The 57,671-nt window shown below is 62.4% G+C and carries 42 protein-coding genes and 4 pseudogenes (1 of these 46 running past the window's edge); 21 read left to right on the forward strand and 25 right to left on the reverse strand.

Annotated features, from left to right (window positions below; genetic code table 11):
- Positions 1-716, forward strand: a 716-nt coding sequence (locus GCT13_RS31545; protein ID WP_227747101.1) for a helix-turn-helix domain-containing protein, incomplete at its 5' end; no start/stop codon positions are given.
- A 468-nt stretch (positions 717-1,184) separates the two neighbouring features.
- Positions 1,185-1,644, forward strand: a pseudogene (locus tag GCT13_RS31555) (SET domain-containing protein).
- Between the two features lie 57 nt (positions 1,645-1,701).
- Here GCT13_RS31555 and GCT13_RS31560 read toward each other — a convergent pair.
- The 18 genes from GCT13_RS31560 to tssJ form a co-directional block, all read right to left on the reverse strand.
- Positions 1,702-2,181 (reverse strand): hypothetical protein, encoded by a 480-nt coding sequence (locus GCT13_RS31560; protein WP_152764857.1) that lies wholly within the window; start codon positions 2,179-2,181, stop codon positions 1,702-1,704.
- Positions 2,182-2,751: 570 nt separating this feature from the next.
- Positions 2,752-7,389: an RHS repeat-associated core domain-containing protein gene (locus GCT13_RS31565; protein ID WP_152764859.1), complete on the reverse strand. Its 4,638-nt coding sequence runs from the start codon at positions 7,387-7,389 to the stop codon at positions 2,752-2,754.
- Entirely contained in the window at positions 7,386-8,675 is a 1,290-nt protein-coding gene (locus GCT13_RS31570) for a tetratricopeptide repeat protein (RefSeq protein ID WP_152764861.1), read from the reverse strand. The genes GCT13_RS31565 and GCT13_RS31570 overlap by 4 nt, the downstream gene beginning before the upstream one ends.
- 17 nt (positions 8,676-8,692) lie before the next feature.
- On the reverse strand, positions 8,693-9,316 hold the full coding sequence (locus GCT13_RS31575; RefSeq protein ID WP_152764863.1) for a hypothetical protein: 624 nt from the start codon (positions 9,314-9,316) through the stop codon (positions 8,693-8,695).
- A 74-nt stretch (positions 9,317-9,390) separates the two neighbouring features.
- The gene (locus tag GCT13_RS31580) at positions 9,391-11,661 is read right to left on the reverse strand and encodes a type VI secretion system Vgr family protein (RefSeq protein WP_152764865.1); all 2,271 of its coding nucleotides are present in this window, start codon (positions 11,659-11,661) and stop codon (positions 9,391-9,393) included.
- Between the two features lie 15 nt (positions 11,662-11,676).
- On the reverse strand, positions 11,677-12,801 hold the full coding sequence (gene tssG / locus GCT13_RS31585) for a type VI secretion system baseplate subunit TssG (protein WP_152764867.1): 1,125 nt from the start codon (positions 12,799-12,801) through the stop codon (positions 11,677-11,679).
- The gene (gene tssF / locus GCT13_RS31590) at positions 12,765-14,630 is read right to left on the reverse strand and encodes a type VI secretion system baseplate subunit TssF (RefSeq protein WP_152764869.1); all 1,866 of its coding nucleotides are present in this window, start codon (positions 14,628-14,630) and stop codon (positions 12,765-12,767) included. The genes tssG and tssF overlap by 37 nt, the downstream gene beginning before the upstream one ends.
- Positions 14,623-15,186, reverse strand: coding sequence for a type VI secretion system baseplate subunit TssE (gene tssE, locus GCT13_RS31595; protein WP_152764871.1), 564 nt, complete (start codon positions 15,184-15,186; stop codon positions 14,623-14,625). The genes tssF and tssE overlap by 8 nt, the downstream gene beginning before the upstream one ends.
- Before the next feature lie 12 nt (positions 15,187-15,198).
- Positions 15,199-15,690, reverse strand: coding sequence for an Hcp family type VI secretion system effector (locus tag GCT13_RS31600; protein ID WP_087739649.1), 492 nt, complete (start codon positions 15,688-15,690; stop codon positions 15,199-15,201).
- 33 nt (positions 15,691-15,723) lie between these two features.
- A complete protein-coding gene (tssC, locus tag GCT13_RS31605) occupies positions 15,724-17,223 on the reverse strand; it encodes a type VI secretion system contractile sheath large subunit (RefSeq protein WP_152764873.1) in 1,500 nt (499 codons plus the stop codon).
- Positions 17,216-17,755, reverse strand: a complete 540-nt coding sequence (gene tssB, locus GCT13_RS31610; protein ID WP_152764875.1) for a type VI secretion system contractile sheath small subunit — start codon at positions 17,753-17,755, stop codon at positions 17,216-17,218. Before tssB ends, tssC begins: the two co-directional genes overlap by 8 nt.
- A 90-nt stretch (positions 17,756-17,845) precedes the next feature.
- A complete protein-coding gene (gene tssA / locus GCT13_RS31615; protein WP_152764878.1) occupies positions 17,846-18,913 on the reverse strand; it encodes a type VI secretion system protein TssA in 1,068 nt (355 codons plus the stop codon).
- Positions 18,914-18,942: 29 nt separating this feature from the next.
- Complete coding sequence (locus tag GCT13_RS31620; RefSeq protein ID WP_152764938.1) at positions 18,943-21,024, reverse strand: serine/threonine protein kinase; 2,082 nt, start codon at positions 21,022-21,024, stop codon at positions 18,943-18,945.
- Between the two features lie 61 nt (positions 21,025-21,085).
- Positions 21,086-21,793: a type VI secretion system-associated protein TagF gene (gene tagF / locus GCT13_RS31625; protein ID WP_227747104.1), complete on the reverse strand. Its 708-nt coding sequence runs from the start codon at positions 21,791-21,793 to the stop codon at positions 21,086-21,088.
- Positions 21,775-25,446, reverse strand: coding sequence for a type VI secretion system membrane subunit TssM (tssM, locus tag GCT13_RS31630; RefSeq protein WP_152764880.1), 3,672 nt, complete (start codon positions 25,444-25,446; stop codon positions 21,775-21,777). The genes tagF and tssM overlap by 19 nt, the downstream gene beginning before the upstream one ends.
- Positions 25,443-26,777 carry a DotU family type VI secretion system protein gene (locus GCT13_RS31635; protein ID WP_152764882.1) on the reverse strand — a complete coding sequence of 445 codons (1,335 nt, stop codon included), beginning with the start codon at positions 26,775-26,777 and terminating at the stop codon, positions 25,443-25,445. The genes tssM and GCT13_RS31635 overlap by 4 nt, the downstream gene beginning before the upstream one ends.
- A 34-nt stretch (positions 26,778-26,811) precedes the next feature.
- Positions 26,812-28,182: a type VI secretion system baseplate subunit TssK gene (gene tssK / locus GCT13_RS31640; RefSeq protein WP_152764884.1), complete on the reverse strand. Its 1,371-nt coding sequence runs from the start codon at positions 28,180-28,182 to the stop codon at positions 26,812-26,814.
- Positions 28,179-28,715, reverse strand: a complete 537-nt coding sequence (gene tssJ / locus GCT13_RS31645; protein WP_227747105.1) for a type VI secretion system lipoprotein TssJ — start codon at positions 28,713-28,715, stop codon at positions 28,179-28,181. The genes tssK and tssJ overlap by 4 nt, the downstream gene beginning before the upstream one ends.
- A 486-nt stretch (positions 28,716-29,201) precedes the next feature.
- On the opposite strand from tssJ, the gene GCT13_RS31650 reads away from it, so the two are divergent.
- The 4 genes and pseudogenes from GCT13_RS31650 to GCT13_RS49660 form a co-directional block, all read left to right on the forward strand.
- Positions 29,202-29,591, forward strand: coding sequence for a TssQ family T6SS-associated lipoprotein (locus GCT13_RS31650; protein WP_193727800.1), 390 nt, complete (start codon positions 29,202-29,204; stop codon positions 29,589-29,591).
- A 48-nt stretch (positions 29,592-29,639) separates the two neighbouring features.
- Positions 29,640-31,046, forward strand: coding sequence for a type VI secretion system-associated FHA domain protein TagH (gene tagH, locus GCT13_RS31655; RefSeq protein WP_152764886.1), 1,407 nt, complete (start codon positions 29,640-29,642; stop codon positions 31,044-31,046).
- A gap of 12 nt (positions 31,047-31,058) precedes the next feature.
- Positions 31,059-31,814, forward strand: coding sequence for a PP2C family protein-serine/threonine phosphatase (locus tag GCT13_RS31660; RefSeq protein ID WP_152764889.1), 756 nt, complete (start codon positions 31,059-31,061; stop codon positions 31,812-31,814).
- Positions 31,815-32,140: 326 nt separating this feature from the next.
- Positions 32,141-32,292: pseudogene (locus tag GCT13_RS49660) on the forward strand (site-specific integrase); the annotation flags it as partial.
- 22 nt (positions 32,293-32,314) lie between these two features.
- Here GCT13_RS49660 and GCT13_RS31675 read toward each other — a convergent pair.
- On the reverse strand, positions 32,315-33,328 hold the full coding sequence (locus GCT13_RS31675; protein ID WP_152764945.1) for a substrate-binding domain-containing protein: 1,014 nt from the start codon (positions 33,326-33,328) through the stop codon (positions 32,315-32,317).
- A gap of 171 nt (positions 33,329-33,499) precedes the next feature.
- Between GCT13_RS31675 and GCT13_RS31680 the strand changes: the two genes are divergently transcribed.
- From GCT13_RS31680 to GCT13_RS31690, 3 genes are all read left to right on the forward strand, one after another.
- On the forward strand, positions 33,500-35,086 hold the full coding sequence (locus GCT13_RS31680; RefSeq protein ID WP_152764894.1) for a glycoside hydrolase family 68 protein: 1,587 nt from the start codon (positions 33,500-33,502) through the stop codon (positions 35,084-35,086).
- A gap of 108 nt (positions 35,087-35,194) precedes the next feature.
- Entirely contained in the window at positions 35,195-35,446 is a 252-nt protein-coding gene (locus GCT13_RS31685) for a GntR family transcriptional regulator (protein WP_152764896.1), read from the forward strand.
- A gap of 29 nt (positions 35,447-35,475) precedes the next feature.
- Positions 35,476-37,095, forward strand: a complete 1,620-nt coding sequence (locus GCT13_RS31690; RefSeq protein WP_152764898.1) for a glycoside hydrolase family 32 protein — start codon at positions 35,476-35,478, stop codon at positions 37,093-37,095.
- A 363-nt stretch (positions 37,096-37,458) separates the two neighbouring features.
- Here the strand turns inward: GCT13_RS31690 and GCT13_RS31695 are convergent, their stop codons facing one another.
- Entirely contained in the window at positions 37,459-37,884 is a 426-nt protein-coding gene (locus GCT13_RS31695) for a response regulator (protein WP_152764900.1), read from the reverse strand.
- Complete coding sequence (locus GCT13_RS31700; RefSeq protein WP_152764947.1) at positions 37,881-38,069, reverse strand: ATP-binding protein; 189 nt, start codon at positions 38,067-38,069, stop codon at positions 37,881-37,883. The genes GCT13_RS31695 and GCT13_RS31700 overlap by 4 nt, the downstream gene beginning before the upstream one ends.
- 69 nt (positions 38,070-38,138) lie before the next feature.
- On the opposite strand from GCT13_RS31700, the gene GCT13_RS31705 reads away from it, so the two are divergent.
- The 3 genes and pseudogenes from GCT13_RS31705 to GCT13_RS31715 all read left to right on the forward strand — a co-directional run bounded on the left by GCT13_RS31705 (position 38,139) and on the right by GCT13_RS31715 (position 41,711).
- The gene (locus GCT13_RS31705; protein WP_152764949.1) at positions 38,139-38,834 is read left to right on the forward strand and encodes an IS6 family transposase; all 696 of its coding nucleotides are present in this window, start codon (positions 38,139-38,141) and stop codon (positions 38,832-38,834) included.
- Positions 38,835-38,891: 57 nt separating this feature from the next.
- Positions 38,892-39,122, forward strand: a pseudogene (locus GCT13_RS31710) (IclR family transcriptional regulator domain-containing protein); the annotation flags it as partial.
- Between the two features lie 630 nt (positions 39,123-39,752).
- Positions 39,753-41,711, forward strand: a complete 1,959-nt coding sequence (locus tag GCT13_RS31715; RefSeq protein WP_152764902.1) for an alkaline phosphatase family protein — start codon at positions 39,753-39,755, stop codon at positions 41,709-41,711.
- A gap of 676 nt (positions 41,712-42,387) precedes the next feature.
- Here GCT13_RS31715 and GCT13_RS31725 read toward each other — a convergent pair.
- Entirely contained in the window at positions 42,388-42,636 is a 249-nt protein-coding gene (locus tag GCT13_RS31725) for a hypothetical protein (protein ID WP_152764906.1), read from the reverse strand.
- A 556-nt stretch (positions 42,637-43,192) separates the two neighbouring features.
- Between GCT13_RS31725 and GCT13_RS31730 the strand changes: the two genes are divergently transcribed.
- From GCT13_RS31730 to GCT13_RS31745, 4 genes are all read left to right on the forward strand, one after another.
- On the forward strand, positions 43,193-44,152 hold the full coding sequence (locus GCT13_RS31730) for a D-alanyl-D-alanine carboxypeptidase family protein (RefSeq protein ID WP_152764908.1): 960 nt from the start codon (positions 43,193-43,195) through the stop codon (positions 44,150-44,152).
- A 285-nt stretch (positions 44,153-44,437) separates the two neighbouring features.
- Positions 44,438-44,644 carry a hypothetical protein gene (locus tag GCT13_RS31735; RefSeq protein WP_152764910.1) on the forward strand — a complete coding sequence of 69 codons (207 nt, stop codon included), beginning with the start codon at positions 44,438-44,440 and terminating at the stop codon, positions 44,642-44,644.
- A gap of 194 nt (positions 44,645-44,838) precedes the next feature.
- Entirely contained in the window at positions 44,839-45,162 is a 324-nt protein-coding gene (locus tag GCT13_RS31740) for a hypothetical protein (protein WP_152764912.1), read from the forward strand.
- Positions 45,163-45,178: 16 nt separating this feature from the next.
- Positions 45,179-45,529 carry a hypothetical protein gene (locus tag GCT13_RS31745; protein ID WP_152764914.1) on the forward strand — a complete coding sequence of 117 codons (351 nt, stop codon included), beginning with the start codon at positions 45,179-45,181 and terminating at the stop codon, positions 45,527-45,529.
- On the opposite strand, the gene GCT13_RS31750 is transcribed toward GCT13_RS31745, so the two are convergent.
- The 3 genes from GCT13_RS31750 to GCT13_RS31760 all read right to left on the reverse strand — a co-directional run bounded on the left by GCT13_RS31750 (position 45,505) and on the right by GCT13_RS31760 (position 50,501).
- Positions 45,505-46,272 carry a 4'-phosphopantetheinyl transferase family protein gene (locus GCT13_RS31750; protein WP_152764916.1) on the reverse strand — a complete coding sequence of 256 codons (768 nt, stop codon included), beginning with the start codon at positions 46,270-46,272 and terminating at the stop codon, positions 45,505-45,507. The genes GCT13_RS31745 and GCT13_RS31750 overlap by 25 nt on opposite strands.
- A gap of 80 nt (positions 46,273-46,352) precedes the next feature.
- Positions 46,353-49,442, reverse strand: a complete 3,090-nt coding sequence (locus GCT13_RS31755) for an acetoacetate--CoA ligase (protein WP_152764918.1) — start codon at positions 49,440-49,442, stop codon at positions 46,353-46,355.
- Positions 49,443-49,757: 315 nt separating this feature from the next.
- Complete coding sequence (locus GCT13_RS31760) at positions 49,758-50,501, reverse strand: hypothetical protein (protein WP_152764920.1); 744 nt, start codon at positions 50,499-50,501, stop codon at positions 49,758-49,760.
- A gap of 32 nt (positions 50,502-50,533) precedes the next feature.
- Between GCT13_RS31760 and GCT13_RS31765 the strand changes: the two are divergent.
- The 5 genes and pseudogenes from GCT13_RS31765 to GCT13_RS50955 all read left to right on the forward strand — a co-directional run.
- Positions 50,534-50,839: pseudogene (locus tag GCT13_RS31765) on the forward strand (tyrosine-type recombinase/integrase); the annotation flags it as partial.
- Positions 50,840-51,558: 719 nt separating this feature from the next.
- The gene (gene wecB / locus GCT13_RS31770; RefSeq protein WP_321574746.1) at positions 51,559-52,743 is read left to right on the forward strand and encodes a non-hydrolyzing UDP-N-acetylglucosamine 2-epimerase; all 1,185 of its coding nucleotides are present in this window, start codon (positions 51,559-51,561) and stop codon (positions 52,741-52,743) included.
- 52 nt (positions 52,744-52,795) lie between these two features.
- Positions 52,796-55,018, forward strand: coding sequence for a cellulose synthase (locus tag GCT13_RS31775; protein ID WP_227747106.1), 2,223 nt, complete (start codon positions 52,796-52,798; stop codon positions 55,016-55,018).
- Positions 55,015-57,234, forward strand: a complete 2,220-nt coding sequence (locus GCT13_RS31780) for a glycosyl transferase family protein (RefSeq protein WP_321574747.1) — start codon at positions 55,015-55,017, stop codon at positions 57,232-57,234. Before GCT13_RS31775 ends, GCT13_RS31780 begins: the two co-directional genes overlap by 4 nt.
- Positions 57,235-57,554: 320 nt before the next feature.
- Positions 57,555-57,671 carry the 5' portion of an NfrA family protein gene (locus tag GCT13_RS50955; protein ID WP_193727801.1) on the forward strand. The gene runs 2,106 nt beyond the window's last position, so 117 of the gene's 2,223 nt are visible here — the first part of the coding sequence; its start codon is at positions 57,555-57,557; the stop codon falls past the right edge of the window.

Below are 57,671 nucleotides of genomic sequence, written 5' to 3' on the forward strand. Positions count from 1 at the left end.
TGCTGCACGACGGCAGCGGTGCGTCGCCGTCGCCGGCGCACGTCAGAGAGGCGGCAAACTTTGTGATCAGTGAAAATTCCAGCTCGGGCGAACAGCTCGATATGCTTTGTGGACGCTTCATTGTCGACGCGCCTCACGATCGGCTCATCGGCCAATATCTGCCTCGAACGCTGGTCGTTCGCTCGAGAGAATCAGGCGCCGATGCCGACGCCGCTTCCGCTATCGACGAGCTGACAGGCCTCGTTCATCTGATGAGGCTCGAATCTCTGGAATCGAAGCTTGGTGGATTCGCGATGCTGAATGCGCTTTCGTCGGCGCTATTCACATTAACGCTGCGCGTTGCAAGCGAGTCCTTGCGGGCACCGACGGGCCTGCTCGCATTGGCCGGCCATCCGCGTCTCTTTCCGGCCATGTCGGCCATGTTGCAAGAGCCAGCGAAACAGTGGACGTTGCCGATGTTGGCGCAACTTTGCAACATGTCGCGCGCGACGTTCATGCGGCACTTCGAAACAATGCTCGGGCGGTCTGCCACTGATCTGCTGGCGGACATCAGAATGAGCATTGCAGCCAACGCACTCAGGAATCCCTCGGTCGGAACGGAAGCTGTGGCTGAACTCGTCGGGTATCAATCCATCGCTGCGTTTCGCAGAGCCTTCACACAACGAACGGGCAACACGCCCGGCGAATGGCGACGCAACGCACGTCAGGTTGCCTGAAGAGGCACGGCAAGCCGGACCGGCCGCGACACGGTCAATGGCAGTCGTGCGTCGTCAAATCGAGAACGGTCCGCTGAGACACGCGTTACTTAACCGGCAGTGCAAGCGCTATCTAGCGGCCGCAGGCCCGTCTGGCCATCCGGACACGCTCAATGGCGTCGCGTAGGCGTGCGCTAAAGGCGTCGCCAGCCAACCGCACCGCGTGAGGGCGCGATTCGCGTCGACCGCCCCGTCACATCGCCACGCGTCGCGCCGCGTGATCGGCAGTCGAGTTGGAGCGTAAGCGCGCCCGGATTCTGGCAGCCAGCCCCCATTCCTGGAGCGGCAATTCCCACTCGAACGCGTGACGGACCGCGCTGGCTTGTTTCTCATCGTGACAGCAGCGGAGCGATTCGCGTCCAGTCGCCAGCCTCGATCCGCCGTGTGCAATGATTCCCGGCCCATTCGCAAGCGCGCCCGGATAGCTGTATCGGAGAACCGGGCGCGAGTTGGAAGCAACGCGGGACGACCGGCTATTCGGGACTCTTTGCGCTACAGCCCATCGCCGCAGGCGAGCGGCTCATTGAGTACAAGGGTGAAGTAACCAGCTGGCGGCGCGCCGCTGCCCGTTAGCGATCCGACGTGGGGCACACTTTCGTCTTCGGTCTCTTCGGACGGCCGTGTGATCGATGGCAGTCGCGGCGGCAATAGCGCCCGCTTCCTGAACCATGCGTGCACACCCAACTGCGAGGCAATTGAGACGGGCGATCGCGTATACGTTCATGCACTCACCGACATCAAGCCCGGCGACGAGCTGTTCATCGATTACGGCCTGAGCATCGATCGCAAGATCACCAACGACATTCGTGCTCGGTACGCGTGCCATTGCGGCGGGTCCACATGCCGTCAATCGATGCTTTGGGGTGCGACGACCGGCATGCGCTTTTGAACTGACGTCGCCAGCAAACGATGGCTCTGCGATCGTTGCCAGGAATGGCAACTGTCATCACATCATGGAAACGTGGCGATCAGCTGGCCCATAAGACCCGCCCCCGCAAGCGACCTCTGATCGCCAGCTCCGCGCTTCTACCATACCGTGCGCGAGCAAACGTGCCTCACAGACCGCACACATTCGCTTAACGAACGGTGAGTCGTTATCCAGCATCCCTTGCACGTCGAAAAAGCTGGTGATTCTCGTCGGCCCGCGCAGATGCTGGATCTTCCAAAGGTCGAAAGCGAGTTGCTCCGAGAGTTGGCCGATGCGTGTCCCGTCGAGCCATCCGGGTGACACACCTTTCATTCTGGCCCAGCGTTGAATGCATTCGACCAGGCTTTCGGGTGTGAGCCAGATGCCCGCAATAGCGCGTGACAGTAACTGTTCGGCGACCAGATGACAGAGCAATTCAGTGCGCTTCCCGTCGTCCAGGCTGGACGATGATGAGACTGTATTCTGACCAGAAAAAACCGGGGTAACGTGGTATGTCAAGGCAGAGTCTCTACAGAGCAGGACAAGTCGACGTTCATTGTGAAATGTTACACGACGGCTGCTTATGGTATGAGGAATAACCTCCACATTTCGCGCCGTTTTAATCAACGATTTGCGCCTTCACTGAAGACGAACATCGGCACCGAGACTGAGTGATGCGCCTTGCATCACCAATGTCGCGACGACCTCGCGGATTGATTCACGCTGCGCGACTACGATATGCGACGAGATGCTTGAGGTGAACTTGCGCGTTCAATTAGCGCACTCGCGATCTACCTGAAGGCATCTTCCTGGATCAGGCCTCCAGGCCCATATCGCGAAAACGCACCGCACGAGCACGCGTTATTCAGCGCTGTTCGAAACCGTGGGAATGCCAGTTTCCAGGCTCCGCGTTATCCAACCCGCGAAGTAATCAGAAGCCTTGTGGCCAAAAGAGAGAACTGGGGCGTTGCGGATACAACAGCGCACGACCGAAAACCCGAGGAACGAAGATGAAGGAAAAGCAGATGAACACCGCAGAAGAGTCCCTGCGTTCACTGGTTGAAAGACCTGTATCAGCTCGTGACTTGATTACTGCACACCCGTTTCATTCTTCACCTCGTGAAGCACCTGAAGCCGGTGGCAATCATGGCATGCATACCCCTGATGGTTCGCGTCGCTGTATGTCCATTGCCTTACAGCTCTGCTGTGCTCGTCTATGCCGCGCTGAATGCCTCTTGCTTCTGCGTGGTTACAAGCCGAACCGGGGACCTTGTCGTCATGGTTGTGCCCTTCGTGCATGGGACGATCCGGGGCGAAGTGTTCAGGTTTGAGATTACCGCTGCCTGGCTTGTAGTGTGGATTGGGAGAATCATAGCCAAGCCCGGTGTACGGCCTTGTCCTTGTCTGCGTCTCACCCTTGTTTTTCGGCGTGAACGCATATGTATCACCTCCGCCATAGCCCAACGGACTTTTTTTCCGATCTCCCGGAATAATCACGTCTTTGTCCATGTCGAATCCAAGATTGCCCAGCCGGTCGTACGCGACCGCCACCTGTGCAGGACTCAGTTTTCCGTTTGATGTGATCGCAATTCGCCCGTCCTTCAGTTCGGTGAGGGCCGTCACGTTGCGTCCATCCAGGTTCGTCCCTTCTCCGCTATGGTAGTAGTCCCATCCGGCCCGATGAATGTCTGCGACGATCTCATTTCCCTGCGCCGCTGTCAGCGTGGGCCGCTTGCGCGGAACATCGCTGTGGTCTTCCTTCGCTTGCTCTTTCGGAGACCCCATATCGGGATTCTGTACACCATCCTCCGACGAAGCGGCTGCCTGTCCGTTGCTGTGCAGCCCGCGTACGTCGACCGAAACAAGCGGATTGGGGACATAAGCATAGAGATTGACGCCACCCGCTTGCCCCTTGGGATCCGACTGCAAATACCGCCCAAGTTCCGGGCTGTATGATCGGAACCGGTTGTAGTGCAGCCCGATCTCCCGCTCGAGCCAATGCCCCGGCCAGCGCAAGTCGTACTGCAGAGCGTTTCCCGCTTCGACCCGCACGATCCCATACGCGTCGATAGCTTGCGCGCGCCAGACCACCTGGCGGTCGCTGTCTTCGATCCACTCGGGCAGGCCGGCCTGATTGCAGAAAACGAAGTACGCTCGTCCGTCCTCCGGTAATGCGTGAACACCGGAGTAGTCGATAAACATGAAGGGCAGGAGCGCAATCTCGTTCACGTACACATAGACCCGCAACTCGCCGTTTGGCGCAATTTCAGCGGCAAGGCGGTCACCGTCCCAGTAGTATTCAGTGCGTTCAACGCCCATTGTCTTGCTGACTCGCCGGCACAGTCCATCATACTTCGCAGTCCATACCTCGTTTCGGTCACTCCAGCTCACCTTTACGAGCAGGTCCAGACTGTTGTAATGCCAGGTAGTGCGAGCGTTGCCGCGCAGTTCCTCGCAGAGGTGATTACGGTCGTTGTAACGAAACATACCGGAAGACGCCGCCGCAAGACGATTACCCTCGTCGTAGTGCATCCACTCGCGTGCCGGGGTCGACAACAGATTCCCGCCGGGATCATATTTGTAGCGTCGCACACGCCACCCGTCCCGAGTTTCGTCAATCAGCCGATGCGCCGCATCGTATTGATACTCGGTCATGCTTTTCCCGCTATCGATTACCCGCCGCAGTTCACCCGTAGCGCTGTACTGATATTGCACCCAGCCGATATCCTTTGCGCCGTCCCCTGTCCAGACAATGCGACCGCTACAACGTCCGGCCTCGTCGAACCCGTATAGCGCATTGGTTCCATTGCCAAGGCATAGGAAAATCCGCCCATCGGACGCACGATGAACCTTGTTGGAGCCTCCTGCGGGAGGATGAATCCGCACTTCTCCATCGCCCACCGCCTCGTAAAGCACCTCGAAACGATCGAGGTACGTCGTCCTCACGAGCTGACTGCCTGCATAGACGTGCTCGACGCCACGACCATCGCGCTTGTCGAACGTACGGCGATTGAGGGCGTCGCGCGACATGGACACATCGAACTCGTCCGTCGAGGCCTTTATTAAGTTTGCGCGCGCGTCATATGCGTAGGTGTGTATCTCGCCGCTCGCACAAATGCGCTTGCTGTACAGACCGTTGTCGCCGACTTCGAACTGCAACAGAACATTTCCCGCGCCGTCCCGCTTCTCGATCACCCGATCACCGGCATCGTAAGCGTACGTCTCCCGCAGCACGCCATGGCGCCTCACGCTGGTCACACGATCCTTGAGGTCATAGGTGTAGGCGCTTTCGTTGCCGTTAGCGTCGACGATCGCCGCAATCCTTCGCTTCGGCGTATACCGGTACCGGACCGTATTGCCCAGTGGATCGGTTTCGCGCTCGCGCAGATTCCATGACGCCACGCTGTAGTAATAGTCGCGTCCGTCCTTGTCACGACGCCGCAGCACGTTTCCCGCCGCGTCATGTCGCTGCCGTTCAGTCCGTCCATATTCGTCAGTGCGGGCAATGACCCGTCCCGCCGCATCGCGCCGCTCGGTCGGTGACGGTTTCCCACCCTCTCTAACGAAGATCGTCGCGGCTCTCCAAGCGATTTCCGGTGGAAGCAATACCGTATCAGCAGCCCGTGTTCGCCCGACGTCGCCCCACTGCAAGTTCAGGGGCGTCTCGGGCGACGTGGGCGCGAGCGGATTCGGCAAGTTGGGTGCGTCGTCCTTGATTGGCCAGACGTTCCCCCAACGATCTATACGGCCGGTGTTTCGTTGGCGTTCGTCGTAAATCCATCGCAGCGCGCGGCCACCTGAGTCAAACTCTTTGGTAATGCGCCCATCCAGTCCGAGAACGTACTCGGTCGCACCGCCGTAAGGGTCAACGACGCGGGTAATCGTCCCCACTTCGTTGTACATGACCGTCCACTTGCCGTCATCCGCCTCGGTGATGATCGTCCGCCCCGGGTGGTACTGGAACTGCACATGCCACAGGCCATCCTGTCCCCTGCTTTCTACGCAGCGTCCTCCGGCGTCGTAGCGGTAGAAGAAGGAGTAGCCGTTCGCATCGGTGAGGCGCGCCATACGGCGCTGGCCGTCGTATGCGTAGCTCGCCGTCGCCTCAAGCGCGTTGCGATGGGTGGTCAGGCAGCCGTTCGCGTCGTAGGCGTACCGCGCAGTACGGTTGATGTGGCCATCGACGTCCGTGAGCGAAACTTCGACGATCCGCGCGGACCAGTCGTATCCGAACGCGATTGCGCGCCGGACATGACCGCTCTCATCGGCTTGCGTAATCTTCCTGAGACGACCGTCCTGGCTCCAGTACAGGACGCTATGCCCCTCATCGTGAGCATGCCCAACGCAGCGGGCAGACCGGTCCGTTGCCGAGGCCCGCTCAAACTCGAGGTCACCCTGCACCTCATGCCGGACGATGAAGCGCTGGCCGTCAAGCTGCTCGATCTCGTAGCCCTGGCAGCAGCCGCCATATGTTCCATCCGACCTTCTGTCGAAGGTGTACGCGGTTCCGCGCGGATCGGTGTAAATCGCACGTGTACGCAAGAGTTGCAGCTCATGCTGCCAGGCATGCCGGAATCCGTATCCCAGCACGCCGTCCCGCTCGTGCCAGCTGCTGCAGTAGTGGCGACCCCATCTGAACGGCACGACCTCACCGGTCTCGGAGTCCGTGAAGTCGTTCTTGACCTCACCAGTGACAGCGCTGATCGGCTCACCCCGGAATTCACAAGCCAGCTCCTGCGTCCATTTCGGCAGCTTCGGCCGCACCTTCTTGCCCAAACCATGCTTGAAGCCATGCCACATCATCTGGGAATCGGGCATCGGAAACCCGCCGATCAGCACGGTCGGGTTGCCGTCCATCAGCATGCCCATGCTCGGCTCGATCCCAGGATCCTTGCCCATCAAATTGCCGAGCAGCATCATCGCGGCGTCCGCGGCGGTCTGTGCGGCCATCATCGCGGCCGCCAAGGCCTCGCCTTGCCACGCGTCATCGGCTGCGGTCATCGCACCGGACGCAGGCCCGACAGCCGCATTGCCGACCTTCCACGCCTTGCCCGCCCGTCCCAACCAGCGCGCCCGGCTCGACACCTCGGCGGCCTCGCTCGCGGCTTCTTCGCCTTTCTCCGCGGCACCCTCCGCTTCTTCGCCGGACTTCCCCGCATGCCCCATCGGATTGCAATGCCGCGTCATGTCGATGCCCATGCGCGCGGCGCGCATCCCGCCGATGAACGTATTGCTCGAACCTGTTTGAATGTCGAAATAAGGCGTCAGTCCGCCGCAGGTCGGCGCGATGCCAATGTCCGTCACGCGGGCCGCCGGCATGCCGCCGATCAGCACGCTCAGGCAGCCGCTGCCGATCGTTCCGCCGATGCTCGGCAATGGAAAACCGTCGCTAGGAGGATGGCTGTGTGCGTGCGGCGTGCCGAGATGTGCAGCGCTGATGACCGCAGCCGGCATCCCCGGCATCTTGTCGAGCAGCGGTATCTGTGCGATGCCGGTATTGAGCAACTGCGAAGGCGCACCCTGCAAAGAAGCAAGCGCATTCACGGCCTCGCCGACGTGGTGCAGCGCGCCCCCCTTTGATGAGAATGTTTCCTTGAACGGGTCGTAAGTCGACTTGACCGTGTCGAGAAGCGATTCGCATGACGTGTCGACCCTGGATTCTGATCGCGTCTCGCCACGCGGTGACGAATCGGATGCGCGAATCAACTGGTTTACCGATTCACTCATCGCTGTGCCCGTTCAGAGCCGTTATCGCGTATAGCGGACGCCGCGACTCCACGCTGTCGAGCCACGAAAACCAGATTCTTTTCCAGCTCGTACGCTTTTGCCTCGGTTTTCAAGCCGGCCTTCGCATAAAGCGACACGAGCCGATCGAGAATGTTGCAGCGTTGCCGTTCGCAACCGAACTGCTCGCACAACCCCTTCGCATCCAGCCAGCTCGTTGCGGCTTCGGCCGCCTTGCCGCACGCGAGCAGCGCGACGCCGGCCTTCTCCATCGCCTCGATCTTCGTATGCGCGAGCATCAACCTGCCGGCGGCGCCGCTCGCCAGATCGAAATAGACAGCTGCCTTCGCATATTCGCCCAGCGCGTTGCAAGAGTTGCCGACCGCCATCAGCGAATTGAGGACGACGAGCAAATTGCGGCCACCGAGCGCCGCCGGCAACGCCCGCACATACCACTCCTGTGCCTCGCGCTGTGATCCCTGACGCAACGCCACGTCGCCCAAGCCGTGCAGCGCCATTGCGCAGCCCGTCGCATCCTGTCCGGCATGAAACGCGTGGAGCGCGCGGTATTTGCGCTGCGCGTCGGGCAGCCTGCCGTGCGCGAGGTCGATCGCCGCGATCTGCATCAACGCCCCCATACGCTGCACCATCGGTTGCGCCTCATCGTTTGCAACGTCAACAAGGTTGCGGGTCGCTTTCCCAGACGAGATATCGACGGGAAGTATCAGTACATGCTCCGCTGTCCTCTCTCGAGCGATCGGAACCAGGCCAGGCCGATTTCGGTCGTCACGGATGCAGAAGCGATGCCCCTCCATCCAGTCTTCGAAGCCGTTCAGCGCGAGCAATTGCAGCACCATCTTCGCGAAGCCACCGGCGTCGCCCATCGACGACGGCAACCATGCCCAAATGACTTTCGCGCCTTCCGGTACCAGCGTCCCGACGTGCATGACGGCGTCACGCAACCGTTCCGCGGGCCCGCGCCTCGGGTCGGTGCATGCCAGCGGCAATGGCGGCCAGCGCATTTCGCCGCATTCGACGCGCGCCCGGTTCTCTTCGTCGATCTGATGACCGAGCACTTCCATGCACGTTTGGAGGTACGCGTCGGCCGCATCGCATGGAAACGGAAAGGTCAGGAAAATCGCATCGCCGACACGCTGATCGAGCGACTGCAGCATCTTCAGCACGGGCACGACGTCGTTATCGGTCATTTCGAGCAGCAGCGTCGGATCGTCGGGCTGCTCGACGAATGCTTCGATTGACAATTCGATGGCGGCGAACTCGCGATGCATGATGATGCGCTTCCTTCTCAGTTCAACCGGACATACCGGCTTCGCACGACGGTGTCTGCTTCCGTCCGAATGTCGACGCCGCCGCAGCCGCCTTCGAGTTCGAGCGTCTGCGCGCTCAGCCGCAGCTTGCCAGCGACTTCGATATTCACGTTCCGATTCAACAACGTTATGACCGGCCCGTCCGGCGATGCTCGCACCTGCAACAGCGGGTAGCCCGACGCATCCGACACCTGCACGCATTTGTCAGGTTCGAGCGCAAGCGCCACGGCCGGCTCGACGACCGGCTCGACCGGCTCGCCGCTGCCTGCCCGCTTCAGCAGGCCGGAGACGAGATACCCGGGCCAGTTCGCCGGCGACTGCAGCAACACGCGATCGCCGATGCGCGGTTTCACGCCGTCCACACATTCGAGCCAGCGCTCGCACGTGTTACCGTCGTGCATCGACCATTTCACGCGAATGCGCCCCATCGCATCAGGATGATGCGTGTCCGTCACCTCGCCGACCAGCGTCGCCGATTCGGCACGTTCAGCCGGCGGGGAAGGAATTGGCGACGCGTCGCTTGTGAACAGCCGCCGCAATGCCTTGACCGTATCCGCTTCAAGCGCATCGTCGATCGTCATCTGATCCAATTCGTTCTCCATCGAATGTCTCCCGTGCTTCGAGTGAGCCCATGGAACCGGCACACGGCCGTCGCCAGCCGGCCGCTCCGTCGAAATCAGTTGATATGGGCGATCGTCCCCTGGATCGTCACGCCCGAGCCGTCGAGCGTGATCGAGCCTCCACCCGTCGCCAGGACAATCTTCGTCGCGTTGACATTGACGTTGCAGCTGCCTTGGCCGTTGTCGATGTTCACCGTCGGCGCCTGAAGATTGGCCTTTGACTTGCCCGACAGATTGAGATCGTTCTCGCCATAGATCGACACGCCTTGTGCATAGCCGGCGATGCTTACGCCTTTGCCATATCCAGTGATGCCGACGCCGCCGACCTGGCCCATGATGCCGACCCCGAGATCGCCTGCGCTTCCGCCAATGGAAACGCCGACGTTCTCCTTGTTGATCGATATGCCGCTCTGTCCGGCACCCATATCGATGTAGTTGCCCGCACCCATCGATGCGACCTTGGCCACGTCGACGGAATAGTTCCCTGTATTGACTTTCGTCGCATACGACCCTGTGCCGACGACGTGCGTGCTGTTCCCCTCGACGAAAACATCATGCTTGCCGCTCACCACCGCGAGGCTGTGATTGCCTTTCGTAACGGTATGCGAACTGTTGCCGTCGACAGACACGCTGCGATTTCCAGTCACCCCATGCGTCTCGTCCCCCCCGATCTGCGCAACCCGATGCTGCCCGATGTTCACCGTCTCGTTCTGCCCGACGCTGCGTTGCCGGTTGTTCTTCACCTGCATCGTCTCGTCGTTGCCGACCGTATGGGTGTGGTTGTTGCCAACCGACAGCGAATGATCGAGCTCCGTCTCCGCGTCGAAATTGCGTTCCGCGTGCATCCACAGCTGCTCGGCGCCCTTGCGATCTTCGAAACGCAGCGCATTCGCATGCTCGGTCGTCCCACCGGGCGACGAGCGCGAGAGCAAACCGCTTTGCGTCGCGCTCGCGGGCAGCCCCCATGGCGGCATCCGGTCGGCGTTGTAGACGCGGCCCGTGACGATCGGATGATCGGGATCGCCATTCAGAAAATCGACGATCACCTCGTCGCCGACGCGCGGCACCTGAATCCCGCCGAAGCCGCCGCCCGCCCATGGCGTCGAGACGCGTACCCAGCAGGATGTGTTTTCGTCCCCGCGTCCATAGCGGTCCCAATGGAACTGGAGCTTCACGCGCCCATACTGGTCAGTCCAGATTTCCTCGTCTTGCGGCCCTGTCACGACGGCCGTCTGCGGACCGCTCGTGTGCGGCCGCGGCGTCGTGCGCCGAGAGCGGTACGGCAGGCTCGACGGCTGCGCGACGAGCTGCGTGTCGTGCCGCACCTCGTCGCCGTCATGGCTCGCATAGGCGTTCTCTTCGAAGCGATAGCAGCAACGCACGATCAGATACTCGTGGTTCTGGTCGTCGCGCGGACAGTTCTTCAACGTGAATAGATAGCCGGGGGCAGCGCCGCGCACGTCCGTGTGTCCCGTTGCGCGCTCGTGCTCCGCCTGCAGTTCTTCAAGCCTCACGCGGTTGCAGCGCTCGCCGTGCGCATCGTCGCGATAGCCGCCGGGCCATTCGTAGACGGCGAGGCCGTCGTGATCGTGCCCGCGGGGATCGGCCCGCCGCACGGAGAGATCGGCGCGCGGCTTCGTGAAATCGTAGTCACTGGCCTCGTGCCGGCCCGGGTTCAGTTCCTTCGCGGGCACCCAGCTGTCGATATGCTCTTCATCCGCAATGGCCGTGCGATCCCGTCCGATGTAGGGAATCGTCGCGTAGCTCGGCAACGGACGATGCGAGGCCATCGCGTCGCACAGCACCAGCGTATGCTTGCCGGGCGCATGCTCGAAATAGTAATAGATGCCTTCCTGCTCGATCAGCCGAGACACGAAGTCCGCGTCGGTTTCGTTGTACTGCACGCAGTATTCGCGCGGCGCGTATTGGTCGCTCAACCGGCTCTCGATCTGAAACCCATAAGGCGCGAGCGTTTCCTGCACGATCTCGGGCACACTGCGCATCTGGAAGATGCGGCAATCGGCGCGGCGCGTCGCAAGCCACAGCCACGGCCGCACGACGAGCTCATAACAGTAGTGACGCCCGGCATCGCGCCCGGCCAGCGCCGCGCGCGCCACAAGGCCGTTCAGGTAGCGGGTCGCGCCCTGTTGCGCCTCGATGCGCACGGTCACCGACTGCCCGAGCAACGCATGCAGCGATAGGCTGTGACTGTCGGCCAGCGCCTCGATGCGGAACTCGAACATCCGGCCGAGTTCCTCTTCGCCGCCCAGACGACGGAACTTCAGGTTGTCGCCGAGCGGACTGTCCAACGTGAATACGCGTGACATGAAAGCCTCTCCCGATCAGGACCGCGCATGGGCTGGCGGATACGGCACACGGCGCCGCTCGCATTCGATGATGGCGTGGTCGATCACGACGTCGCCGGCAGGCGCCGTGTCGTGTCGCGTCCCAAGCCACGTGCTGCGGCCGATTCCCTCGCGTGCGCCCAGTGTCAGGGCGGGCACCTGCGTGGACGCCAGTTCGAGCCGCAGCTCCCACGCGAACTCGCTGCCGATGTATTCCCGCACCCAGCGCGCGACCCGCCGCGCATTCGCGCCTTCGGGCAAGAACGTGCGATAGATGTCGAGGGGCATCGGACCCAGCACGATCTGAAAGCGCGACTGGCCGTCGCGCACGGCGCGGCCCAGCACGGCGCCCTCGCCGAGCCGCTGCGTCGGATGCGTGGCATGCAGCGTGGTGCGCAGCGGCTCATCGATCGGCATCCAATGCACCTTATGCTCGACGATACGTGCGGACACGCCGAACTCGCGCCGCAGGAACTGCACGAGCCCTTCGGGGTTGCGTGTCTGCCGCATCCAGTGCCCCGCATGAAAACACTGTGCATGACCTGGGCCGCGGCTTCCCGGCGTGCCGCTCGCTCGCCCGATCAGACTCGCCACGTAGCCGTCGAAGCGCGATGCGCCGGGCCGGTCATGACCGACGACGGGCTGCGCATCGGCCCATGCGCGATAGAACAACAGGATCAACCGATGATGAAACCAGTCCGCGAACGCGCGCATTGCGCGATCGCCATAGGCATGCGCGCGTTCATGCGCATGTTCCGTCAGATGATGCGGCAGCGGTCCGTTCGGCCCGAACAGCCCAAAGCCGTGGATCGTCACGCGTGGCACCTCATCCCCATCACGCACGTCGGCAAGCATCGATGCAGCAAATGCAAGCGATGGTTCCTCTCCGAGCCGCACGGGCTCGTCGTCCGGATGCGCGGCGCGCCCGAGCGCGACCGCGCCGGAAAGCGCATCGAGCCAGCGCAACGCATCGAACAGATCGTGCTGCGCAGGCGCGGCACGCAGCCGGTTCCAAAGTACATCACGTCGTGCATGCGTTCGCGCATCGCGTGGGACGGCCGGATTCAACGGCGGTTCGTGGCGTGTCATATCGATGGCCTTAGCCCGACACGCGCGGGCCATTGCGCCAGTTCGCCCCGTTGCGACGAATGCAGCGCGAACTCCGTAAAAGCGTTGATCGACGCATGTCGCGCAAAGAACTGCTCGAGCACGGCACCCAGCATGTACGGGCTTTCCCCGGCGAATGCATGATCGTCCACAGTGAGCGTCACGCGCACGCCGCGGCCGAACACGACTGGACCGCGTTTCGGCAGGCGCCGGTAGACGGGCTCGCACGCAAGCCGCTGCAGCGCGCCTGCCTGCCTGCGCATCGCTGCATCGCCGTGCTGCGCGTACAGCGCCAGCAGCTCGCGCAATCCGCGCGCGCCGTCTTCGTCGTCGATACGCGCGAGCGGCTGGTAGTTCAACCCAAGATGGCTGATCAGCCGCCACACGGCGGCATCTTGCGCGAGTGGCGGCTGCGGACGCGAAGGCCCACGCAGCACCTTGGCGCGCGCGATGGGCGCTGAAATTTTCGGCGTGAAATCACTCGCGCCGCCGAGCGGCAGCAGCAGCGGCAAGTCGCGGTTCGTGCACAGCGTATCGGCCGACAGATGCCTCACGCGCTCGTCGAATGGCGCCTGCTTGCGATCGACGAGCGAGACGAACACTTCGGTTCCTGCATAGCTTGTTCGCGCGCCGTTGGCCCGCATCTGCGCCGATGCGACGCGCGGCTCGCGGCGCATCGAGTAGTAGGCGGCACTGTCGCCGTCGTTGCCGCCAAACGATGCGTAGAACTGGCTGAACTCGCAATCGCCTGCATCGCCCGTCCGATGCCCGGTGACGCGCGTCACCGCATAGATCTCGTGATCGAGGGGTCGCGAGCGGTCCGCCACGAGATGATATTCGTGCGTGCGCGGTGTCACCGGAATGCGGTCGGTGCGCTTCGGAAAGAGGTTGATGGCGGGCGTGCAGTTGAGCGCGAAATCGCGCATATCGACCCTTGCCGCGAGCGCCGCATCGTCACGATCGAACAGCAGCGTCAATTCGAACGCGTCGCGATGACATTGCGCGAGCGCGCGGCGTAACCCGCTCACGCTGAAGAACAGGCACCGCGCGGGAAACGCAAAGTATTCCTGCAACAGCCGGTAGCCTTCGAACGTCCGGCCATCATTCGGCAGCATCGCTTGCGACGGACTGAAGCCCTCGTGGACGACTGCATCCGCATCGAGCATGACCGCGCGCGAGCGGTCGCCCGGCACATTAACGAGCACGCCCGCGACGTGACGGGTCACCAGTTCGAGCAGCTTCGCCGCCTGAGATTCGGCCCCCGACAGGTGGAACGTCAACTGATCGAGCGGCAACTCGTTCGCGAGCGCACCGCCCGTCACGTCGATCCGGATGCGCAACGCTGCGCTCGCGCGCTTACGCAGCGAATTATCCACGGGCAGATCAATAGGCACACCCGTCATCTCGACCGCGCCTATCGCGAGTGGCCACAGCACGAGATCATGCGCGGTGCGGAACTCGCAGGGCGTCAGCTCGCCGCTCGCCAGCTTTGCCTGCAACGTGGTGCCCGCCGGCATGGTAAAGCCGCGCGCAAGGCTGCCTTCGTTCAGCTCGGGTGTTATCTGCACGATGGCCATGGCCGGCATCGGCGCGAGCGCGTTCGGATAGACCACTTCGAGCAGGCGCTGCGAAAAACGCGGAAACTCCGCGTCCATCTTCATCTGCACGCGCGCCGTCAGGAAGCAGAAGCCTTCGAGCAGCCGTTCGACGTATGGGTCAGCCACATCGATGCCATGCATTCCGAGCCGTCCCGCAATCTTCGGGAACTGCTGCGCGAACTCGCCGCCGAGATGCCGCATGTAGCTCAGCTCGCGGTTGTAGTAGTCGAGAAACCGCTCATCCATGCGCCACGCTCCCGCATTCGCGCAGCGACACGACGCCCGATTCGAGATCGAGATCCGACAGCAAAAGAATCTCGAGCGGATACGGTACCGACCAGAGCGTCGCGTGAATCTCGAGCGTCAGCCGGTTCTGGTGATGCATCGCACGCGGGTCCGTGACACATCGCACGTCGATGCTGCCGGGCAAGAAGCGCGGCTCGAAGCGCACGATCGCCTCGCGAACCCACGCTTCGAGGCCGGCGAGATCGATGCCGGACATGTGCATGCCCGCCAGCGCCCGCATGCCGTAATTAATCACCGAGTTCGCAGCCTCTGGATACGCGGCGCCATCGATCGCATCCTGGAGATTCGCGCAGTTGAAGAGCCAGCCGAGATCGCGCAGCACGGCCGCGCGCAACTTCCGTTCGTCGATCCATTGCGCAGGCGGTGCTTCCGCGCGCTCGTGCGGCGCGGCGTCGGTGAGCCTGTCGAGCAACGCAGGCTGAAGCCTGTCGCGCGCGCCCCGCCGTCCCTGCCTGAACGCGGACACGGGTGGTCCGTCATCTGTTTCGCTGATCATCGCGCTCTCCGCCTACATTTCCTTGTTCTTCTTGATGTCCCAGCCCATCGTCACCTCGGCGCCCTTGCCACCGTTGGCGTTCTGCTCCCAGTACTGCTTCTTCACGCGCGCGGCCTGGAACGCGTAGTTCATCAGCAGCCTGTCGGCCGTATCGCCGGGATCGGTGCCTGCGACTTGCGCTGACGTGACGAGCACCTCTTCGAGCGTCACGCGCGAAAACTCAATCTGCGTGCCGCCCGTCTTGCATGACGAGATCTCAACCTTGTCGAGATGCTTGCCGCTTGCGCAGCACTTGAGTATCGCGGGCGCCGCCTTGTCCATGTAGGCGACCACGACGAGGTCGCTGAAGCTCGCCTTGCCCGTGCCGCCTCCACCGCCTACGGCCATCGCGGCAGGCTGGCTCGCCCCCCACGAGAACGACTGGATATCGCTCCATCCCTGGTGCTGGTCGTCCGCCGATTCGCCCGTCGTGCCGTCGACCTTCATGAACATTGCCACTGCCATGCCTTCCTCCGTTTTGAAGTGATCGCCCTTGCATCAGCGGTCGGCCGTCTTGACGGACGGCAGTTTCGCGACGAGCCGCAACGACACGGTCAGCCCTTCGAGCTGATAGTGCGGACGCAGAAAGAACTTCGCTGCGTAGTAACCGGGGTTGTCCTCGATTTCGTCGACGACGACCTGAGCCGCGGCAAGCGGCTTGCGCGCCTTGTTCTCCTGCGATGAATTGACGGGATCGCCGTCGACGTAACTCATGATCCAGTCGTTCATCCATCGCTCCATGTCGCCGCGTTCATGGAACGAACCGATCTTGTCGCGCACGATGCATTTGAGGTAATGCGCGAAGCGGCAGCATGCGAACAGATACGGCAGGCGTCCTGAGAGCCGCGCGTTCGCGGTTGCATCCGGGTCGTGATATTCAGCGCTTCTGAAAAGCGACTGCGCGCCGATGAATGCCGCAACGTCGGTGTTCTTCCGGTGCACAAGCGGCATCAGTCCGTTTTTCGCGAGTTCCGCTTCACGCCGGTCGCTGATCGCGATTTCCGTCGGGCATTTCATGTCGATGCCGCCGTCGTCGGTCGGAAACGTATGGCATGGCAGGTTCTCGACGGTGCCGCCCGATTCGACGCCGCGAATCGACGAACACCATCCGTAGAGCTTGAACGAGCGGTTGATATTCGCGGCCATTGCATAGGCCGCGTTCGCCCACGTATAGCGGTCGTGCTGCGCTCCCTCTGTGTCTTCCTCGAAGTCGAATTCGTCGACGGGATCGGTGCGCGCGCCATACGGCAGTCGCGCGAGAAAGCGAGGCATCGCGAGGCCGACGTACCGTGCGTCGTCCGATTCGCGCAGACCGCGCCAGGTCGCATACTCCGTGTTCTGGAAGATCTTCGTCAGATCGCGTGGGTCCGACAGTTGCTGCCACGACTCCATCTGCATCAACCCGGGCGACACGCCGCTGATGAACGGCGCATGCGCGGCCGCCGCAATCTTCGAGAGCTCGCCCAGCATTTCGACGTCGGGCGGCGAATGATCGAAGTAATAGTCGCCGACGAGGCAGCCGAACGGCTCGCCACCCAATTGGCCGTACTCGTCCTCATAGACCCGCTTGAATAGCGGGCTCTGGTCCCAGGCGACGCCCTTGTGACGCTTCAACATTCGCGCGACTTCGCGCTTGCTCGCGGACATGACGCGAACCTTCAGCAGCTCGTCGGTCTCCGTGTGATTCACGAGATAGTGCAGCCCTCGCCAGGCGCCTTCGAGTCGCTGATACTCGGGATGGTGAAGAATGGCGTTGATCTGCTCGCTGAGCTTTCCGTCGATTGCGCCGATCAGTTGCGCGATCGCGTCGTATGCATCGGCGGACATCGTCACCGAATGCTCGAGCGCCTGATGCGCGAGCGTGCGCACCGCGCGCTGCACGGCGCCGCGCGCCTGTTCCGTCGTGGGCCGGATCTCTCTGTCGAGCAGCGCCGCGAATCGCTCGTCCGTCAGCGTGGCTTCGACGACCTGCGTCGACGTCTGTGCATCTCTATTCATGGCTGTCTCCTTCGAGACGCGGCAGGTCGCCCGCATCCGTGCCCGCCAGCGCCGCGAGCAGATCGGGATTCGCGAGCGCACGCGCGATCAGTTCTTCCGCGCCACGTTTGCCGTCGATATACGACAGCAGGTTCGCGAGTTCCGTGCGCGCTTCGAGCAGCCGACGCAGCGGCTCCACGTTGCGCGCGAGCGCAGTTGGCCCGAAGTCGTCGATGCTCTGGAACGCGACATCGACCTTCAGCTTGCCGTCGCCGGAGAGCGTGTTATCCACTTCGAGCGACAACGCCGGGGCGAGCGCTTTCATGCGTTCGTCGAACGTGTCGATGTCGATTTCCATGAATCTGCGTTCCGCGAGATCCGGTAACGGCGTCGCGCGATGGCCCGTCAGATCCGCGAGCACGCCCATCACGAACGGCAACTGCACCTTCTGCTGCGCGCCGTACAGCTCGACGTCGTATTCGATCTGAACGCGGGGCGCCCGATTGCGCGCGATCAGTTTTTGTCCACTCGATAAAGTATTCTGACGTGACATTCGCTCCTGCTCCTCGCGCACCATGTGTGCGCCGATCCTCGTTCAACGATGAAGGCGCGCTGACGTCCGCAGACGACGCGCGTCTCCCCTCTACGCGCTGCGGCCGTGACCGCTCAGCAGCTCGACCTGTTGCAGTCCTTCGGGCGCGATGTCTCTGACGAGCTCGTAGAAATCGAGTGTCAGCAACCGCTGCACGCGGCGCAGCAGCAGTGGTGCCGGATGGCCCATTTCCTGATCGTCGAAATAGCGGCACATTTTTTCGAGCGCCAGCGCGACGTCGCCGCGGTTCATGAACTCCGCGTCGCGCCATGCATTGGCCCATGCATTGGCCTGTGCATCGGCCGCAGCGGGATAGCGCCTGTTGCTTCTGGAATTGCCTTCTGTTTCCGCGTTGCTGGCGGACGTCGCAACCTGCCCGCTTTCGGCGTCATCGGTGTCGACGGGCGGTCTGGCAAGCCGTGCAGGCACTTCGTCGCGAATGCGCCGCAAGACCCGTTCGACGCGGCTTGGCTCGGGCATCCACTGCGGGCCGATGCGAGCCGTCACCGTCGCACGAATTGCATCGAGACTGTCAAGCACGTCGCATACGACAGCCCATTCGTGAGCACATTCGCTGCACAAGCGCTGCATCTCATGCTTCAGTCGTTCGGCGCCGCCGGGATACCGGCTGGCGTCTGAAGGATGCCCGTCGAGCAGGTCTTCCGCCTCGCGCACTGTCAGGTTGTCCGCAAGCATCTGCTCCTGCGCTGCCCGTGCGCAAGCATGGCCGCCAACGATCCCAGCGAGCGCGTTCATCCGGGGTATCGGGTCGAGCTCGCCGTCGATGGCGGGCGCCGGATGCAGTTCGTCCCAGTAGTCTGCAAGCCATCGCTGAACGAGGGCGAGCCCGTCCGCATAGCCGCCGAGTCCGCGCCGCGCAATCCACGCGCGCACCAGCGGTGCCGCGATGCGCAGGTCTCGCGTGCGCCTGAGCAGGGACTGCGCGGCGCGCTCCACTTCGGCCCAATCGGGCGTCTGTTCTGCAATCACTGCCGCGCCGTACTGCTGTTCGGGCCGCCCCGCGGCGCATTGCTGTAGAAGCAGGAAGTCTGCGTCGTACTCGAGATCGGGCCCGCATCGGGAATCGGCATCGACGGGAGCAAGAAAGGGTTCGATCATGGCAGTGATGTCCTTGTGGCAAACCGCTCTCATTCGAATCGGTAACTGATGTTCACGGGGCCGCTGCCCGGATCGAGCCTGACCGTTCGCCGCATCGGCGGCAGTTGGCCATTGCGGATCTCGATGCCGTACTGACCGGGTGCAAGCGCCAGTGTCTTCAACGGGGGACTGACGCCGCGCCTGACGCCGTCGACGTACACTTCGCCCCACGGATAGACCTGCAAGCGGATGGCGACGAGCTTCGGCGCCTTATGTTCGTCGCTGGCGGAAGCGCCTTGCGCGACGTCGACTCCAGATGTGATCGATGTCGGAGCCGTTTGCACGTCGGTGGCTGTCGCAGCGGACGCGATCTGCTCATCAACGGCTGCGTGCGTCGTGCGTGCTTGCGTTTCTGCGCCGAACGATTGGGACGCGGGCGCGGTCGTGGCGGGTGCCGTCGGTTCGAGCTGTTCGGATCGACGTGGAACGGACCCGCCTGCGGGCGAAGTCGGCGGTGCGTGCTGCGCAGTCACGACTGGCGCATGGGCGGTGGCAGGAGCCGTCCGGGCAACCGTCTTCGGTTCAGGTGCCCGTATCGCGTATTCGAACAGTCGGTATGTGGCGACGCATGCAATCGCGATCAGAACCAGCGTGCCGGCGATCGCAACGGAACGCCTGCGATCGACACGTTCTGCGCTGCGCTTCATCGCGAAAGCAACGACACTCCACAACCTCGTCATACGCGCGAGGGTGGAATGCGCGCGTTGCAGCGCATCCGCAGCCCACATGCGGTGGTTGTCCGATGGCGCACTGCTGACGCTCCCGCTTTCGATGTGATCGCCGATCTCCCGTTGCTGCTCCGCGGACGCGTGACTGGGGCGGGGATCGCCGACAGGGGGCGCGACGGTAGCGTCGGGATCGGCATGCTCATTCGATGCGCCGTCGAGCAAGCCGGTCGCACCTTGAATCATGGCGCCGTCCGTTTGCCCATCCCGCTCGTCTCGAAGGTCCGACGCCCGCGGCACTTCGCTCGCCCGCGATGGCACGCGTGGAGGAGGCGCGGGTTGATGAGGCACCTTATGCACCTCATGCACCTTGTAGCCCGCGTCATCTCGTGTCTCGGGCAGCAGCGGCACACCTGCATCGCGCGCGCCCCCGGCCACATACACACAGGCACCCGCCTCACGCAACCCCAGCAGCCGTGCAAACGCCGCGACGGAATCGGGACGGTCTTCCGTGCGCAATGCCAGCGCGTGATCGACTGCTTCGAGAAACGGGAGGGTGTAACGCTCGCGTCCGGCGAACCCGCGCGACGCCAGGGGCTGCCACGCATCCTGGATGCTGCGCACGACGGCCGCCGGCGGCGGCTCGCCGACAATCATCGCGTGCATCACCGCGCCGAGCGAATAGATATCGGTCCACGGACCTTGCACGAATGCGGGATCGTCGGTGTATTGCTCGATCGGCGAATAGCCCGGCTTGAGCATCACCGACGTTTCGTCGACGGCATCGCCGATCGACTTGCGGGCTGCGCCAAAGTCGAGCAGCACGGGCTTGCCGTCGGACGGGATCAGCACGTTGTCGAGCGAGATGTCGCGGTGAAAGCACTGCGCGCGATGCAGCGTGTCCAGCGCGCCGAGCAGCGCCGCCACCAGGTTCAGCAACTCTCCTTCGCTCATCGGCCCGTGTTTCGCGGCACGCTGCTTGAGCGTCGGTCCTTCGTAGAACGGCATCACCATGTACGCGGTGCCGTGGCTTTGCCAGAACTGCAACACCTTGACCAGACCGGGATGATCGAACTGCGCCAGCAATCTTGCCTCGTTCAGAAATGCCGCGCGCCCCGAATCGAATGCGGCGGCAAAGCGTTCCGCACGCAGGCAGACCGTGAAGTCACCACCGCGCCGCGCCAGCAGCGAAGGCATGTACTCCTTGACGGCGACCGCGCGTTGCAGCGTGCGGTCGAACGCGCGATAGACGATGCCGAACCCCCCGATGCCAAGCACAGCGTCCAGTTCGAAGTCCCCCAACCGGTGCCCGGCGGGCAGTGGCCTCGCGCCGCCATCGCTCGCGCCGCTTGTTGCACTCGTGGCATCGGTTGCTGTCGTCAGGCGTTCCTTGAACAACGGGTCCATCATTTACGACCTCTTCATCAAAATCACGACCGCTTCGCACTGCGGGCAAGCCGCGCGAAGCCTACTCGCCGCGCCAGTACGCATCGCGCGGCGGCGCACCGAAAAGCGTCCGAAAGAGCCGCGCGTCGAACTTGCCCGTATGCGCGTGCGTCTTCGGCGGCGCGTCATTTGCCTGAAGCGCCCACCAGAAGCTCGTCGCGCCGTGCGGATCGAAGAATTCGGCAAGATTCGGCCAGCCCGGGACTTGCGCTTCGCGTCCCCGCCGCGTGTCGCCATCAGAAAAGCTGTTGGCCCCTGCTTCGCGCGGCAGCCGTACGTGGCTCAATACGCGGTCCAACTGCTCGGGGCCATGCGCTTCGCGCACGGCGTCCAGCAGCGCAGCGCCGACGTTGCCGACGAACCCGGCCGCGGCGGCCGTGGTATCGCGCGTATAGACGTCCGCATCGAGCGCGAGCGCTGCGATGACGGGGTAATACCGCCCGACGCGGTCGCAGCTCGGCGCGAGACAGCCCAACTGAACGCATTCGGCGCCTGCGCCTGCGGGAATCGCGAAATGCCATACGGGCGCAATTGCGAAGTGGCGGGCGAGCCCGTCAGGCAAGCCCTGCCGAAGCGAGACCATGCCCTGCTGAACCCAGTCGTCCCACCACGCGGCAAGCCGCGTGGACATGCCACGATTGACGAAGTCGCCCGCGCCGGGAACCTTGCCGAACCAGCCGAACTGCAACAGATGTCCGTTCGACGCCGTACTCATGATTTCGCCGGGCATGTGAACGACTCCATTTGCGCGAGACGAAACGGGTTATGCACCGAGTCCGCCGTGATCTGCACCTTGAACTGCTTACCGTCCACCGCGAAGCTCGCGATGAGCTCTTCCGGCGAGCGGCCCCGCTCGATCCGCGCGTGATCGAACAGGCGGTACAGTGCCCACGGTCCGTCTGCGACCCATCCGTCCGTCGCGCCCGATTGCTCGATGACCTGCAGCCGCGCCTGATTGCCGCCGCCGGGCGCGGGCCATTGCAACGTGACGGGCGCCTGGGGTCCGTGCGCGTAGTGCACGGTCTGGCCGCCTGCATCGAGCGCCCATTCGGAGATCGACGGATCCATGTCGAGCGGCTTGATCTGCACCTTCACCGCTGGGTCGCGACTGCCGCCGGCGAAGAACACGTCGCGGATCACGGCGGCCTTCTCGAACGATGCGAGAAACGGCGCCGCATTCCCGGCCGCGATCCCGCCTGCCGTCGCTGTCGCATTGGCGCTCGCGGAAGCGGCATTGAACCGCCATGGCCGAGTGGCCGTATCGACCTGCGCCTGCAGGTTCTTGCGGAAGAAGTCGTCCATCAGTCCCGAAGGAGCGAAGAGCTGAGCGAAGTCACCCAGCGCGACGTCGCGCGACGAGCCGTGAGCAAACGGATAGCGGCCTGCAATCGCCTGACGGCAGAAGTCGCCGACATCGGCCGACGCGCTGCGCGCGAGATTGCGTTGCGCGAGCGTTGCCACGCTGCCGTTCGCGCCATCGGCGAGATCGCCGAGCATCTGCCTGAACGGAGCAGGCATCCGGCCGGCCTGCGCGCGCACCTTGTCAGGCACATCGGATGGGGGCGGCATGCCGCCGCTGCGGAGCGCCGCGTCGGTTGCGCTCAGATACGTATAAAGCTCGTCGATGAGTTTCAACATGCCGTCGATCGGCGCATTGCCCGACCGGCCTTCGACATGCGCGTACTGGCGCAAACCGGCGAAGTGGTTGTCGACTACGGCCTCCGGCCTGTCGCTCTGCGCGGCGGCGCCGTTCGCCTGCCCTGCCGAGAAAATGCCCGCCAGCGCGTGTCGCGCGCTTTCCACCTTGTCCTGCGCGCGGTCGGCGAATCCCGCGCCGCCTGTGCCCGCGTCGCTGCGGATCAACGCGGTCTGCGCGGCGGCGGCGTCGATCAGTCGGGTCAACGGTGAATCCGGCGACGACAACACGCGCGCGGCCTGAATGCTCTGCGCGAGCGAGTCACCCGAATCACCTGTTTGCAGGCGAATGTCGTTCAGATACGCATCCCACACGCGCATATAGTCGTCGAGGTACAACGTGCGGATGTCGCGCGCCCACGATTCGGCCGCCGCGCGATTCGGCACGTCGCTCTCCTTCAGGTTGAGCACCCACTTCTCTTCGCCGGCGAACGTGCCGATCGACTCGTCAAGCCGTTTGTCGAATACGTCCCAGTAGCCACGGTACGTGTATAGCCCCGGCAACGCGTCATTCAGGCTCTTGCCACTTTGCCGGCGGAACACGAGTGCAGCGGACGGGCCGGCGGCATGCGCAACGTCGAAGTCATACGACTGCGTAGCGCCGCGCAACGTGTGCGTCAGCTGCGCGTAGAGCCGCTGCGCGAACGTGAGCTGTTGCAGCCGCGCGCGCGTTTGCGCAACCAGTTGTTCGTTCATCGCGAAGGGCGACAGCACCATGCGATCAGCGAACAGCGCCGCGAGATGCGCGGCCAGCGCCGAACGCTGCGCGGCCGTCAGCGGATGCTGCAACGCCCGCTCGAACTCCAGAGCGAGCACGGCCTGCACGAACGGAGGATCGTAGTGCGCGCTGTCGTACAGCATCAGGTACGCCTTGAGAGCGGCATAGGCGAACGTGGGATCGTCGCTGCGCGCACTCTGCAGCGTCGCTTCGAGACGCCGGGCAGCCAGCGGCAGCAGCAATTCGTCGAGCGCGCGCTGATAGACGCCGTTCACTGCCGCGCGCGTCTTGTCGCCCTGAAAGAGCCCCCACCGGTACGCAAGCGGCGGCGACTGCGGATCGACGCGATCCGTCCGCGCGAGGTGGCGCAGGTCGTCGAGCACGGGCAGCACCCGGCCGATGCCGGTAGCGTCCGTCAGCGGCGCGCGCCTCAACTGCTGATCCAGCGTTGCGACGCGCGCGCTCACGTCGTCGAGATAGCCGCTGTTGTTCACATAGCTTCGCATCCACAGCGCGAGCGCCATGCACAGCAACACGGCTGCCGTCGCATAGCCCGCAAGCATCATCACATGTCGGCGCCGATGCCAGGCCAGGTTCGTGCCTGCCAGCGTCGTCTCGCTGACGATGAGCCCCTGCAACAGGTCCTTCAGAAAGAAGCTCCGCCCGTTCGTGCCCGTCTGCATCGCGGGCGGCATACCATCGATCTGCAGGAACCGCTTGATGCCCCCCATCACGCGATCGAACACGGTGCCCTCCTGGGTGCCGCTCGTCAGATAGACGCCGCGCAGCATCGGCAGCGAGCCGAATCGGGACTGCGAGAACACTTCCTCGACAAGTTGCGCGAGCACGTCGCGCAGCAGCGCGAACTGCTGCGGCAGCGAATAGATCAGTTCGCGCCTGCGCACGTCGGATTCCGCACCAAGCAGTTCGGGCAACGCGTCATTGAGCCGCCGGTGCAGCAGGTCGTATTCGCGATTGAATGCGCCGCGCAGATCGAAGCCCTGCGCGCGGCTCTCGTCGAGCCCGAACGTGAAGCCCCACACCTGCGCCCGCTCCGCGCGCCCCAATGCGCCGAAATACTCGGAGAAGCCGGCCAGCAAATCGGCTTTGGTCACCAGCACGTAGACCGGAAACTGAATGCCCAACTGGCTCCTCAGTTCCTGGAGGCGCTTGCGCAAGGCCATCGCGTGCCCGGTGCGCTGCGCATCCGATGCCCCGAGCAGGTCCGCCACGCTGATCGTCAGCAAGGCACCATTGAGCGGCTGTTGCGGCCTGTACTTTCTCAGCAGGCCGACAAAGCCTCGCCACTCATCTTCATCCAGCGCGCGATTGCTTTCGTGCGTCGTGTAGCGCCCCGCTGTGTCGATCAGCACCGCCTCGTTGGTGAACCACCAGTCGCAATGGCGCGTGCCACCGACGCCGCGAATTGCCGCCTTGCCGAACTGTTCGGCAAGCGGAAAGCTCAGCCCCGAGTTCACGAGCGCCGTCGTCTTGCCCGAACCGGGCGCGCCGATGAACACGTACCACGGCAGTTGATACAGGTAACGGCGCGACAGGCCCGCGATCCAGCCCGAGAAGCCCAAACGCCTGTCGTCGCCTGGCGCGAGACGCATGGTTTTCAACTGCGCCGCCGCCTCGCCGAAGCGGTGCCGCAATTCCGCGAGATGCGCGGGCTCCGCTTCTGCATTGCCGGGCAATGGGCCGCTAGCCTGCAACTGGTTCAGCAATTGCGCGTTCAAACGCGCAGCACGCCAGCGGCGCCAGCCGGCACGCGCGCCCCATCCGGCGAACAGCATGCCGATCAGCAGTGCCCGCGCGACGCCGGATTCAAGCGGGCGCCAGTCACCCAGCGCCACGAGCGGCCCCGCGATCCAGATCAATACGGCCAGGGCGGCGAGCCCTGCAAACGCACCGCACGCACGCAGCACGAACGAACGCGCTGGCAAAGGTGAAGCGAGTGCGTGGCTCATGGCGTCACCTTCGTGGAAGACGCGGCCCCGTCAGACGATGGCGCTGCCAGCAGCGTGATTTCGACGCGCCGGTTTCGTGCGCGGTTCGCGGGCGTATCGTTCGGCGCGACGGGGTCCATTTCCCCGCGCCCTTCCGCGTGAATGCGGTCCGTCTGCGTGACGCGCGATGCAAGGAGCCGCGCGACAGCTTCGGCGCGCGCTTGCGACAGATCCCAGTTGGATGCGAAACGCGCGCTGCGCACGGGCACATTATCCGAATAGCCCGCAACGACAATGCGGCCGGGCGCGCGCTCCAGTGCATCCGCCACGCGCGCAAGGACGGAGGCATAGCGACCGATGACGGCGGCCGATCCCGATTCGAACAGTCCGTCGCCATGCAGCGTCACGACGCTGCGATCCGCATCATCCCGCACGGAGACGAGGCCTGCGCTAACCTCGGGGTCGAGAAAGCCCGCAAGCCGCGGCGCGCTCGCGGGGCGAGCGGACTCGACAACGGGTTGCTGCGACTGAAGATGCGGCACATGCACCCGGTCGATGGAAGCGAACACCTGGTCCGACTGCCGTGCGAGCGTAAGCTCGAATGCAAGGTACGCACCGAAGCCGATCAGCCCCGCCAGCGCAGCGCACGCCCAGACGGGCACGATGAAGCGGCGCGCGCGTTCGGTGGGGATCTCGTCGCGCCAGTGCGGGGAAAGCGGCGCGTCGAACTCGCCGCGCGCCTGACGGATCAGCTGCGCGACACGCTGCATCAGCGCGTCCAGTTGCGCGCGCCCGTTGTCGAGCACGCGGTAGCGTCCTTCAAATCCGAGCGCAAGGCAGCAGTACAGCAGTTCGATCAGATCAAGGTGCTGTTGCGGATGCTCCGACAGGCGCGCCAGCACCTGGAAGAACTTCTCGCCACCCCACGTCTCGTTGTGGAAAGCGACGAGCAGACTGTCGGCGGACCATGCGCCGCTGCCGCCCCATGGTGTCAGCGACGCCGCCTCGTCGAGCGCCGTGCACACGCAATAGCGCGCGCCGACGATTGCCTCGAGCGCCACGCCCGCTCGCTGCGCGCGCATTTCGAACTGGCGGATCTCCGATGCAAGATGCTCGCGCAGCCAGCGCGGATTCGGGTGATGCACCGTCCAGCGTATCTGCGGAACGAGATTGAGCAACGGGTTCGCAACCGCGACGAGCGGATTGCTGCCAACAGGTACCGCGTAATCGGGCATCGGCTCCTGCGGGGCGGAGTTCGCCGCTTGCGCGTCGGGTGTCGGCGGCGCGCCACCGGGGTTCGGACGAACGAAGCCCCCGTGTGCGCCTGCGACTGCTTCATGCCAGTGGTTCATGAGTCGTTCCTGTCGTGCATCTCAGCCACACCTCTCAGCCGCGAATCGCCCAGAAAGCCAGCGACAGCCCCGGGAAGTCGCCCGCCAGATGCAATGCCAATCCGCCCGAGCTGTCGAGTTGCCGCCACAGTTCGCCGCTCTTGTCGAGTTCGAAATACACATGACCCGCGTGATAAGGAATCTGCCTTGGTGCGACAGGCAGCGCGCGTACGCCGATCCCGGGCAACTGGAGTTGCACGAGATCGCGTATCCGCTCGACGGGGCCGAGCTTCACTTGCGCAGGAAAGCGCGCGTGCAGCACATCGGCGGGAATGTCCGCGTACACGGCTAGCACGAAGCCCGCATCGCGCATCAGTTCGGTGTCGGACATGATGGCGACACGCACGCCATTGCCCGCATCCTTGAGCTCGATCTCGATCGCGTTCTGCTCCAGCATCGTCGCCAGCGAGCGGCGCAGTTCCTTCATCAGGATGCCGAACGTCGTACTCAGATCGTCGTGCTGGTATGGCGGGAGAACCTGCGGACTGTGCGTGCCGGATGTAAACGTGCTCAGATCGCAGGCGAGCTTCAGCCAGTCGCGATACAGCATCTCTGGATGGATCGCCGAAGGTTGCTGCGCGTGCCAGGTCACCGCGATGTAGCGGTTGATCAGTTCGAGCAGCAGAAAGTCCGCCACTTCGCCGACTCCGGCGCGGCCGGGCTGCGCGAGGCGGCTTGCGAGCGTTTCGCCGCGCTGCATGAGCAGCCTGTGCAGTTCGCTCATGTAGCTCGCAAGCACAGGACTCGCGTGTGCGGCGAGCAGCGGAGGAATGTAGCTGTCGTCTGCGATCACGCTGCGGTCCGCGCGGCGTTCGACGACGCGCATCACACCCATAGCCTGCCAGTCCGGCGACAGCTTCGATTCCGGCATCAGGCGCAAGTGCAGCTTGCCGACCTGGATCAGCGCCGGGCCGAGTCCGATCGCGTTGACGTCCTCGACCTCGGTCTCGGTCGCGACATACCGTGACAGCGCCGACGCGCCGCTTTCTTCGAACGACACCTGGACATTGTCGCCACGCCACGTCGGCACAGCGAGAACGATCACCGCATTCGCGACGTCGCCGCCGATGTCGAGTGGTTGCGGCGCATCGCTGCCGCCGGAGAAATCGAATGGCGTGCCATCCGGCATCACGCCCGACGCGCACAACAGAACGATCTTGCCCTGCGCCAGGGCCTCCGTATCGATTTCGAGCTTGCTGAAGCCCCAGAACAGACCCTGCGCGGGCAGGCAGCGCAATTGCACGTAGCGTTCGAAGTGGCGCTCGAGCTGCTGAAAATGCTGTGGACGAAGGAACATGCCTTCGGACCAGACGACGCGGCGACGCAGCGCCGCACCTGCCCTGACAGGTGAAACACGTTCGCTCATCGCTTTGCTCCGCTTTCGTCGACGATTTGCATCCCGCCGTTGCGCACGGCAATGGAAAGCCTGATTTCGCCCGGCGACATTTGCCAGAATTTCAGCAGGTTCGTCTCTTTCGCAGCGGGCAGCGGCACGATCAGTTTCCAGCGATTGCGCTCGAGCCCACGATAGCCCGCGACCACGCCGACGCTGCGCGCATCGAGGTCGCCCGCGTAACGCATGGTGCGCGATTCGCCTGGACGCAGGATTATCCGGTCCACGCCGATCAATTCGCCCGCCAGCGTGCCTTGCGTCTTGCTCTGAAGCGAAAAATAATCGGCGCCGTCGAAACTTGCCGCCGACTTCAGTCGGAAAATCTGCAAGACGATGGGAGATGGCCTTGCAGCGCTATCAGGATTCACGTCCGGCGCGACATCGAAGGTGATGACATAGGGAACGGGCAGCTGCTTTTCGGTTGCGGCGCAACCGCCCAGCGCAACGCCTGTCAACACGATTCCCACGACGCGCCAATGCGCGTCTTTCATCGAAACTTGCGTCATCTCTTTTCGCGTTCGTGAGAACGGCATGTGCTGTTGCGCCTTTAGCATCGGCGCAACGAGAGTGGCTAACCGTGTCGGTCAGTCGAAGAAGAACCGGTGTTTACCGGCATGACGATCGCCATGCAGTGCGTTTGAATGGCCAACGAGCACCTGACGATCAAAACGGGATTCAGCGTAGTTCACAATTCCATTAAATTTCAATGTGTGGTTTACCATGATTAAAACGTTATTACTCGAATCGTTCTTCTAACTATTTTTTGTTTTTTCATGCTTTATAGGATTTGTAAAAAATCAGATCCAGCGCTGTTTATAGTGGATTAAATCTACTAATCGATTAATAAACCAAACAACGAATTGCGTTCTATAGTTCATTGAGCCGCACGACAGATGCGCCCTGAATAAAATCATTGACGGCAGGCTTTAAACCTGTCCGTTCCCACATGAAAATTCTGCTGATATTCAATTGGAATGCTGAAAAAACGCCCGATGCCAATCATTGAACCCGTGCTCGTTGCACTGCTTGTCGCGACACTCGCCGGATGTTCGATGTTTTCACCGCAACAGCGCGCGGCCGACGAAACCGTGCAGAACGCGCGCAGCGCCTACGCCGCCGGCGAGTACTCGCGCACGATCCAGTTGCTCAGTCACGCAAGCGAGATCGATCGGGCGAACCGCTCGACGCAGATCGAAGCACACAAGCTGATGGCGTTCAGCTACTGCGTCACGAATCGCGTATCGGCGTGCCGCGCCGAATTCCGGAAGATCCTCGACATCGATCCGGATTTCGAACTATCCGCCGCGGAGCGCGGACATCCGATCTGGGGCCCTGCATTCGAGGCAGCGCGCCGCCAACGCGCCGCGGCGTCTTCGTCATAGCATCCCGATGCGCGCCAGGGCATCGCACCATCGCGTCAGGCACCCACCATGCAATTGACCGTCATCGAACATGCAGGCCGGCCCGTACAACACGGCGTAACGGCCATATTTCATCCACCCGGTGGAACAATCGGCCGCAACGTCGACAATCATCTCGTGCTGCCCGACGAGACACGGCAAATCTCGCGGTTGCAGGCGCTGCTGCAGATCGACAGGGCACGCTGCGTACTGAAGAATCTCAGCAGCGTGTCCGTGATCGAGGTCAACAGCACGCCGCTGGCGTGCGCGGAAGAACGTGCGATCGAACCGGGTGATGCGATCCGGATCGGTTCGTACATGCTGCGGGCTGTCGACGATCGCGCGAGCAGCAGCGACGCGCCGCAAGATTCTCAGGCCACTCCCGATCATCCTGTGCAGGACGACTTCTGGCAGTCGCTCGAATCGCGCTATGGCAACGGCGGCAACGGCATAGCGGCCGGACATCAATCAGGTGTGCGCGAGCGGCAAGCGCCATCCCAACCTCATGCGAGCAACTTCTACGACGACTTGCGACAGGTGCCGGCCGATCCCCTAGCGCTGTTCGGGCCGTTAGCGGACAGCCCGCACGACGCGATGCTCCGTGGCTCGCAGAGCAACTTGCCCGAGTCCGCGGCACCGCTGTCGCCCGCGGCATCCGGTACGAGCGGTCGACGTTTCGATGCGCCATATGCTGCCTCGGATCATGCTGGAGGTTGGGCACAATCGATGCGCGCACGTCCCGTCGCTACGGCCGCCGCAAGCCCAATCCAGGCAGCCGACGAAGCCCCGCTGAAGGGAACCGGCACTCACAAGATGGCCGCAACAAAGCGCACTGACGTATCGGCCGAAGCGTTGTTAGCGGCGTTTCTGCAAGGCGCTGGCCTCGACACGGCGAGCGACCAGTGGACGGCGGAGCAGTTGCATACAGCAGGACAGTTGCTCGCGCTCTTCGCCAACGGCACGGTGAAGCTGCTGTCATCACGCAGCATTCTGAAGCGCGAAGTGAAGGCCGACATGACCGTTCTTCTCGACCGCGAAAACAATCCGCTCAAGTTGCTGCCCGATGGCAGCGCCGTGCTCCGGCAGATGTTCGGCCTGCCGTTTCCCGGATTCATGTCGCCGAAGGGCGCCGTCAGCGATGCATTCGACGATCTTCACGCGCATCAGATAGCGATGGTCGCCGGGATGCGCGCGGCGCTCACGGAGCTGCTCAAGCGCTTCGCACCCGAACGACTCGAACAGCGCACACCTGTCGAGCGTTTGCTGGACCGTTTCATACCGGCATGGCGCAAGGCCCAGTTGTGGAACGCTTATTCGAAACTGCACCACGATACGCTGCTTGCTGTCGAGGACGATTTCAGCGCAGTGTTCGGCAGCGCGTTTCTCGCGGCTTACGACGCAGAGGTCGCGCAATATCGCAAAAGCGGCCGTGGTTGAAGCGCCGAGTACATGGACATTTCATACGCGTACTTTTCGGACCTGGGAGGCCGCTCGCATAATCAGGACGCCGTCGGCTGCGTGGTGGCCGATGACCACGCCTGTTTTGTCGTGAGCGACGGCATCGCCAGTGAGCCGGGTGGCGACGTGGCCGCGCAGTATGCAGTGAAGCACATCCTTGCACATGGCGGCGCGCGTGCAATGGCGACATCCCACATACTCGCCTGCATCGAAGATGCAAACGATGCGATTCTCGCAGAGCAGGCACGCAATCCAGACAACAGGAGGATGGGTGCGACGGTGGCGGCGCTGTTCATCGATCGGGATGCTCGCGCCGCGCAGTGGGCGCATCTCGGCGACAGCCGCGTCTATCACTTTCGTCACGGCTCGCTGATGCAGCGAACCCGTGACCACAGCCTGTTGCAACGGATGACGGATGCAGGTCTACCCGTCAATGGCATCAGCGCGAGTCTTCTTGATTCAGCGCTCGGCATTCGAGGGGATGTCGCGCCATGTATCGCTCCTCGACAGCCGCTAGAGGACGGCGATGTCTTCCTGCTGTGCACGGATGGACTGTGGCACGCGATGCCGGATGCACTGCTCGAGGGACATCTGCGTGTTGTCGATAACGTAGACGACTGGTTGAACCTGCTACGGCACGCAGTATCGCAACAGCACGGCGCCGATGCACCGGCGGACAATTGTTCAGCAGTTGCCGTCTGGGCAGGTCGACCGGAAGAAGTCACTCTGCTGCGTTTCCAGGCATAGAGCGTCCGATATTCACGTTGTTGTCAAAGGCCTCACGGGCGTTATGCCAAGCGGGTACGCCCTCCGAACCCCACTTCTTCTCCCCGGCACGGCATTGTCATCAAGAAAATGTCGGCATTACGGACGCCGGAATTATGCGTGGTTTGTCGTTGGGGGATCGGGGTGTACAGAGGGCTCTCTCCTTCGCGATCAGGTCTGCCTCTATGTACATGTGAGTGATCGCTGGGTTCGCGTGACCCAGCCACAGCGCGATGACCGTGAGGTCATCGCCCGCCTGAAGCCCATGCATGGCGGCCGTGTGCCTCCCGTCTCGTCCATGAGACAGGCGGCACACGCAGGCGCCCGACGCGCTGGGCCGCGGCGCGGAACTGACCTCCGTTCGCGACAATCGTCGCCATGTATCCATTCGACAACCTCGATCTATCTCCACAGCGACGAGGTCAAGCGGGCGCTGCCGATGGGTGATACTTTTACGTAATGCCACCGATTCCGGGTGAGCGTCAATGCATCGGGCCGTCCGTATCGCCCGGCTCGATGCGAGGCAACGCAAGCCGATGCGCACAACGGTCCCGATCCGCGATCGCGTTCAGCATCAGTTCGGCAATGGCTTTGCCGGATGCGTGGCCAGTCGGCTGCGTAACGGCCGTCACTGCGTACGGATGCGAGACGTCGGAGGGCACGCCGTCATAAACGATCAGTGAAACGTCGCGGCCGGGCTTGCGACCACTGTCGATAATCGCCCGAAATGTGCCCGCGCCTGCGAGGTTGTTGTCCACGAGCACCGCAGTCGGCGGTTCGGCGAGGTTCAGTAGCGCGGTGGCTGCATCATGACCGCCCGCGCCGTCGAACGTACTTTCGACCATCAGTTCAGGTAGCGGAGCGAGGCCCGCGTCGCGCAGTGCGCTCACAAAGCCTTCACGGCGCTGGGCCGCGAAGGTCATCGCGAGCGGCGCGCTGATCAGCGCGATCCTGCGATGACCGAAGTCGATCAGCCGCTGTGTGGCAGCCCGCGCGCCCGCTTCGTTGTCGAAGTCGAACCACCAATAGGGCTGCTCGGCATTCGTGCGGCCGTAAGCAACGAATGGAAAATTCCGCTCCTGGAGAAGCGCGACGCGTCTGTCGTCCATCCGCGTGCGCGCGACGATCAGGCCGTCGACCGAGCGTCCTTCAACGAGGCGCCGGTACGTCTCGAGTTCCGCATTCGGCCGCGCGGACGCGATGATCAGATCCATGTCACGCTCGCCGAGCGCCTCGGTAATGCCTGCGACGACCTCGCAAAAACGCGGATCGCCCAGATCGCTCGCGCCAAACGGATACACGATGCCAATCGCGTCGGCGCGCCCAGTGGCCAATCTGCGCGCAGTCGGATCGGCGTGATAGCCGAGCGCTCGCGCCGCCTCGGCCACCCGCTGCCGGGTCGCCTCGCTCACGTCGTCATAGCCGTTCAGCGCCCGGCTGACGGTCGTCCTCGACAGGCCCAGCGCGCTCGCCAGCGCCTTCAGATTCGTTTTCAACTCTTCCACCCCACGATTTCGTCGCGCCCCGTCACCACACTCGTGTGACGAAATGATGGGCAAGCACGCTCATTGTACTTCTTTTTCATTCCGTTTTGACTTCCAAATCGGTTTGACTTACTATCCGAACCGGTTTGGAAGTCAACTTCGCCCCACTCAAAGGACGTCACGATGAATGCTGCCCACTCCCCCTCGCGTATCCATTCCCACCACTCGCGCGTGCGCATGCGCCTCCTCTCGGGAGCCCTGCTGTCGGCCGTTGCGACGGGCACGCTCGCCCAGACTGCGGGATTCCCTGCTCCGACGCCCCATTCGCAGCAGGCCTACGACCCCGAGAGCAGTTTCACGATGCGCTGGACGCGCGCCGACATCCGCCAGATCAAGGCGCAGTCGCATGCCGCGACGGCTGCGGACAAGAACTCGCTGCCGACCGCGTTGACCATGCCGGACATTCCGCAGGATTTCCCGCTGATCAACCCGAACGTGTGGGTATGGGACACGTGGCCGCTCGCCGATATGCAAGCAAACCAGATGGCGTACAAGGGCTGGGAGGTGATCTTCTCGCTGACGGCCGACCCGCATGCCGGCTACACGTTCGACGATCGTCACGTGCATGCTCGCATCGGCTTCTTCTATCGTCGCGCTGGCGTGCCGGCGTCGCAGCGCCCGGCGAACGGCGGCTGGACCTGGGGTGGCCATCTGTTCCCCGATGGCTCGAGCGCGAAGGTCTTCGGCACGGCGCCCATGACGAACAACGCCGAATGGTCCGGTTCGGCGCGCCTGATCAACGGCAACCAGGTGAGCCTCTACTACACCGCGTTGTCCTTCAATCGCTCGGCACCAGGCGGATCGGACATCACACCGCCCATCGCCATCATCACGCGGACAGACGGCCAGATTCATGCCGACGACAGCCACGTATGGTTCACCGGCTTCAACGATCATCAGGCGCTGTTGCAAGCGGACGGGACGATGTATCAGACAGGTCAGCAAAACAACTACTACTCGTTCCGCGACCCGTTCGTATTCACGGACCCCGCGCATCCCGGCAAGACCTATATGGTGTTCGAAGGCAACACGGGCGGCCCACGCGGCGCGCGCACCTGTACGGAAGCCGATCTTGGCTATGCGCCGAATGACCCGTACCGCGAGGACCTGAACACGGTGATGAACGAAGGCGCGGTCTACCAGAAGGCCAACGTGGGTCTTGCTGTCGCGACTGACAATCAGCTCACGCAATGGAAATTCCTGCCGCCGATTCTGTCGGCCAACTGTGGCGACGATCAGACGGAGCGCCCGCAGATCTACATGAAGGACGGCAAGTACTATCTGTTCACGATCAGCCACCGTGCGACGATGGCGGCTGGCGTCGATGGGCCGGATGGTGTGTACGGCTTCGTCGGCAACGGCATTCGCAGCGACTTCCTGCCGATGAACAAGGGCAGCGGTCTCGTGCTCGGCAATCCGACCGATTTCGATGCGCCCGTCGGTGCACCGTATGCCGAAGATCCGAATCAGAATCCACGCACATTCCAGTCGTACTCGCACTATGTGATGCCGGGTGGTCTCGTCGAGTCGTTCATCGATGCAATCGGCACGCGGCGCGGCGGCACGCTCGCACCGACCGCCAAGATCAACATCAACGCTGATACGACGGCTGTGGATCACACATACGGCAACGGCGGCCTGGGCGGCTATGGCGACATCCCCGCGAACCAGTCGGCACCGGGCAATGGCAACGGCCAGGGCAACCCGTAATCCTCCCGGCGAAGCTTGCAGCGCTCGCCCGTGCAAGCTTCGCTAATGTCGGACTGCGCGCACCGTGCTGACGGCGCGCGCAGTGACTCTACCCGAGCGAGTGCCGCCATGAAGTTCTGGATTCCCGAATTGACCTCCTGCAAGCGCCCCGTGTATCTGGCGGTAGTCCACGAGATCGAAGCCGCGATCGACGCCGGCACGTTACGGCCCGGCGACGCCTTGCTACCGCAACGTCTACTCGCCGATTTTCTTGGCCTGCACGTCAACACGGTTAACCGGGCGTTACGCGAAGCCGCGCGCCGCGGCCTGACTGCCGGCTATCGTCGTTTCGGCACGGTGGTGCGAGGACCCTCCGGATAAGGGCGCCTTCCCATGAGGAAAGAAGTTCAATGTACGACTCACAAGATCGTTTCTTCGTCAGGCCGCGCGCGCTGTCGTCGTGGTTCTTTACCGTGCTGGCCGTGACCGCTACAGCATGCGTTCCCCTGTCATCGTCGCTTGCGGCGAGCCCGATCGATACGCCGCAGTGGCGCTCTGCGCTTCACTACACGCCGCAGCGCAACTGGATGAACGACCCCAACGGCCTCGTCTACTACAAAGGCCTGTATCACCTGTTCTACCAGTACAACCCGCATGGCAACTTCTGGGGTGACATGTCGTGGGGACACGCGACGAGCCGCGACCTGATCCATTGGGATGAGCAAGCCGTCGCGATGCGCGCGAACCCTAGCGAGGAAGTGTTCTCGGGCTCGGTCGTCGTCGATACGCGCAACACGTCGGGGCTCGGCACCGTGAAGACGCCGCCGCTCGTTGCGCTTTACACGAGCGTGTACAACGCCGGCTCCGGGCACGAACCAGGCGTTCAGGCGCAGTCGCTCGCCTACAGCATCGACGATGGCACGACCTGGCAGCAGTACGCGCACAACCCGGTGTTGACCTTGAATCCCGAGTCGAGCCATTTTCGTGATCCGAAGGTCTCCTGGTACGCACCGGGCGGATACTGGCTGATGACCGCCGTGGTCGCCGATGCGCATGTTGTCAAACTCTACCGGTCGGACAACCTGGTCGACTGGACGTTCCTGAGCGACTTCACGCTGCCCGATGTGCCGCATCGAGGCGCACTTTGGGAAATGCCCGACCTGTTTGCGCTGCCGCTCGATGGCGATCCGGCGCGCCGGAAGTGGGTGATGATTGTCAACGTGAACCCGTGGTCGATTGCGGGGGGATCGGGCGCAATGTATTTTGTCGGGCAGTTCGACGGCACACATTTCGTCCCCGACGATGTCGCGCCGGCCGGTTCCGATCCCGCGCGGTATCAGTGGCTCGATCATGGTGCGGACTACTATGCGGCTGGGACGTTCTCCAATGCGCCAGCCGGCAAGGCTGTGACGATCGGCTGGATGAACAACTGGGACTATGCCAGCCACGTGCCGACCTCGCCATGGAAGGGAGCGATGGCATTGCCGCGCGAACTCGCACTGAAAACGATCGACGGCAGGCCGCAGCTAACGTCCGTGCCATCGTCATCGTATGAGTCGCTGGTGAAGCGGCTTCCTCCAACACGCATCGAGGCATTTGAAGTGTCGTCGGCAACGCGCGATCTTGCACTGTCGGCGCGTGGTGCCGTGCAGAACATCGAGCTGACCATCCGGCCTGGCACTGCGCAGCGCGCCGGGATGATCGTGCGAGCTTCGGCGAGCGGCGACACGGGCACGCGAATCTTCTACGATGTGCGCAGCCAGACGCTGACCGTGGACCGGTCGCATTCGGGCAACACGTGGTTTTCGGGGGCATTCAGCAAAGCGCACGTCGTCGATCTGCCGTTGCACGACGGCGGGCTTCACCTGCAGGTAGTGATCGACCGGAATTCGGTCGAGGTGTTTGCCGATCACGGTCGAATGGCGATTACAGACCTGATCTTTCCGGCACTCGACGACGACCGTGTCCGCGTTTTCGCGGAAGGCGGCGACGCGACGTTCAGCGACATAGCGATAACGAGCCCGCGCTAACGTTTCGTGCAAACTGCTGGCGGCAGTGTCCTGAACCGGAAACAAATGAAGAGCAGAAGGTTATTCGCCGCCGGCCGTTTACCGGCTATCTGCGAAAGGCAGTTTGCGGGGTTATGTCAGGCCATTCACCTGGCGATCGCGTCGATACCCCTGCTCTCCCGCGAGGAACGGCCTTGCCCACCGGGCGTTTGTGATCGGAAAACGCCTCTTCAAACAGCTTGATATCGCAGCGATGCACGCTCGGATGACCACATCGATGCACCACGCGGCCATCATCCTCGGGGTTGCGATGCCGCGAAGCAGTCGCCGCTGGACTCCACACCGCGGTTGAACCCACAAGCATGCCATCGCATCGAGCCGACTTCAGGGCGGCTCGTTCGTGGCAAGCCAGTAGAGGCCGAGGCGCGCGAGGGTCTGCGCGAATTCGCCGAAATCGAGCGGCTTGTTGACAAAACTGTTGGCGCCACCCTCGCAGCTGCCGAGCCGGTCGCGCTCGTCGTCCGATGAGGTGAGGATCACCGCGGGCAGCAGCCGGGTGCGCGGATCGGCACGCAGCCGCTGCAGCACCTGCAATCCGTTGAGCCGCGGCAACCCGATGTCAAGCAGCATCACGGCGGGCAGATCGAGATCGCTTCTGCCGGCGAACTCGCCCTCGCGAAAAAGGTAGTCGAGCGCCTGTTGACCGTCCCGCATCACCTCGACAGGGTTGATCAGATTCGCTTTGCGCAACGCGCGCAACAGCAGCATTTCGTCGTGCGGGTTGTCTTCCACCAGCAACAGGGACTTCATGGCTCCTCCTGTGTGCCGGCGGGCACGCCAGGCAGCGTAAAGGCAAAAGTGGTCCGCTCACCGGGGTGCGAGGCGGCACGGATTTCGCCGCCATGACGATGGATGATGCGATGCACCGTGGACAGGCCGATACCAATGCCTGGGAACTCTTCCCGACGATGCAGCCGCTGAAACGGCTTGAACAGCTTGTCGGGCTTTGTCGCAGTAAGCGTCGGGTATCATGTGCCATGACAATTCGAACGGTCGGACGCTCGATGACGACTCTGAATCCAACCTTGGCACGGGTGCTCAAGCGTTTGCACTATCCGCTCGATGTGATCCCGACGTGTGTCTGCTGGTACGTGGCGTATCCGCTGAGCCTTCGACACCTGGAAGAGATGATGGCGGAGCGCGGAATCCCGGTCGACCATTCAACCGTGCACCGCTGGGCCATCAAGGTGTTGCCGGTTCTGGAGAAGGCGTTTCGCCGCAACAAGCGAACCGTCGGCCGGAGCTGGCGAATGGATGAAACGTATATCAAGGTCCGCGGCCAGTGGAAGTATTTGTACCGCGCAGTCGACAAGGAGGGCAACACCGTGGATTTCCTGCTGCGTGCCCATCGTGACAAGGCTGCGGCACGGCGCTATTTCGAAAAGGCCATCGACCAGAACGGCGAGCCCGAGACGGTGACAATTGATAAAAGCGGTGCGAACCTGGCCGCGCTGGATGCTCTCAACGCGGCGCGGGAAACCCCGATCAAGATTCGCCAGAACAAGTATCTGAATAATGTTGTCGAGCAAGACCACCGGGCGATCAAGCGACGCACTCGGCCCATGCTCGGCTTCAAGGATTTTTGTTGTGCCCGCATTCTGTTGAGCGGCATTGACATGCACATGATCGCCAAGGGCCAAATGGAAGACCGTGGCGTCGGATACACTCGTGCCGAGCAGTTTTACTCGCTGGCAGCATAAGTAATCCTACTTATACTGCCGTTTGTTCCCCATCTTGCCCTTACCGCGACAAAACCAGGTATGGCTGGTGTCGCTGTGCCGATCATTGACCGGGCAGGTTGCGCGGTGGCGGCGCTGAGCGTCGGCACGCTGTCGGCGCGCCTGGGTGAGGACCGGTTGCCGATGGTCGTCGAATTGCTGAGACGGCAAGCGGAACTCATCGGCCCGCAGCTGAATCCGTTCGACATTGCCATGCGGCGTCCGACTTATGGGCTCACACGCACCATGGCTAAGGAACCGATTGCGTGATGCACGGTCCGTCAGGCCGGACAGGCTGCAACGAAGCGCATATGCCGTCCCGTAAGGTGAAGCGGCGTACGCTGTTCCTTGCGATCACCTTCTTGATCAGTCACGCCGTCTTGTCTCGCGCAACCTTTTCGGAGTTTGGCAAGGCGCTGTGCGTACTCTCGCCCCAATAGCCGTTGCCAATCCTCGCACAAGCATCATCGAATCTCGCCCATGCGCCCGCGACAAGACCAGTTGCTGAATCTCATGTTTTTGGTCAATCGTCCGGAATAAACGCCCTGACGTACATTCGAAAATCGAAATCTGCAACGTCAAAAAAAGACCAGTGAAAGTATGAGGCTGGTTTCTGCTGAAGCAACCCTATAAAGGCAATGAAATAGTGCGCTCGCGGCCTATGCAAGCGCAGCACTCTCTTCGATCCATCGTCGCGAGTCAATTATGCGATATGAGTCGCAGAAGGCAATACGTCAGCGAATCCACACGCGATCGATTTTTTTTTGCCTTTTTTACTGTTATTGCCGCCCCATAATTTCTTCCCGTTGTAACGCTTTGCAAGAGAGAGGCAGCGTTTTGACGCGAGGCTGCCCGTCATTTCCACACGCCACATTACCGCTTGCTCATCCGGGCAACGTCATGGAGGCATTCGTGAAGAAAATCGTCAATGTAACCAGTACATCAGCATTTAAAGGCGGCCTGCTTTGCGGCACTCTTTCCATTGCGCTGGCCGCAGCCATCTGGCCAGCTCTTGCACAAAGCCAGCAGCAGGCTGTGGCAGTGAACACTGCGTCGCCGATCAAGCATGTCATCGTGGTTGTCGGCGAGAACCGCACGTTCGATCACCTGTTCGGCGCTTACACCCCGCGCCGGGGGCAGACGATTTCGAACCTGCTGTCGAAAGGCATCATCACGGCCGATGGCCTCCCGGGCCCGAACTTCGCACTGGCCGCGCAATACACGGCCAATGCTACGGACCCGAAGCGCTTCGAGATGGCGCCGGGCGGCAAGCAGCCATATACCGTCCTGCCTGCACCGAATACCGGTAGTACGGCAAGCGCGCCGAGCGATACCAGTCCACCGCCGTTTGCCACGCTCGCCGCGGCGCAGGCCGCCGAGGGCGCAACGATGGAGCCGTGGGATGTCGTGCACCTGACCACTGGCGCGAGCGGCTTGGCGCATCATAGCGTCGATACGCGTTTCGGCTCGAACACGTACAACCTGCCGAGCGGACCGTATCAGATCTCGCGCGTCGGTCCCGACTATGACCAGTACATCAACAGCCCGGTGCACCGCTTCTACCAGAACTGGCAACAGGCCGATTGCAATATCGATCAAGCCACGCTCGATAATCCGAGCGGCTGCCAGATGGATCTGTTCGCGTGGGTGGAGACGTCGGTGGGCGCTGGTTCGAACGGCAAGCCGCGGCCCGCGAACTTCAACGACGAGACGACTGGCGAAGGAGCGACCGCGCTCGGCTATTACAACGTGAATACCGGCGACATGCCGTACTTCACGCATCTCGCGCGCCAGTTCACGATCAGCGACAACTATCACCAGCCGGTGATGGGCGGCACGGGCGCGAACAGCATCATGATCGGCACCGGCGACGCGCTCTACTACACGGACGGCGACGGCAATGCCGCAAAGCCGCCGGCGGATCAGATCGAAAATCCGCTGCCGCAGGCGAACACCAACAACTGGTACACGCAGGACGGCTATTCGGGCGGCTCGTACAGCAACTGCTCGGACAGCCATCAGCCCGGCGTCGGCGCGCTGCGCCACTACCTGGCCCGCCTGCCGTACAAGCCGGAAGCGAAGTGCGCGCCGAACACGTATTACCTGCTGAACAACTACAACCCCGGCTATAACGGCGACGGCACGGTCAATACAAGTCCGTTCACGATTCCGCCATCACCCGTGCGGACGATCGCCGATACGCTGATCGAAAAGAACATCTCGTGGAAGTACTATGGCGAAGGCTGGAATACGTTCGTGAAGTCGCCGGCCACGAGTGTCTACTGCAATATCTGCAACCCGTTCCTGTATGAAACCGCGATCATGACGAACCCCGCGCTCGTCAATGCGCACCTGCAGGATGCGACCGATCTGTACGCGGATATTGCCAACGGTACGCTGCCAGCGGTGTCGTTCGTGAAGCCGGGTGGTCTGCTCGACGGGCACCCCGAGTCGTCGAAGTTCGGGCTCTTTGAATCGTTCGTCCACAAGCTGGTCGATAAGGTGCAGCGCGACCCGAGCCTGTGGGCTTCGACGGCGATCCTGGTCACGACGGATGAAGGCGGCGGCTACTACGACTCGGGCTACATCCAGCCGCTCGATTTCTTCGGCGACGGCCCGCGCATTCCGATGATCGTCGTATCGCCATACTCGCGTGGTGGCCGCGTCGTGCACCAGTACGCAGATCACGTGTCGATCCTGAAGTTCATCGAACGCAACTGGCATCTGAAGCCGGTCACGCAGAGAAGCCGCGACAATCTGCCAAATCCGATCCAGCTGCAGACGCATCCCTATGTGCCCGTCAACGCACCCGCAATTGGCGATCTGTTCGACGCATTCAATTTTCCGCGCACGCAGTAATGATGTGAGATGGAGGGCAGGCCCAACCGGCTCCGCTGATCCGAAGGCGTGCCGTATTTGCGACTGCCCTTTCATCGGAAGACACACGCATTCTGGTCGAATAGCAGCGGTGGATTACTGCGTCGTCGCTACCGGGCGCGCAAATCCGAAGGGGCGCTACTGCCAGCGGACTGGCATGGCAGCGCCCCGTTTCAGAGAACGACATTCACCGGCTGCGGGTCGCTTCTCCCGAAACGCGCGAAAAACTGACACGCAGAACGTGCGTTCTGTCACGGCTTCGCCCAGATCTGCTTCCAGCACATGAGAAAGGTACCGCGGGAGTCTCTCGACACGGTGCCATCGATTGCACACTTGCTTCCCGCCACAGCGGGACCGTATTTCGCAACCTGTCGATCCGCATCCGCAAGTACAGCGGTTGGCACTCTGCCCAGGATAAAACCATCTCTTCCAAAGATTGACACGCCGAGAAGAAGACCTGTGCCACATAAAAGAACGACGGCTGGAACTCTGAGCCTCGATGGCCATCTGGCAAATCCGAGCTTGATGGTGGAAGGCATTCGATTTCTCTTTCAAAATGCGGTGCCGCTGAAAACACTCGCCGGCGCTCGTCGTACCTGCGCGCAATCGACGTGCGGGTCACAGCGACCGCTCGCGTGGCCAGAACCCTCGCTGCCCGTCAGCACACGGCTTCCAGACTGCTAACGGGCTCGTCATCGGATGCTGTGGCAAAGCGCTCCGCCGGCGTGTTCCGTAGCAGATCGAGGAGCGTATCCAATCGCTGTCCGTCCGACGCCGATATTCCACGCTCCTTCAGCAGATTTTCGATCTGCGCGATCCAGTAATCGCGACGGACAAGTCGGGGGTATGAGGTCAGGGCGCTGACGGCCTTTGCCAGTTGTCCAATCTCCGTCTTCATGGTGTTCACATTCCCCTCCTTCGGACTTCTGAAGCGATGAATGTATGCCGGCTCCGACGCTTCCGCCTGCGGTTGGCGTGGACCGTCCGCCCGTCGAATCGTACGCGGGTGCCACACGAAACATCCCGATGCACAGCGCCCCCACGATCCGTCCGGTGGATCGTTGGGAACGGCGATTGAGGTTGCCCGGATGCTGTTTGGGCTGGCGAAAAGCGATCGCTACCGTTCGTGCGCAAACGTTATCGCTCGCACCTTCGACTCGTTCCATCTGATCCTGAAGCGGGTAACGGCAGAATTCCGTCGCAGCCATATTGGGAAAAACACCTGGTCGGCAACGGAACGGTACCGTCGTCGGGAGGAAGCGGCTTTGTGCCAGCCTTCCTTCCCTCCTCTGACCAACGCTGCGCGCTTCGGCGGATCGCGCCCGACGGCCCTAAAAATTCCGTCCGCCTTCCCACACCCGATCCTGCTTCTAGCGACTACATTTATGTTGTAGGAAGACGATCTTGCGCATGGAGCCGCCCTGCCTCCCAATTGCAGTCCGCAGTTCCGAAGTGAGAATGACATGAAGAAATTGATCTGCGCACTGCTGCTTGCGGCCACTTCTCTATGCGCGCGTGCTGACGTCCCGTCGCTCTACTCCCCTAGCGTGATCGTGTACGATGTCGCGCGTGGTGAAGTCTTGCTGGAAAAGAATGCCGACGAACTCCGGCCCATCGCGTCGCTGACCAAACTGATGACGGCGATGGTCGTCCTCGACAAGGCACAGAAGATGGGAGATATCCTGACCATTGACGAGGCGGACATCGACCGGCTCAAGCATTCGGGTTCCCGAATACCCGTCGGTACGTCGCTCGAACGCGAGGCGATGCTTCGCCTTGCATTGATGTCGTCGGAAAACCGTGCGGCGTCCGCCCTGTCACGCTCGTTCCCTGGCGGCCAATCGGTGTTCATCCAGCAGATGAATCTGAAGGCGCGATCGCTGAACATGTCCGACACGCATTTCGAGGATCCGACGGGACTCTCGCCGGACAATGTCTCGACGGCTCGCGATGTCATCAAGCTGGCAATCGAAGCATCGCACTATCCGATGATCAGTTCGTTTACCACGCTGACAGCGTACGAACAGACAATTGGCAGCCGGACCCGCTTCTATCGCAACACGGATCCCGTCGTCCGCTGGACGGATTGGGACGTTCAGTTCGCAAAAACGGGATACACGCGCGAGGCGGGTCGCTGCATCGTGGTCGACGTCGCAATGCCAAGAGGCCCGGTGATCATTGCGCTGCTTGGCGCGCATACATCTCGTGCCCGCTCCGCTGATCTAGCCACGATCCGCAACTGGATGAACGGCGATGAAACGCCCGTAGCCTTACCTCGGCTGTATTACGTCTCGACGCATTCGCATCATCGCCACCCCGTCGTCGCCAGCCAACCGCACCGCGTGAAGGCGCGATTCCCGTCGACCGGTTCGTCACATCGCCACGCGTCGCGCCGCATGATCGCCAGTCGAGCTGGTGCTTAAGCGCGCCCGATCTGACAACACACGCATCGCGATCGACACCAGAACGCGATAGCCCGCGCGCCGCAGGGCCGCAACCCGCTCGCCTAAGAAGCTCCAGGTAGCCGCAAGAACACTGTATGGATGTGGTACGTCCGAATACGGTGGTGGGTTGACTGCGCTGCTGAGGGCCGATACCTGCCCTGTCGGACTGTGCGGTGATCAGCGCGACCGAGTGCATCCAGACGCTTGCTGCTGTTGCTCGACTGTATCAAGATTGACCCGTCTTCTCCGAAACGGGCGACTCCTATGACAGACGCTCCCGAACGCGATCCTGCTTCCGATCCCGACAAGCTGAAGGGCCCCGGCGGCATGACGTTGCGGCAGATTCACGAACAGGTGCAGAAGTCCGTCCAGCGCGACCGCGAAGCGCAGGCTGCGCACAGCTCACCCGTGCCGCAAGGCCGGTGGCAGCGATGGGTGCGCTATGTATGGGGCCGCAGTGGCCGGCGCTAGCCGCAGATTGATTTGATCAGCGAGGACGGGTGCCACCTGGCTACCTAAGAACTGAGCCGTAACAGGCACTCAGCGCCGTATCGCTCCGGCCAATCCGTTTGCGACTCGTAGGTCAGCAATCTTGTAAACGACGAGTGGTCGTCTTGTACTGGACTACGGATGCTTCTTGATAGTGTCGGATAGGAGCGGACGCTGTGAGTTTACTTCCTCGAATCCAGATTGCCGTGACCTGCTGCCCGGTTGCCGCCGGATGCGTGTCGCAGCCAATCGGGCCTGCGGTGGCCGTGAAGCCGGGGCACGACAAGCCGTTCACCGTCTTTCTGCAGGACGATGCGCAGTGCAAACAGTATGCGAGGGAACAACTGGCGCGCGGGGTGGACACGCGCGCTGCGAGCGACGCGCACGTGCCGCGTGCACAACTGAACGTGCAGCAAAGATACGATCTCGCGTACCTGGAATGCATGCGGGCCAAAGGAAACGAGGTAACGGAGCGTGCGGGAATCAACTACGCGACCTGAGCTGCGAAATCTCACTGTGGACGATCTGAAAGAACCCGGTACCAGTTCGGTCGGTCGTCGCGGAAAACTGCTTGATGTGTTGGCTGAACCGAAGTCGCCAACCCTCCAATGGGCGCGATCACGGCGTGGCTTGCGGGCCAGCAGGAGACAACAGATCTTCGGGGCACCCCATCGATCCAGGTCGACCCAGAACCAGATCGCCGCCGAGCTTCATTCGAAGGCCACAGGCCACGGGATGGTCGAGCAATGGCTCGGAGAATTGAACGTCGTCGCAACATCGTGTTGCGGTTGCCTGATTTCGTCGTTCGCATCAACGCGCATTCGGCTGAACCTGTTGCAGGCTCAGATCGGCGACGCGCAACGATAAAACGTGACTCGTGCATTTTCGAGCGACACGGCGATGGCGCCCTGCATTCCAGGTCCCAGGTTCAGGTCGAGACACGTCCAGCCGGAAAGGGCGTTGCCGTTACACGAAGCACGCCACCCGCCGTTGCAAAGCGATGGATGCTCTTCTGTCGTATAAGCGTCCGGCTCCCCGGAAAGACCGGTGCCGAGTGCCTTCAACAGTGCTTCCTTGCGGGTCCAGATACGGAAGAAAGTCGACGCGGAATCGGCTCGCGCTGCGCCGAGCGCCGCTTCCTCGACAGAAGAAAGTATCCCGCGTCCAATACCTTCGACGTAAATGCCGTCGACCTGACGCTCCACGTCGACGCCGACGCGGCAGTCCCATGCGAACGCGAACAGGGCGATCCCGCCTGTATGGGAAACATTAAACGCGAGCCGCGCACCATGCGGCCACTGCAATACAGGCCTGCCGAATCCGGTCACACCAAAGCGCAGCGATTCGGGCCGACAGGCCAGGTAGCGGGCCATCAACGAGCGGAGCATGCCGCGCCGGGCTATGTACGCATCGCGACGCGTCTGCTTCCGGTAGTCACGCGCGCGCTGTCGTTCATCCGGCGAGAGCGTGTGAGCAAGCGCCGAGCACGCGTGTCCAACAAGATCCTCATTCAGCATCCATATGTGGGCGGCATTGTCCGGCAGGACCAGTTCGCCGGGGTCGGACAATGCAAGAGACGCATCCCGTGCCGCAACACTATCGCGCTGCATGGCCGCTTGTCCCCGTCGACGCATGGTAGCCCCGCCTGAATGCATGTGTTCGCCGCGTCACGTGCAACACGTCCGCCGCATCAAGCATTCGCCAATCCCCGGTCCAACAACGCCGCGACGACTCGCAAGTTCGGCTCGACGAGAATCTCGCCATGGGTGCCGGACACCTCCGCAATCACGAGGCCCCCGCGAGCGACGCGCCGCCACAGCGGCAAAGGATCGCCGCGCTCTTTCTGGGGAACCGTCGCGCGCACATACACAATCGGTCCGGCGTGGTACGGCTGCGGCCGATAGGTCTCCATCGCGTGCCCCATCGTTTCGCGCACGCGCCGCAACGCAGGAGGCAACGACGCAGTGAAGGCGTCCGGCTGGCGCACCGTCCGCCCGCGGCGCATTCGCAAGCGATCGGCTCCAGCGGCGAGCCCCTCCGCCAGATAGCCCGTGAGCCGCGACGCCGGTACGGCAAGCAGCTTGCGCCATCGCGCGCGCACACGGCTGTAGCGGTATTGCATCCTGGCGCGCCACGGCAGCCAACGCTCATGCACGTAGGTATCCAGCAGGCACAGCAATTCGATCTGTTCGCCTGCTCGCCGCAACTGTTGCGCGATCTCGAACGCGACCAGCCCGCCGAACGAATAGCCTGCCACCGAGTACGGTCCATTCGGCTGCACCGCACGCATCTGTTCGATATAGTGACCCGCGATTTCTTCGACGCGCCGGTGTGTCGGTTGCTCGCCGTCGAGACCGCGTGCCTGAAGTCCATAGACCGGGCGCGAAGTGCTCAACGCGCCGACCAGCGACCAGCATTCCATCACCGAGCCGCTCAAGCCGTGCACGAGGAATAGCGGTTTTCCCGTGCCGGCGCGCACGGGTACGAGAATCGGTGAAGAGGGTGACGGCGCACCTTCTTCGATCACGGCCGCGAGTCGGGATATGGTCGATGCGCAGAGCAGGGTCGCAAGCGGAATCGTGCGGCCCGTCGATTGGCGCACGTCGGCGAGCAGCCTCGCGGCGAGCAGCGAATGGCCGCCCAGATCGAAGAAGTTGTCCTCGCGGCCAATGGGCGCGAAGTCGAACAGCTTTTCCCACAGTGCCTGCAAATACTGCTCGAGTTCTTCGCGAGACGTGCCTGCCGGCGCAAACGCACGGGCCGCGGGCTTCAGCGCCGGATGGTCGCGGATCGCGTCGAGGCATTCCGGGTTCCGTAACGCCGCCACGTTGCCGACGGGCAAGCCGTTGACGGCATTGCGCGCGGCCGCTTCGGACGGCTTGCCGTTATGCGTGACGGGCAATGCAGCAACGGCGATGACCCGGTCCGGAACGTGCGCGGGAGACGCGCGGCGCGCGAGGTCGCGGCGTATCCTGGCGATCAGCGCGCCGTTCAGCACGACGCCTTCCTGCAGCACCAGCAGCAGTACGATGCGCTGGTCGAGCGGTTGCGCGTGCACCTGATCGGCCGGCGCGCTGCTTTGGCGATGCTCGACCACCATCGCCTCGCGGATCTCCCGAATATCGTTCAGCACACGATAGATCTCGCCAGGGCCGACGTTGATGCCGCGCACGTTCAATACGCCATCGGAACGGCCATGCAGCCGGGCGGTGCCTTCGGGCGAAAACTCGATGCGATCGCCGTGCGTCCATACACCCGGGTTACGGGCGAAATACGCAGCATGAAATCGCGTGCCGTCCGCATCGCCGAAAAAGCCGAGCGGACGTGATGGAAACGGGTTGATGCACACGAGTTCGCCGATTCCCGTAGTGCGCTCTCCCTGGTCCCACGCCTGAACGTCGAGCGCAAGGCTCTTGCACTGGGCTTCGCCTGCGTAGACGGGCAGGTTTGGGTTGCCGAGCACAAAGCAGCCGAGGATGTCGGTGCCACCCGAGATCGACTGCAAAGGCAGGGGCTTCACGTGGTCGCGCGCCCACTCGAACTGCGTGTCGTACAGCACTGCCCCCGTGGACATCATGACTCGCAGTGCGCCGAGATCGAATTGCCGCGAGGGCGCGAGACCCGCGTCCTCGCACATCTTCAGGTAAGCCGGACTGGTGCCGAACACAGTGACCCGCTCGTTGGCGACGAGACGCCACAGCGTATCGACGGACGAGATCGGGCCGTCATAGGTGACGATCTCGACGCCGGACGCGAGCGCCGACAACTGCCAGTTCCACATCATCCATGCGCAGGTGGTGTGGAAGTACATTCGATCGCCCGGCCGCAGGTCGCTGTGCAGCCGATGCTCTTTAAGATGTTCGATCAGCGTGCCGCCCGCGCCGTGCACAATGCACTTCGGCTTGCCGGTGGTGCCCGACGAGAACATGATGAAAAGCGGGTGATTGAACGGGAAGCGCCGCCACTCGAAGCGAGCAGCATCGCCGCTCGCAATCAGTTCGCCCAGCGCATAGACCCGCTGTGTGACGGTGCCCGGCAAGGTTGCGTCATCGAGGCGGACGAGGCCCACCAGCGATGGCAACGCAGCGGCCAAGTCGGCGACGTTGGCCGCGATCGGCGTGCCCGTGTCGAATGGGCGTGTCGCAGTGTGCGCGAACAGCAGGCGCGGCGCGAGCGGGGCGAAGCGAGCGAGTATCGACTCGACGCCCATTTCGGGGGCAGCCGTCGACAGCGTGGCACCGAGCGCGGTAACGGCGAGCGCGGTAACAACGGCATCAGCATCGTTGCGCATGACGGCGGCCACACGGTCGCCATCGCGCAGTCCCCATTCCGCAAGCGCCTGCGCGAGACGCGCAACACGCTCGCGCAGCTCACCGCGGGTCAGCCGTATCCGCCCGCCATCCGCGTGGCACGCGGTCAACGCGGGCGCGTCGGGGGCCGCCACAGACAGGCCAAGCACGTTGTCCGAGTAGTTGAGTTGAAGCTCGGGAAAGAAGCGCGCGCGCTCGCACTCATCGCCGATACAGACGGGTTCGATGCTGCCCGACCACTCGAACCCTTGCGACCACTGGACGAAGCATCGCCAGAAGGTTCGATACTCGCGTACCGAGAAATCGTGCAGTTCTTCGTAAGTATCGAAGACCTGGCCGGTATGCGCCTGCAGGGCCGCCGTGAAGGCCGTCATTTGTGACGGTGCCGCGCGCCCGAACCCGTCGCCATAAATCGGCGCGCGTCCGATGCCCGGACGCTGCGATGCGTCGAACCGGCGAAGACGATCCATCGAAAGCTCCACGTGGGTTGGCGAACACGTTCAGTCCCACAACGCGTAGGCAATTCTTCTATCGAATCCGCCTGGCGCTGCCAAGGCATCGCTACCTGACTTGCGGAAATTTACTGAAGCGCATGAACATTGTTTTATAAAGATTCAGAGTAGCGGCTCGCCAGCTTCTTTCTCTGTTCGAAATCGAACGAACGGTTCCCCGACTGAGATCGTTTTGCAACCGCCGCTGCCGTAATCACTCGAACCTCGAGCTTGTTGCGCTTGCTTGTTGCGCTCGCGTGCGCAGGCCTCTTCTGTTGCCGGCGTTCCTCGTGCTTATTCCACCGCCTGTGTATCGGCGATCGCGGCAGCTTGACGGAAGGCAGCGTCAGTGGCCCGTAACCCGTTCCCAACCGTGCCGCACAGCGGCCTTGAATCGTTCCTAGCCACTTTCTGGATAGCGCGACTCCCAATGCTCGCGGGCACTCGGTTCAACCCGTTGCCAGTCATGCCCGCGATATCGCTCGTCCTGTCCAGGCGCGGCGCCATGTGTGTAGGCACGCCGATATTCATCATATGGCGCACCCATGTTTGCGTAGTGAGCGCGTCATAGTCCTTGCGAAATTCGTCGTCGTAGGGGTCGTCGTCCAGCGGAGTGCCCATGACAGGATCGCCCACCAGACCCGTCCCCGACGTCTGTTCCCCTCTCGCCGCGCTCATGCTGTCATCGGGCGGGAACGCTGAACGGGATTTGAGATCTGCGTCCACACCTGCCGATGTGTGCGCGAGTCCGACGTCGGGCACACCCGATAACTGCTGCTGTTGCTCCATCGACGGACTCGATTCGCGCCTCTCCGTGCGCGTCGTTACCTGCTGCATCCCGCCGACCATGTTCGGCCCAGGCGACGGGAAGGCGGGGCGCTGCGCTTCGGCCCCTGCGGAGGCGGTATCAAGGCTGGCGGATTCGAATTCCGGCGGCAGTGCCGAAGGCGGCGATGTGTCGTGCGCAATGGCGGGCTCTCCCGTTTTATCCATCGATGGTTCGCCGCTTTCTAAGAGAACGGGCTCCCTCTCCGTCATTGCGTCGCGAACAACTCAACGTGACAGCGCCATCGCAACGGCCACTGACGCGGGCCGCGCATTCGCAAGCGATCGTCAAGGAGGTGTTCGCCGGCGCCGCCGACCGGCTGCGCGCACGCGGCGCGGAATTCGAAGCACGGGCCGCGCTGCTCGAGCAGGCGTCAGCGCACTAGCTGCGGCACAGCGCAGGGTCGCACATGGCCGACCGGCAGGTCGACCTGCGGCTCGTGCGAGACAACCTCGGGCATGCGTCACTCAGCACGACGAGCCTCTATCTGCACGCCGACGATGATCGCCGGCATCACGAGACGGACGAAAAGCACCGCATCGACTGGTGACGCCAGTCACGGCCTTCGGCCGGAATCTGGCCGCACGGTCCCGCCGACGAAACAACCGCCCGTTACGCAAACGGCAGTGCGTGTGCCAGAATCCTGCTGCCGCGTCCTCACGCCCGGATAGAACCGGAGGGTTCGCTACAGCATGTCCAGATTTTCTCTGGATTAACGGCCGCTATGCGAAAATCTTTATTAGCGCAAACACTACCTTTTTAGACAGCCACTTTCTGCCGATTAATAGACACATAGCCTATAAAACGATCAGTGCTGTCGCAGCAGAAGCGCTGGCAAAAGGACTATTCACGAGATCGTGACCATTTTGTGTCGTCAGGTGCACTGAAGACCCCTAACCGGCTTTTGACTTGCCTCTTCAGGGATGATGTTGTGCATTAGCGACACAGCAGGAGAGACGCAAATAAGTTGACCGCGTCATTCGCAAACGTTTTTATGGTTCATATTATCGCGACGGTTCCCGACTACTCGGCCGGTTTTTCAGATACGTCGTGACATTGCGTAAATAAAACTCGTGTTTCGAAATTCGGCGGTTTTCCAAGCCGGTAGAATCCGACGAAAAAGGCTGGATAGGAACTAATCCGGAATGCGCTCTCATGATTTCCGCATCCGGGTTTGACGTGCACTCTTAAAAACACTACAAGGCGACGACGGCAAACAACACGATTGTGATTGTCTTCGCGCCTTATGCAGTCGGGGATTGCGGCAAAGTGGCACTTAAAATTCTGTCTGTATTCGGGACACGTCCCGAAGCAATCAAGATGGCTCCGCTAGTCAACAGTCTGAAGGCTAGCCCGGACGTGGAATCGGTCGTGTGCGTGACTGGCCAGCATCGGCAGATGTTGGCCCAGGTGCTCCAGTTGTTCAATATCGAACCGCAGCACGATCTCGATCTGATGACGGCCAACCAGAGCCTGAACGGCCTGATGGCAAAACTCGTGAGCGCGCTGGATCACGTGCTCGATGTCGAAAAGCCAGATCGCGTCCTCGTACACGGCGACACCACGACTGCGGCCGCCACCGCGTTGGCCGCCTTTCACCGGCAGATTCCTGTTGGGCATATCGAAGCGGGACTGCGCACCGGCAATCTTCATCAGCCATGGCCCGAAGAAATGAACCGGCGAGTAATCGATGTGGTCAGCGATCTGATGTTCGCGCCGACCGCCAGTTCGAAAGCGAACCTCGTCAAAGAGTCGCTACAAGGTCGCACTATCGTGACGGGTAACACCGTTATCGATGCGCTGCTTCAGACGACGCATCGTATCGATTCCGACGCGTCGTTGCGCTCGGCACTCGACAGTCAGTTCCCGTTCCTGATCGACGATAAGCCGCTGCTGCTGGTTACCGGCCATCGTCGTGAAAGTTTCGGGTCCGGCTTTGCCAACATCTGTTCAGCGCTGGGCGACCTCGCGCACGCAGGCATGGTCCGGATCGTCTATCCCGTCCACCTCAATCCGAATGTGAGCGGTCCAGTGCACGAGACGCTCGGGCACACCTCCAACATTCACCTCATACCGCCGCTGGACTATCTGAGCTTCGTTCGGCTCATGCAACGGTCGTCGATCATCCTGACGGATTCGGGCGGCGTCCAGGAGGAAGCGCCCGCGCTCGGCAAGCCGGTACTGGTAATGCGGGATGTCACGGAGCGGCCTGAGGCCGTTGCAGCAGGCACGGTCCGCCTTGTTGGCACCGAGCGCGAATCGATTGTCAGCAGCGTGGGCACGTTGGCCGGTGACGTAGCGGCACGCAAAGAGTTTGCGCACAGGATCAATCCATATGGAGACGGGAAAGCTTCGGATCGAATCGTCGCAGCGCTCACTGGAAAGCCGTTCGTTGAATTCCAGGCCGACACGTGCGATCCCCGCGTCGCATCCGAATCCGCCCTCGTCTGCTAATCCGCGCTCGTACCCAGTCGCCTCAAGATCACGATCGACACACACTGGCACCATGACCATCAACGCATGTCAGCACAAGCCGACGCTCTTTTTGCGTCGCCCGACACTGGCGGCTTCCGCCGCTTTTGCTCTCGTTCTGTCTCTAACGCCCATTGTGAGCGCCGCTGGGCAATCTCAACTCGCAGTTGCCTTTGCGCAGCTCGACAAGAGCCGGCTTGCCACGCGCAGCGTGTCGCTCGCCGATCTCGGTCTGCGTGAAGAGATCGTGCTTCAGGCACCGGAATCCGCCCGTGAGCTGTACTTGCCCGTACCCGCAAACGTGCCGCTGGTGGACGCCACGCTCGAACTGAATGGCGGCTATCTGCGCAGCAACGGCGGCAGAACGACAATGCTGCTGTCGCTGGACGGCTCGCCCGTCGTCTCGCGTACTTTCACGCAATCGCAAGGCGACGCCGCAGTCAACGTCGGGGTCGATGGGGCACCGCGCGCTTCTGGCTTCGTGCGGGTCGGCGCCAACTGGCAGTCAGTCCTCAGCAACGACGTTTGCACTGATCAATCGGCGCTCGGCAATGTGTGGCGCATCGATCCGACTTCACGCCTGACATACCGGTTCGATCCGCAGAACGTGCAGGACTTGCGCACGGCCTGGAATGCGATGCCGCAACGTCCCGTTGTGGCAATCGCGGCCCGCAAGATCGATCAGCAGGCGTTCGATACGGCGAGGCGGGCCATCCAGCTTCTGCAGCGCGACGGCCGCCAACCGGTTGTTCGCGCCTGGCCTTTTGCGGGCACGACAGTCGATCTGGCCTCACTTGATGTCCCCTCGCCGCTCCGCGAGGTTCCGGCATTTGCTGCGCTCGCCGCGGGCGGAAAGCACCGAATAGCAGATTCAGCCGAAGCAGGCGCCTTGATCGCGCTTGCGCCTGCCGCCGTTTTCGCTCCCGATGTGATCGTGACCGACGATGCAACACTGAGCGGACTCGACGCCTCGATGAATGCCCTTCGTGCACAGATTGCGGCAGTCTCCACCGAGGCGGCGAACGCATTTGACGAGTGGCGCGCGCGCAATATCGGTCCAATCGAGAGACCGCTCGTTGCGGGCGAAGTGCGGCTTGCGCATCTTGCGGGTCAACCCGTCATTGTGGTCCGAAACGCCGAAGCGCTCGTGTCGCTCACGCGGAGCTGGCGCGGCATAAACGTGACAAGCCGCGTTGTCGTTCACGAACTCGAGAGCACGGCGGCTGCCGGTGCAGACCGTATAGCGCTCTCGCTTGTCGGCGGCGAACCCCGAAGCTTCGATATCGTAGATCGCGGAACCTGGGAAGCGAACTTCGATCTCGGCGCCGTTGCCATTGCGGGCAAGATTCCGGACGAGGTCGTTCTCGACGTTTCAGCGGCGCCGTCCGATACGGGAACGGGTGCCTCACTGGCGATTTATTTCAACGACATATTGATCGGCTCCGACATGCTGGGCAGCGATGGGAAGCCCCAGCGCGTCAGCGCGCACATCCCGCGATATGCGCTTGCGCCGACCAATCAGATACGCGCCGTCTTCCAGCGCCAGCCCGACGGGAAATGCAAGGGGCGTGACCACGGTCGACCCGTCGCTGTTCTGCCAGGCAGTCATCTAACGCTGGTGAAGGCGAACCTTGACGATGATTTCACCGGTATGGTGGCCCGTTTTGCATCCCAGGCAGAAGTGCTGGTGCCAGCGAAATATCTCGCCGACGCCGTCGACACATTGCCGCGCGTGGCCCGCGTGGCCGAGACCGTTGGTATCGAGCCGTCCAGGTCCAGCCTGACTATCGTCGGGGACGCTGATCCCGCAAGGCCGGGCGGTCCGTTCCTGGCCATGGACGTCACGTTAGATCGGGAGCATGCGCATGTCGCTGTTTCGCATGATCGACTCTTGCTCACGAGTGCAACGGGGAAAACGCTGGCCGACGTATCGGGGCTTACGGACATCGCCGCAATCGAGGCCGTCAAGTCGGCAAACGTGCCGGGCATTGCGTACCGCACGCTGAGCGGCAATTCACCATTGCTTCCCGTTTCGGTCAGGCTCAGTCGCGGCGATGTTGCCCTTGTCGGCGACAGCGGCGTGCTGCGCCGCTTCGATACGCAGCACCCCGGCAACGTGCTTCCGACCGACGACGGCTCGAACTGGCTGGCGCAGCACTGGTACCGGTGGGGCGTCCCATTGGTGATCGTGTCCGGCTTTCTGATCCTGCTGCTGGTTGCGCAACTCGTTCGACGTAAGCATCGGGAAAAATCGTGACGCTCGCCGCCTTCAAATGGTATCTGGGCTACTTTGTGGCCCAGTATTATCGGGGCCTCGAATATGTCGCCGCGGTTGTCGCGGTCCTTATTCTGATATCGAGTCTCGATGATCTCTTCGTCGATCTCTGGTATTGGGTCCGCGCGACGTGGCGCCGGGTAACGATAGAGAGAACATATACCCCGCTGACTGTCGATCAGCTCTACACACGCGACGAACAGCCGATCGCGATCATGGTGCCTGCGTGGCTGGAATACGACGTGATCGCGGCGATGATCGAGGATATGGTGCGGGTGCTCGACTACCGTAATTACATGGTATTCGTCGGCACCTATCAGAACGATCCCCAGACGATCAGTGAAGTCGAGCGCATGCGGCGCCGCTATAAGCAGTTGCGGCGTGTCGAGGTACCGCATGACGGTCCGACATGCAAGGCCGACTGTCTGAACTGGGTCATTCAGGCCATCTTCAGGCATGAACGCGAAGCTGGGGTGGAATTCGCCGGCGTCGTCCTTCACGACAGCGAGGACGTACTGCACCCCGTCGAGCTGCGCTTTTTCAACTATCTGCTGCCCCGCAAGGACATGATTCAGCTGCCCGTCGCTTCGCTCGAACGCGACTGGTTCGAGCTTGTGGCCGGCACATACATGGACGAGTTCGCCGAATGGCACGCGAAGGATCTTGTCGTGCGCGAAAGCCTTTCCGGCTCCGTGCCGTCGGCGGGCGTGGGCACATGTTTTTCGCGGCGCGCGCTGCTCACGCTGGCCGCGCAGACGGACAACCAGCCGTTCAATACAGAGAGCCTTACCGAGGACTACGACGTTGGAGCTCGACTGGCCAAGCTGGACATGCAATCGATCTTCGCGCGCTTCTCCGTACAGTTCGCGACCCGTCGAAAGTCCTGGTTCGGCTTCGGCAAGGAACGGGACATCACACTGACGATGCCGCTGTGCGTGCGTGAATTCTTCCCCGATACGTTTCGCACCGCGTACAGGCAAAGGGCGCGATGGTGCCTGGGTATCGGCCTGCAAGGCTGGCAGCACACAGGATGGACGGGTTCGCTCGCAAACCGGTACCTGCTCTTCCGCGACAGGAAGGGCATCGTCACGGCACTGGTCGGCATGGTCGCTTATGCCCTGGTACTGCAGTTCCTGCTGTTCGCAGGAGCAAGCGCACTGGACCTGATGCCGGAATTGATCGCGTCGCCGTTCGCTGACGCCCGCTGGTTCGATGGCGTCCTGATGGCGAACGGTGTCGCGATGGTACTGCGCGTGTTCCAGCGCATCTACTTTGTCACCCGGCTGTACGGTTGGGAGCACGGGGTGCTGTCGGTTCCGCGGATGGTGGTCGGCAACTTCGTGAACTTCATGGCCGTCTCGCGCGCCTGGAAGCTGTTCATTGTCCATCTCGTCACGGGCAAGCGCCTCGCATGGGACAAGACGATGCACGACTTTCCATCTGCCGATGGCCTGGCCAACCGGCGTCAACGGCTTGGCGAACTGCTCGTGTCATGGCAGGCAATCGATGCTCGCCGGCTTGAGCTCGCGCTCGAGGAAACCCACGCGCGTGAAGCGCCACTTGGTCGGGTCCTGATGGCCAAGGGGTGGCTGGATGAAGAGACGCTCGCTGAAGCAATAGCATTCCAGGCGGATCTGCCGCGCGGCATGCTCGATCGCGATGTATTGAGACAGAACGCCGCCGGATTGCCGATCGATGCGATCGTGCGGCATCGCATCCTCCCGCACGGGTTCGAAAGCGATCAGCAGATGATCCTGCTCACTGCAAGTCCTCTCCCTGAGGAAACGCTCGCACAACTCACCTCGACCTACGGGGTCGCGCTAACACAGCAGATCGTCAGCGAAGGAGAAATCGTCGCAGGGTTACGCTTCCTGCGGGGTATTGATGATGCGATATCAAGCGGCTCGCATTCCACTGGTGGCCACGATGAGCAGTCTCTGACGAGCGATGAGCAACCGGATGCAAACCATGCAAGCGTGACGATCTCGCGAAGCGTGCCGCTCATCGGCGACCTTCTTATCGAACAAGGCCATGTGCAGCGTGAGGCGTTCGAGCGCGCCATGCAGGACTATCGTCCGGACCGTCATGGCCTGATTGGCGACTATATGGTGGCGCGAAACGTCATTTCCAGCGACGCGCTCGCATCCGCAATCAAAGAACAGCGCCGTTTGCGCGGCGAACCAACGGCAGCGGCATGATTCCCTTTCTGATCAATGAGCAGCGCGCGCTGGCCTGTGCGCTTGGACTGGCATGCGCCACAATGTACGCATCTGTCGCCACAGCTGTTGAGACCTCGCGTGCACCGCGTCCGCAGACGGCATTCGGGACGTCCACACCCGCCCCGCTTGCAGCAACGGTCGCAACGCAGCGCAACACCAGCTCGACAGAAACAACGAATGAGCTGCCACTTTCCGGTGCAGCGTATCGCGTTGCGCAAAGGGCTTATGCCGAATACGACGCCCGGGATTACTCACGCTCGGCAGACTCGGCGGCAGAAGCGATTCGCCAGCGCCCGGACGTGCTCTCGCTACGTTTGCTGCGCGCCAACGCGCTGGCAGCAGACCATCGCTACACAGACGCGTTGCGCACGGTCAGCGAAGCGATGAAAGACTTCGGACCCGAACCTGCCCTCGTC

The organism is Paraburkholderia franconis (assembly GCF_009362735.1).
Classification (GTDB): domain Bacteria; phylum Pseudomonadota; class Gammaproteobacteria; order Burkholderiales; family Burkholderiaceae; genus Paraburkholderia; species Paraburkholderia franconis.

What these genes read in the sequence shown, in the direction of transcription:
- GCT13_RS31565 (WP_152764859.1), bottom strand. Translation starts at nt 7,389, where the DNA reads ATGAGTGAATCGGTAAACCAGTTGATTCGCGCATCCGATTCGTCACCG.
- GCT13_RS31570 (WP_152764861.1), bottom strand. Translation starts at nt 8,675, where the DNA reads ATGCATCGCGAGTTCGCCGCCATCGAATTGTCAATCGAAGCATTCGTC.
- GCT13_RS31575 (WP_152764863.1), bottom strand. Translation starts at nt 9,316, where the DNA reads ATGGAGAACGAATTGGATCAGATGACGATCGACGATGCGCTTGAAGCG.
- GCT13_RS31580 (WP_152764865.1), bottom strand. Translation starts at nt 11,661, where the DNA reads ATGTCACGCGTATTCACGTTGGACAGTCCGCTCGGCGACAACCTGAAG.
- tssG (WP_152764867.1), bottom strand. Translation starts at nt 12,801, where the DNA reads ATGGCCCGCGCGTGTCGGGCTAAGGCCATCGATATGACACGCCACGAA.
- tssF (WP_152764869.1), bottom strand. Translation starts at nt 14,630, where the DNA reads ATGGATGAGCGGTTTCTCGACTACTACAACCGCGAGCTGAGCTACATG.
- tssE (WP_152764871.1), bottom strand. Translation starts at nt 15,186, where the DNA reads ATGATCAGCGAAACAGATGACGGACCACCCGTGTCCGCGTTCAGGCAG.
- GCT13_RS31600 (WP_087739649.1), bottom strand. Translation starts at nt 15,690, where the DNA reads ATGGCAGTGGCAATGTTCATGAAGGTCGACGGCACGACGGGCGAATCG.
- tssC (WP_152764873.1), bottom strand. Translation starts at nt 17,223, where the DNA reads ATGAATAGAGATGCACAGACGTCGACGCAGGTCGTCGAAGCCACGCTG.
- tssB (WP_152764875.1), bottom strand. Translation starts at nt 17,755, where the DNA reads ATGTCACGTCAGAATACTTTATCGAGTGGACAAAAACTGATCGCGCGC.
- tssA (WP_152764878.1), bottom strand. Translation starts at nt 18,913, where the DNA reads ATGATCGAACCCTTTCTTGCTCCCGTCGATGCCGATTCCCGATGCGGG.
- GCT13_RS31620 (WP_152764938.1), bottom strand. Translation starts at nt 21,024, where the DNA reads ATGGACCCGTTGTTCAAGGAACGCCTGACGACAGCAACCGATGCCACG.
- tagF (WP_227747104.1), bottom strand. Translation starts at nt 21,793, where the DNA reads ATGCCCGGCGAAATCATGAGTACGGCGTCGAACGGACATCTGTTGCAG.
- tssM (WP_152764880.1), bottom strand. Translation starts at nt 25,446, where the DNA reads ATGAGCCACGCACTCGCTTCACCTTTGCCAGCGCGTTCGTTCGTGCTG.
- GCT13_RS31635 (WP_152764882.1), bottom strand. Translation starts at nt 26,777, where the DNA reads ATGAACCACTGGCATGAAGCAGTCGCAGGCGCACACGGGGGCTTCGTT.
- tssK (WP_152764884.1), bottom strand. Translation starts at nt 28,182, where the DNA reads ATGAGCGAACGTGTTTCACCTGTCAGGGCAGGTGCGGCGCTGCGTCGC.
- tssJ (WP_227747105.1), bottom strand. Translation starts at nt 28,715, where the DNA reads ATGACGCAAGTTTCGATGAAAGACGCGCATTGGCGCGTCGTGGGAATC.
- GCT13_RS31650 (WP_193727800.1), top strand. Translation starts at nt 29,202, where the DNA reads ATGCCAATCATTGAACCCGTGCTCGTTGCACTGCTTGTCGCGACACTC.
- tagH (WP_152764886.1), top strand. Translation starts at nt 29,640, where the DNA reads ATGCAATTGACCGTCATCGAACATGCAGGCCGGCCCGTACAACACGGC.
- GCT13_RS31660 (WP_152764889.1), top strand. Translation starts at nt 31,059, where the DNA reads ATGGACATTTCATACGCGTACTTTTCGGACCTGGGAGGCCGCTCGCAT.
- GCT13_RS31680 (WP_152764894.1), top strand. Translation starts at nt 33,500, where the DNA reads ATGAATGCTGCCCACTCCCCCTCGCGTATCCATTCCCACCACTCGCGC.
- GCT13_RS31685 (WP_152764896.1), top strand. Translation starts at nt 35,195, where the DNA reads ATGAAGTTCTGGATTCCCGAATTGACCTCCTGCAAGCGCCCCGTGTAT.
- GCT13_RS31690 (WP_152764898.1), top strand. Translation starts at nt 35,476, where the DNA reads ATGTACGACTCACAAGATCGTTTCTTCGTCAGGCCGCGCGCGCTGTCG.
- GCT13_RS31695 (WP_152764900.1), bottom strand. Translation starts at nt 37,884, where the DNA reads ATGAAGTCCCTGTTGCTGGTGGAAGACAACCCGCACGACGAAATGCTG.
- GCT13_RS31705 (WP_152764949.1), top strand. Translation starts at nt 38,139, where the DNA reads ATGACGACTCTGAATCCAACCTTGGCACGGGTGCTCAAGCGTTTGCAC.
- GCT13_RS31715 (WP_152764902.1), top strand. Translation starts at nt 39,753, where the DNA reads ATGGAGGCATTCGTGAAGAAAATCGTCAATGTAACCAGTACATCAGCA.
- GCT13_RS31730 (WP_152764908.1), top strand. Translation starts at nt 43,193, where the DNA reads ATGAAGAAATTGATCTGCGCACTGCTGCTTGCGGCCACTTCTCTATGC.
- GCT13_RS31735 (WP_152764910.1), top strand. Translation starts at nt 44,438, where the DNA reads ATGACAGACGCTCCCGAACGCGATCCTGCTTCCGATCCCGACAAGCTG.
- GCT13_RS31750 (WP_152764916.1), bottom strand. Translation starts at nt 46,272, where the DNA reads ATGCAGCGCGATAGTGTTGCGGCACGGGATGCGTCTCTTGCATTGTCC.
- GCT13_RS31755 (WP_152764918.1), bottom strand. Translation starts at nt 49,442, where the DNA reads ATGGATCGTCTTCGCCGGTTCGACGCATCGCAGCGTCCGGGCATCGGA.
- GCT13_RS31760 (WP_152764920.1), bottom strand. Translation starts at nt 50,501, where the DNA reads ATGACGGAGAGGGAGCCCGTTCTCTTAGAAAGCGGCGAACCATCGATG.
- GCT13_RS31775 (WP_227747106.1), top strand. Translation starts at nt 52,796, where the DNA reads ATGACCATCAACGCATGTCAGCACAAGCCGACGCTCTTTTTGCGTCGC.